Origin of the sequence: Undibacterium sp. WLHG33, from assembly GCF_049544815.1 — a bacterium.
Taxonomy (GTDB): Bacteria; Pseudomonadota; Gammaproteobacteria; order Burkholderiales; family Burkholderiaceae_D; genus Undibacterium.
Map to the genome: position 1 here is coordinate 344,427 of NZ_CP186697.1, position 55,700 is coordinate 400,126.

Genomic DNA, 55,700 nt, shown 5'->3' on the forward strand with positions numbered 1-55,700 from the left:
CTCGTCGTGACGATGGCAAGCCAAACAGCCGCCCACGTGCTAAGCGTCCTGAAGGGCAAAATACAACTGGCGCAGCAGCTCCAGCTAAGCGTGTACGCGCAAAAGCTGATGCTGCTCCAGCTGAGAAAGCAGGAGAATAATCATGCTGCAACCAGCACGCAGAAAATATCGCAAGGAGCAAAAGGGCCGTAATAAGGGTATCTCTCATACCCGCGGTACCGCTGTTTCCTTCGGTGAGTTTGGCTTGAAAGCGGTTGGCCGTGGTCGTATTACAGCGCGTCAGATTGAAGCTGCGCGTCGTGCAATGACCCGTCATATCAAGCGCGGTGGTCGTATCTGGATCCGCGTTTTCCCGGACAAGCCAATTTCCCAGAAACCTGCAGAGGTTCGTATGGGTAATGGTAAAGGTAATCCTGAGTACTACGTTGCCGAGATTCAACCAGGCAAAATGTTGTACGAAATGGATGGCGTTGATGAAGCGCTGGCACGCGAAGCTTTCCGCTTGGCAGCTGCCAAATTACCATTGATGACAACGTTTGTCGTACGTCAAGTCGGCACTTAATAGGGAGTTGTAAATGAAAGTATCTGAACTCCAAGGCAAAGACTCTGCAGCTTTGACGAAAGAACTGAATGATCTGTTGAAGGCACAGTTCAGCCTGCGTATGCAAATCGCTACACAGCAACTGACTAACACTTCGCAGTTGAAAAAAGTTCGTCGCGACATCGCGCGCGTTAAAACCGTCATGAATCAGAAGGATGCCAAATAATGAACGATCAAGTTAAAGTGGCTCTGAAGCGCACATTGATTGGCAAAGTTGTGTCTGACAAGATGGACAAAACAGTTACAGTACTGGTTGAACGTCACGTTAAACATCCTTTGTATGGCAAGATCATCGTTCGTACTGCCAAGTACCACGCACACGATGAGTCTAATCAGGCAAAAGCTGGCGACACAGTTGAAATTCAAGAGGGTCGTCCAATTTCCAAGACAAAAGCTTGGACATTGACTCGTGTGGTTCAAGTAGCGCAAGTTGTATAAATTTATTGCACAAATTTTTTTTTGATGTAATAATGATGGGCTGTCATTTGCGAAGTACGTAAATGACAGCCTAAATGTCTTTCGCAACACCCTCTCGTTGTGAAAGTGGTTAAAAAATCGTCCACCTAATCAGTTGGCTCGTGCATTGCAGGTTATGTAGGGGTTGGCTGGCAGGACCAAGACTGACTACAAGCTTGCATTGTGTAAGTTGTGTGGATTAAGTTGGGAAAGAGAACATTATGATTCAAACAGAAAGCCGGCTGGAAGTGGCTGACAATACTGGTGCGCGTGAAGTTCTGTGCATTAAAGTGTTGGGCGGCTCTAAGCGTCGTTATGCGGGTATCGGTGATGTGATTAAAGTCACTGTGAAATCTGCTGCTCCACGCGGTCGTGTAAAAAAAGGTGAAATTTACAACGCCGTGGTTGTGAGAACAGCTAAGGGTGTTCGTCGTCAGGATGGCTCGTTAGTCAAATTTGATGGCAATGCCGCAGTATTGTTGAATGCAAAGCTTGAGCCTATCGGCACTCGTATTTTCGGCCCAGTGACGCGCGAATTGCGTACTGAGCGCTTTATGAAAATCGTGTCTTTGGCTCCAGAAGTGCTGTAAGGAGTCGTGATGAATAAAATTCGTAAAAACGACGAAGTCATCGTCTTGACGGGTAAAGACAAGGGTAAGCGCGGTCAGGTGCAATCTTGTATTGATAGTGATTACGTAGTTGTTGCTGGTGTTAATGTCGCTAAAAAAGCGGTTAAGCCAAACCCAATGACTGGCGCAGTTGGTGGCATCGTTGATAAATTGATGCCGATTCATGTTTCCAATGTGGCGTTGTTTAATGCTGCATCTGGTAAGGCAGACCGTGTAGGCTTCAAGGTAGTGGATGGTAAAAAAGTCCGTATCTATAAGTCGACTGGCGAAGTTGTGAAGGCATAACATCATGGCCCGTCTACAAGCATTATATAAAGAAAAAATCGTCGGTGAATTGACTGAAAAGTACGCTTATAAGTCAAGCATGGAAGTTCCGCGTATCTTGAAAATCACCCTGAACATGGGTTTGTCTGAAGCAGTTGCAGATAAAAAGGTTATCGAGCACGCAGTGGGTGATCTGACAAAAATCGCCGGTCAGAAGCCAGTTGTAACCAAGGCTCGCAAAGCGATCGCAGGTTTTAAAATCCGCGAAGGTTATCCAATCGGTTGTATGGTTACTTTGCGTGGCGCTCAGATGTATGAATTCCTGGATCGTTTCATTACCGTGGCCTTACCACGTGTACGTGACTTCCGTGGTGTGTCTGGTCGCGCGTTTGATGGTCGTGGTAACTACAACATCGGTGTCAAGGAACAAATTATTTTCCCTGAAATCGAGTACGACAAGATCGACGCATTGCGTGGTATGAATATCAGTATCACGACAACAGCAAAGACCGACGAAGAAGCGAAAGCACTCCTCGCCGCATTTAAATTTCCGTTCAGAAACTGAGGTCGCCATGGCAAAACTGGCACTGATTAATCGTGAGCAAAAGCGTGCAGACTTGGTGAAGAAATTCGCTGGCAAGCGCGCCGAATTGAAGGCCATCGTTGATGACCAATCAAAGACTGAAGAAGAGCGTTATCTCGCTCGTCTGAAGTTGCAGGCTTTGCCACGTAATTCTAATCCGACACGTCAACGTAATCGTTGCGCTTTGACAGGTCGTCCACGTGGCACATTCCGTAAATTCGGTTTGGGCCGTATTAAACTCCGTGAAGTCGCCATGCGTGGTGAAATCCCGGGTATGACTAAAGCCAGCTGGTAATAGGAGAATAAGCAATGAGTATGAGCGATCCTATCGCCGATATGCTGACCCGCATTCGTAACGCACAAGTTGTTCAGAAAACTGTTGTTGCGATGCCGTCTTCTAAAGTAAAAATTGCAATTGCAAATGTACTTAAAGACGAAGGTTACATTGAAGATTTCGCAGTTTTAGAAACTGCAGGGAAGTCCGAATTAAAAATCGGCTTGAAATATTATGCAGGACGTCCAGTTATTGAACGTTTGGAGCGTGTTTCACGTCCAGGTCTTCGTATTTACAAAGGTAAAGACGAGATTCCAAATGTGATGAACGGTTTGGGTGTGGCGATTGTTTCTACACCTAAAGGCGTCATGACAGACCGCAAAGCGCGCGCAACCGGTGTCGGTGGCGAAGTAATTTGCTACGTCGCCTAAGGAGTGAAAGATGTCTCGAGTAGGTAAGATGCCAATCGCTTTGCCGGCCGGTGCAGAAGTTGCAATTTCAGCAGAGCAGATTACAGTAAAAGGTCCTATGGGCGTTTTGTCACAAAGCCTTAATGGTTTGGTGAACATTGCGAACGACAACGGCACTTTGAGTTTTTCACCAGCCAATGACGGCCGTGAAGCCAATGCAATGACAGGCACTTTGCGTGCCCTTGTCAATAATATGGTTACCGGTGTTACTAAAGGCTTTGAAAGAAAACTCACGTTGGTCGGCGTTGGTTACAAAGCGCAAGCCCAGGGTGATAAGTTGAATTTGTCTTTAGGTTTTTCACATCCAGTTGTGCATCAAATGCCGGAAGGTGTTTCTTGTGCTACGCCAACTCCTACTGAAATCCTGATTAAAGGTGTTAATAAGCAGGTAGTAGGTCAGGTGGCAGCTGAAGTTCGTGCATACCGCAGCCCAGAGCCTTATAAAGGCAAGGGTGTCCGTTATGCGGACGAAGTGGTTGTGATTAAAGAAACCAAGAAGAAGTAATAGGGGTTGACGATGGACAAGAAACAATCACGTCTGCGCCGCGCACGTCAAACCCGTGCCAAGATCGCAGAACTCAAAGTGAACCGCCTGGCCGTGCATCGCACCAATCTGCACATCTATGCGAACATCATTGGCCCAGACGCCAAAGTGTTGGCATCGGCTTCTACCGTAGAGGCAGAAGTACGTGCAGAATTGGCTGGCAAATCCGGTGCTGGTGGCAACACCTCCGCTGCGACTTTGATCGGCAAGCGTGTAGCAGAGAAGGCAATCAAAGCAGGGGTTACCGAAGTTGCGTTTGACCGCTCCGGTTTCCGTTACCATGGCCGCATCAAGGCGCTTGCAGAAGCTGCCCGTGAAGCTGGCCTGAAGTTCTAAGGAAAATTTGTCATGGCAAAAATGCAAGCAAAAACAGCAGCCGACAAGCCGGATGATGGCATGCGCGAAAAAATGATCGCGATCAACCGTGTAACCAAAGTGGTTAAAGGTGGTCGTATCATGGGCTTCGCTGCATTGACAGTCGTAGGCGACGGCGACGGCCGTATCGGTATGGGTAAAGGAAAGTCTAAGGAAGTTCCTGTTGCCGTACAAAAAGCGATGGAAGAAGCTCGTCGTAAGATGATCAAAGTGACTTTGAAGAACGGTACTTTGCAGCACACCGTTACTGGTAAGCACGGCGCGTCTTCCGTCATGATTTCTCCTGCAAAAGAAGGTACTGGCGTTATCGCCGGTGGTCCAATGCGCGCGATTTTTGAAGTAATGGGTATTGTTAACGTTGTTGCTAAATCCAACGGTTCGACAAACCCTTATAACATGGTTCGTGCAACTTTGAATGGTCTGGCTAAGATGAGTACTCCATCTGAAATCGCTGCAAAGCGTGGCAAGACCGTTGAAGAAATCCTCGGTTAAGGAGAGCGCGATGACTAAGACAGTAAAAGTGCAATTGGTCAAAGGTCTGATCGGCACACGCCAGGATCACCGTGCTACGGTACGTGGTCTGGGGCTGCGTCGTGTTAATTCAGTTTCTGAATTGCAAGACACGCCAGCAGTACGCGGCATGATCAATAAAGTCTCGTATCTTGTGAAGGTTGTAGCGTAAGTCGTCAGACTTATGTTCGGAGCAAATTATGGAATTGAATAACATACAACCTGCTGATGGCGCTAAACACTACAAACGTCGTGTTGGTCGTGGTATCGGCTCAGGTTTGGGTAAAACAGCGGGTCGCGGCCATAAAGGTCAGAAATCTCGTTCCGGCGGCTTTCATAAAGTTGGTTTTGAAGGCGGTCAGATGCCTTTGCAACGTCGCTTGCCAAAACGTGGTTTTAAATCACTGGCAACACCGTACAAAGCAGAAGTTCGTCTGACGGACTTGGAAAATCTGCCAGTCACTGAAATTGATATCTTGGCTTTAAAGCAAGCTGGTGTTGTTTCTGAGCTCGCACGTGTAGTTCGTGTGATCTTGTCTGGCGCGATTACTAAGAAAGTAACTTTGAACGGCTTGATCGTCACTAAAGGCGCTAAAGCTGCAATCGAAGCTGCTGGCGGCACGATCGCTTAATTCACTGCAGACACCGGAGCAATAATTGGCAACATCTCCACAACAAGCTAAAAGTGCAGCAAGCGGGTTTCCCTGGGGGCGACTCTGGTTCTTGCTTGCGGCACTGGTTGTCTACAGGATTGGCGCTCATGTACCTGTTCCTGGTATAGATCCAACTGCATTGGCAGATCTGTTCAAACAAAACCAGGGCGGTATTCTGGGGATGTTTAACATGTTCTCCGGTGGTGCACTATCACGGTTCACCGTGTTTGCACTCGGTATCATGCCGTACATCTCGGCATCGATCATTATGCAACTGATGTCTATCGTTTCTCCTCAACTGGAAGCACTGAAAAAAGAAGGTGAATCCGGTCGTAGAAAAATTACTCAGTACACCCGCTATGGAACCTTGTTGCTGGCGACAGTGCAAGCTTATTTCATCGCGTTTGGTTTGGAAGCGCAACCTGGGCTCGTTATTGATCCGGGTCTTGCTTTCCGCTTTACCACTGTGGTGTCTTTGGTGACTGGAACGATGTTTCTGATGTGGCTTGGCGAGCAGATTACTGAGCGTGGTTTAGGTAATGGTATTTCTATCATTATTTTCGCCGGTATTGCTGCTGGTCTGCCTGGTGCACTGGTAAGTTTGTTTGAGTTGGTTCGTACCGGCTCTATGCATCCTGCCTCTGTATTGTTGATTTGCGTCATTGCTGTAGCTGTTACGTTCCTGGTGGTGTTTGTCGAACGTGGTCAGCGCAAGATCCTGGTTAACTATGCAAAACGGCAGGTTGGGAATAAAGTGTACGGTGGTCAAAGCAGTCATTTGCCACTGAAGTTAAATATGGCTGGGGTTATTCCACCTATTTTTGCTTCGTCAATTATTCTGTTCCCAGCAACAATTACAAGCTGGTTCACCAAAGGTGCAGATTCTTCAACAAGTGGTTTTATAACTTTCTTGAAAGATCTGGCTGCATCAATGGCGCCGGGTGAGCCGATTCACGCGTTGTTGTATGCTGCTGCGATTGTTTTCTTCTGCTTCTTTTATACCGCCTTGGTATTTAACAGCAAAGAAACAGCTGATAATTTGAAGAAGAGTGGTGCGTTTGTTCCTGGCATTCGTCCAGGTGATCAGACTGCCCGCTATATCGACAAAATTTTGATGCGTCTGACGCTGGCTGGTGCGGTTTATATCACGCTGGTCTGTTTGTTACCTGAATTTCTGATCGCCAAATGGAAAGTTCCTTTCTATTTCGGTGGGACTTCACTGCTGATTATTGTGGTCGTGACCATGGATTTTATGGCGCAGGTACAAAACTATGTCATGTCGCAGCAATATGAATCGCTGCTTCGTAAAGCAAATTTCAAGGGCGGGATTCCTTCGCGCTAATTTGCTGAAGGGATAGCAGATCGAATGGCAAAAGACGACGTTATACAGATGCAGGGCGAGATTCTGGAGAATCTTCCGAATGCAACATTTAGAGTTAAGTTGGAAAACGGGCATGTTGTACTAGGCCATATTTCCGGGAAGATGCGGATGAACTATATTCGTATTCTTCCAGGTGATAAGGTGACAGTGGAATTGACGCCTTATGATTTGAGCCGGGCGCGAATAGTGTTCCGAACCAAGTAAATTAAAAGTGAACAAGAAGGGAAGAGGGCAAAAATGAAAGTTCTCGCATCAGTTAAGCGGATCTGCCGCAACTGCAAAATCATCAAGCGCAAAGGTGTTGTTCGTGTTATCTGCACAGAACCACGCCATAAACAGCGCCAAGGTTAATTTAACGTTATTGAACGAGGAATAACGAATGGCACGTATCGCAGGGGTTAATATCCCAAATCATCAGCATACTGTAATCGGCTTAACAGCGATCTATGGTATTGGCCGTCCACGCTCACAGAAAATCTGTGAAGCAACAGGTGTTTTGACCAACAAAAAGGTTAAAGATCTGGATGACAACGAGCTTGAGAAGCTTCGCGACGAAATCGGTAAGTTTATCGTCGAAGGTGACTTGCGTCGTGAATTGTCCATGAACATCAAACGCTTGATGGACTTGGGTTGCTATCGCGGCTTGCGTCATCGTAAAGGCTTGCCTTGCCGTGGCCAACGTACACGTACTAACGCACGTACACGTAAAGGTCCACGTAAAGCAGCTCAATCTTTGAAGAAATAATCCAGGCTAGCCCGGATCCAAGGAAATCATTATGGCAAAAGCACAAAACAACGCAGCAGCAGCACGTGCTCGTAAGAAAGTTAAAAAGAACGTTGCAGAAGGTATCGCACACGTTCACGCTTCTTTCAATAACACCATCATCACGATCACTGATCGTCAAGGCAATGCGCTATCTTGGGCAACTGCTGGCGGTGCTGGTTTTAAAGGCTCACGTAAATCTACTCCGTTCGCAGCTCAGGTTGCAGCGGAAGCAGCAGGTAAAGTTGCTGTTGAATGCGGTATCAAAAATCTGGAAGTTCGCATCAAAGGGCCAGGCCCAGGTCGTGAATCTTCAGTACGCGCATTGAATAATCTCGGCATCAAGATTTCTTTGATCCAAGACGTAACTCCAGTGCCACACAACGGCTGCCGCCCTCCAAAGCGTCGTCGTATCTAAGCGGTAGCATATGCTGCTGGCGTTCTGACGGTTTTTCCGTTAGAATGCAAGCCCGCCATTTTGTTGGCGGGTTTTGTGTTGGGAAATTTATTTCAGGCTTTAAGCAATTTGCTTTCGCCTTTAAGACCACTGTCTGATAGCAAGCAGATCAGACTAGCGCAGCCAAGTTCTGCGTCATTTATAAAAGGAAAATATTGTGGCACGTTATATCGGACCAAAAGCTAAGTTATCCCGTCGCGAAGGCACGGACCTGTTTCTGAAAAGCGCACGTCGTTCTTTGGATTCAAAGTGCAAATTAGATGTAAAACCAGGTCAACACGGTGCTAAGTCTGGCGCACGTACTTCTGACTTCGGTAATCAATTACGCGAAAAACAAAAAGTTAAACGTATGTACGGCGTTCTGGAACGTCAATTCCGCCGCTACTTCGCTGAAGCTGATCGCCAAAAAGGCAACACAGGCGAAACACTGTTGAAATTGCTGGAGTCCCGTCTCGACAACGTTGCGTACCGCATGGGCTTCGGTTCCACACGCGCAGAAGCACGTCAGTTGGTCAGCCACAAAGCATTCACAGTTAACGGTATCGTTGTCAACATCGCTTCCTATCAAGTGAAAGCTGGTGACGTTGTTGCTGTTCGTGAAAAAGCGAAAAAACAAGTTCGTATCGTTGAAGCCCTGTCTCTGGCTGAGCAGTCCGGCATGCCTTCATGGGTAGCGGTTGATGCGAAGAAAATGGAAGGTACTTTCAAATCCATGCCAGATCGCAGCGATATCGCTCACGATGTCAACGAATCTCTGATCGTTGAATTGTATTCCCGTTAATTTTAGTTTCACCGCCTGCCTGTTTTGCGACAGGCAGGCTTTTTCTTTAATGCCGTCAGCCTTATCGGTGTAACGAACCGAGGGTATTGAAAAGGACATTTCATGCAAAACAATCTGTTGAAGCCACGTATTATCGATGTGGAAATGCTGGGTGCCGGTCACGCGAAAGTTGTGATGGAACCGTTTGAACGTGGTTACGGCCACACTCTGGGCAATGCGCTGCGTCGCGTGTTGTTGTCGACGATGGTTGGTTATGCGCCGACTGAAGTCGTGATCGCCGGTGTTGTTCATGAGTATTCATCCCTCGACGGCGTTCAGGAAGACGTTGTTGATATTCTGTTGAACTTGAAGGGTGTTGTATTCAAGTTGCACAATCGTGACGAAGTGACACTGACACTGAAAAAAGACGGCGAAGGTGCTGTACTGGCTTCTGACATCGAATTGCCACATGATGTTGAACTGATCAACCCAGACCACGTCATCGCTAATCTGACTGCCGGTGGTAAGCTGGACATGCAGATCAAAGTTGAAAAAGGTCGTGGCTATGTGCCTGGTAACGTTCGTCGCTTGTCTGAAGATGCGAACAAAACAATCGGTCGTATGATTCTGGATGCATCATTCTCTCCAGTGCGTCGCGTTTCTTATTCCGTTGAGTCCGCTCGTGTTGAGCAGCGTACCGATCTGGATAAGCTGATCATCAATATTGAAACGAATGGTGTGATCACACCAGAAGAAGCGATTCGTCAATCCGCACGCGTGCTGGTTGATCAATTGAATGTCTTCGCAGCCCTGGAAGGTACAGAAGCGGCAGCAGAAGCCCCATCCCGTGCTCCGGCTGTTGATCCTGTTCTGTTGCGTCCGGTCGATGATCTGGAACTGACAGTACGCTCAGCAAACTGCCTGAAAGCAGAAAACATTTACTACATTGGCGATCTGATTCAACGTAGTGAAAATGAACTGTTGAAGACACCAAACCTGGGTCGCAAATCTTTGAACGAAATCAAAGAAGTGCTGGCATCCCGTGGCTTGTCTTTGGGCATGAAACTGGAAAACTGGCCACCTGCAGGTCTGGAAAAATAATTAGTCTGAATGAACGGTTTTTAACAAAGCCGTTCATTTTTTTATCGTAGTAAAAATAATTACCGGCCCGCGACAATGTTGTCGATAGAAGAGCTGGCAATGAAATCTGAAAGGAAATACCATGCGTCACCGTCACGGCTTACGTAAGCTGAATCGTACTTCTTCCCACCGTCTGGCTATGTTGCGCAACATGACAGTATCCCTGTTGCGTCACGAAGCGATCAAAACAACATTGCCAAAAGCAAAAGAATTGCGCCGCGTTATCGAGCCGATTCTGACTCTGGGTAAAGTTGATACATTGGCTAACAAGCGTCTGGCTTTCTCCCGTCTGCGCGATCGCGAAATGGTTGTTAAACTGTTCGCAGAACTCGGTCCACGTTACGCAAATCGTAACGGTGGCTACCTGCGTATCCTCAAAATGGGTTTCCGCGTTGGCGATAATGCGCCTATGGCATACGTAGAACTGGTTGATCGTCCAGAAATCACTGATGCTGCAGATGCTCCAGTAGCAGAATAATCGAAGAAAAATTTCTTTGATTGAAAAGGCCCGGTTAATCCGGGCTTTTTTTATTCGTGCTGTATGCGTGCGGGTAGCGAGGTTGGTTCTGATATTTGTTCTGTCTAATCTGGCAACTTCAGTTTGGATTGCTCTTAATCATGTGACTCTTGATAAAATGCGTGATATGAAAATAAATGATCAATCAATAGTGCTGGTAATGACAAATTGTCCGGATAAGACCGTTGCCCAGACGATCGCAAAAAGCATATTGAAAAAAAATCTCGCAGCGTGCGTGAACATCATGCCGGAAATGATGTCTCTGTACACATGGAATGGAAAAGAAGAAGTGGCAGCGGAAGTGCAGTTGCTGATCAAGACAACGGCACATGTTTATCCTGAACTGCAGACATTGATCTGCTCCCTTCATCCTTACCAGACACCGGAAATCATTGCTATACCCGTCGTTGACGGCCTACCCAGCTATCTGCAATGGGTACACGAACAAACAGGACTTGAATGAACACGCATCTCAACGTAACACCTCTGCCTCAATTGGGCTTTATTCCTTCCGGCGTTACACAAGTGCTACAGGCGTTGTTAATGACCGTATTTTTGCTTTTCAGCAGCGTCGCGGCTGCTGACGAGTTTCTCGATCCAGAAGTTGCGTTCAAGGCGTCTGCAACGATGGCGGAGCCCGGCGTCGCTGAAGTGACGTTAAGCATTGCTGACGGTTACTATTTATACCGTGAAAAATTGAAATTCAGCGCGACCGGCGCTAAGCTCGGCGAAGTGATACTGCCTGCTGGTAAGGTAAAGTTTGACGAGACATTCCAGAAAGACGTAGAGACTTATCGTAAGTCTGTGGTGATCAGGGTTCCGGTGCAGGCTGCGGGAGTCTTTGTACTGAAAGTCGGCAGACAAGGATGTGCAGATCAGGGCTTGTGCTATCCGCCGTTGGAAAGCGAATTCAGACTGAGCATTTCAGCCTCTAATGCCGCTGTTTCCACCTCATCGGGCAGTGCAGACCTAAGTAATACCGATGCCGCGCCGGATGCGGAAAGTAGCAGTATCAGTGCTGCATTAAAGAGCGGTAAGTTATCCGTGATTCTGCCTTTGTTTTTCATTCTTGGTCTGGGCTTATCGCTGACACCTTGCGTGCTGCCTATGGTGCCAATTTTGTCTTTTATTATCGTTGGTGAAGGCGCGGGTGTCAGTCGTACGCGTGGATTCACGTTATCGCTTGCGTACGTACTAGGAATGTCTCTGGTGTACACAGGAATGGGGGTTGCTGCCGGTCTCGCCGGTGAGGGCTTGGCCGCCACCCTGCAAAATCCATGGGTATTGGGTGCATTTTCCTTATTGATGGTGTTCTTTGCGTTGTCGATGTTTAACGTCTATCAATTGCAAATGCCAGCGGCATTGCAAACTAAGTTAACTGAAATTTCCGAAGGTCAGCGCGATAGCAAATTTGGAAAATTAATTGGTGTATTCCTGATGGGAGCGATCTCGGCGCTGATCGTCGGGCCATGTGTTACCGGTCCATTGCTAGGCGCGCTGGTCTACATCAGTCAGACGCGCGATGTGATTGTCGGTGGTGCAGCGATGTTTGCGATAGCAGTCGGCATGGGCGTACCTTTGCTGTTACTTGGTATCTCTGCCGGCAGCCTGTTACCACGCGCCGGTATCTGGATGGAAAATATCAAGCGCTTCTTCGGTGTGCTGATGCTGGCGATGGCCTTGTGGATGATCTCGCCGGTCATTCCCGTCTGGTTACAGATGCTGGGATGGGCGACGCTGCTGATCTGCTACGCTGGCTATCAGTTATTTTTCCATCGTTCAGGTTTACCAGGAAAGCTCATTGCTGCAGTGTTTGGCATGCTGGGCTTGCTGCAACTCGTTGGTGTCGTCACAGGTGGGCGCGATATCTATGCGCCTGTCGCTCATCTGTTCGGCACGCAGACGCATGGTGCTGTGTTTGTCCGTGTGCGTAATGTAGCTGAGCTGGATGCAGCATTGGCGCAGAGCAAAGGAAAAACCGCGATGCTGGATTTCTATGCTGACTGGTGCGTCTCTTGTAAAGAAATGGAAAAACTGACGTTCACCGAAGCCAAGGTAAAGGCAAAGATGGATGCAATGTTGCTGCTGCAAGTCGATGTTACAGCGAACAATGCGGACGATAAAGAAATGCTGAAACGCTTTAAATTATTCGGGCCTCCGGGCATCATTTTCTTCAATAATCAAGGCATGGAAATTCCGGATAGTCGCGTCGTTGGCTTCCAGAATGCGGAAAAATTCTTACAGTCATTGACAAGAATCGAAGGTAAATAAATGGCTGGGAACAACGCTGCATTCTCGCAGCGTTGTCTGATTACTTCTCTGCCGCGCACTTATACACAAGCAGATATAAGCATCCAACTTCTCTGTTCTTGAGAAATCGAGAGTCAAGATTTATAGTCAAACTCTACATTTTTGGGAGAGTAAGATGACTTTACGTTTAGGCGATATTGCACCGGATTTCGAGCAGGATTCTTCTATCGGGAAACTGAAATTTCACGAGTGGGCCGGTAATTCCTGGGTGGTATTATTTTCCCATCCGGCAGATTTCACACCGGTCTGCACGACAGAACTCGGCCTGACGGCGAAGCTCAAGCCAGAGTTTGATAAACGCAATGTCAAAGCGATTGCCTTGTCGGTGGATGGTGCCGATTCACATCTGCAATGGATTAAAGATATTGAGGAAACACAACAGACCGTGGTTGGCTTCCCCATCATTGCTGACGCTGACCGCAAGGTTGCCGCCTTGTACGACATGATTCATCCGAATCAGTCAGAAACTGTCACGGTGCGCTCGCTGTTCATTATTGATCCGAATAAAAAAGTCCGCCTGATCATTACTTATCCGCTGACTACAGGCCGTAATTTTGATGAAGTCTTACGTGTGATCGATGCCTTGCAACTGACCGATAGCTATACGGTCGCAACTCCAGGCAACTGGCGTGACGGTGACGATGTGATTATTCCTTTGTCGATCAAAGATGAAGACGTGATCAAACAGAAATATCCTAAAGGTTACAAAGCGCCGAAGCCATATCTGCGCATTACACCTCAACCAAATAAATAAGTGTCGCCCAGCCCGTCAATCAAACAACCCCGGTCTTTGCACCGGGGTTTTTAATGGCGTCGAGACCTGAATCCACATAGTTCATCGGATTCGTGGTGCCGCTCGTATCAGGCGTTCTGCAAGGCTTCCCATTCGCTGCGCAACAAGGCATACATCTTGACATCGACAAAGCGCCCGCGATTGTATGCCGCACCGCGCGCGACACCTTCAAATTGAAAGCCGTTCTTGACCGCGACTTTTTCAGAACCGGTATTACCCGCTTCCATGTGAATTTCCAGACGGTTCAGTAAAGTGGTTTCAAACAGGTAGCGCGTGAGTAGCGCCACCGCTTCGCTCATGATGCCTTTGCCGTGCAGATCGGTAGAGAAAAGCGAGTAACCAATTTCGCGCGATTGAAAATACGGCACTGTTTTGAAATGGAATACCCGACCCAGTATCTGTTCATCGTCGCCAATGATCAGAAAATATTCCATGTTTTCTTTAGAGCTGTGTTGCTCCTCGAAGCGTTTTTCTAGCTGACCCGGCAGCATCAGTTCGGTTGGCAGCCATGGCCCGCGTGTATCGAGATTATTGAGTAATTCTATGAGCTGCGGTATTTCTTCTTTTTTAGGATGGCGTAAATAAAAGCAGCTACCTCGTATCATTGTGACTCCTTAAAATTAATGTAAACATCTGCATCATCATGCGTTGCTTCACAGGAAATGCTCTGGAAAAGTGGATGAATAGTCAGCCTTTGTTTTACACGCAGGATGATATTTTCAACGCATAGGCGTGATGTGCTCAGCGTAATCATATAAAGCGCCGAGTATCTCTTCTGAACGTTCATCGGCGTCTTCCGATAATTGATCGATGCGCTCAAAAAACTGTTCCACCGTCATTGCATTGCCCAACCCTTCATGCAGGCGCGCGGCGCGGTGTTGTTCCCATGTTTCTGCTTCTTCCGCACTCAGCGTTGCGGGGAAATTTCTGGCGCGATAGCGGAACAGCAGTTCTTCCAGGCGGCTATCCTGAAAATGGGCGGAGGCTCGCGCCAGTTGTTCTGCTGGCAGTGCCCGCAGCTCGTTCAATAAGCGGCGGTCAGCGTTGCCGATGAAGCCGTTGTACAAATCTTCGTCAACATCATTACCCGCTGATAAGCCGTTCGCGGCAGAGCGGTCAAACACCGCGTCCCAGATAGGCGCCATGTCAGGTGCATGGGCTGCTGTGGCAGCGTGCGCCATGACGGCAGTCATATCGATGCCCCAATGCGCGGCGCGTTCTGCAGACAGGGTTTTCAGATTGCTGATGACGATCGGGGACTTATTGATGTGGATGGTTTTGATCGGCAGACGGCTCACACCTTCCGACAAATCGCTGCTTTTGCTGAACATGCGCAGCTGAATTTCTTCGCTGCTGAGCGAAAATAATTCAGCCGGATCGGCGCTCAGATCCCAGACGATGATTTCATTTTTATTAGTCGGATGCATCGCCAGCGGCCACATCACGCTGATGCATCCGCGCTCTGCCGGAATCATGCCGGTGATGTGCAGAAACGGCTTTTGCACGGGCCAGCCTATCTCTTCCATGACGCGGTCTTTTTTGCGCAGACTCAGGCAGAAATCAAACAGTCGCGGATTTTTTTCTTTCAGCAAACGCGCCATCGCAATCGTGGCGCGCACATCGGATAAGGCGTCATGCGCGGCTTCATGGCTGAGGCCGTTGGCGGCGGTCAGATGTTCTAGGCGAAAGCTGACTTTGCCTTCTTCGTTGCGCGGCCACTGTATGCCGTCGGGACGCAGTGCATACGCGGTACGCACGACATCAAGAATATCCCAGCGGCTGCAATTATTTTGCCATTCGCGGGCATACGGGTCGATCAGATTACGCCAGAATAAAAAACGGGTGACTTCATCATCGAAACGTATGGTGTTGTAGCCAACGCCGATGGTACCGGGTTGCGCGAATGCGGCTTCGATTTGCTTGGCGAACTCGTGTTCGGGAACGCCGAGCTGCAGGCAAGTTTGGGGCGTGATTCCGGTGATCAGGCAGGCTTGCGGATCAGGCAGAAAATCGGGCGCGGGCTGACAATACAGCATCAGTTCGTCGCCGATTTCATTGAGTTCCGCATCGGTGCGGATGGCGGCAAATTGCGCCGGGCGATCGCGGCGTGGCACGGCGCCGAAAGTTTCATAGTCGTGCCACAGAAAGGTCAGTGCTTGCATGGAATCGTCGGGAATGGCTGCAAAAGTGAGAGAAATATGTTTAAAAACAGATGAAATATACTGGGGGGGAGTATTTTTAATCGCCCAATGTTTATAAGGACATGAAGGGCATTTAAGCACATACTCCCCAAAAAAACGTGTTACCGACGGGAATTGCGCAGGCGGTCTTCGAGGTAGCGCTGGCTGCGGAAAAATATCAGCAGCAGTACGACAATGATGCCCATAGCACCCATCGTGATCCAGAAACCGGAAGCATTTTTGAGCAACGGCATGACTTCAAAATTCATACCGAAAATCCCGGTAATCAGTGTCAGAGGCATGAACAAGGCCGTGATGACTGTCAGGGTACGCATGATTTCGCTCGTACGGTGCGCCATCGCAGAAAAGTGTATCTGCACCGCCGATTCCAGCGATGCTTCGAGGCGACGCGCATGATTCAGCACGCGACTGATGTGTTCCATCACATCGGTGGTGCGAACCAGCAATAAATCTTTCGCGCGGCTTTGCGCATCGTCATTGCCGTCATGCGTATCGACGATATGGTCACGCAATTCCTGCAAGGCATCGTGTTGTTCTTCACACAGATTATCGAGCTTGCGTAATTCCAGACGCGAATCGAGCAAGGCCATCCAGTTATTGAACGGGCGGCGCGGGTCCAGCAGCGCGTGCTGCCAGCGCTCGAGTTGCTGGGTCAGTGGCTGACGCAATTCCAGATACTGATCGACCATCGCATTGAGTAAGCGCAGCATCAGATCTTCGGGCGACGCTGGCAAGCGACCATGACTGCCGCCATCGGCTTTGGCCTTGTAATTCAGCAAGCGGGCGCGGGCGTTGTCGATGGTTTTGCTGTTCGCCGCACGGACGGTGACAAGCGCATGACTGAAGACAAAAAAGGACACCGGAACGGTCAGTAATTTATTCAGTGCGGCCGGCATTTTTCGTTTTTCTGCGGTGTCAGTTGCGGCTGCTTCGCCGTTCAGTGCGAGCTTGCGGAACACCACCATTTCGTAGTCATGCGTGTTATCAAAGTTCGAAGGATGACTCAGATTGACCGCATCGCTCAGATGCAGATCATAAATGTGAATGCCGGTCAGTCGCTCGACTTCTGCCCGCCATGCCTCTGGGTTACTGCTGACTTCATCATGGCTTGCATCCAGCCACAGAAAGCCTTGCGGCGTGACTGAAGAGTCCGGATTGAGTAAAACCTGATTGTCGTTAATGTGAAAGATATCCATGCGGTTTCGTTTTAAAAATCAGTAAGAGCGCCAGTAAGCAAGCCGCGCAGGCGGTAAGGATGCAGGCCTGCGCCGTACTGGTGAGTGTGCTGATGCCAAACCAGCTTGATGTCGTCAGCACCATCGCAGCACAGATTGCAATTCTGAATGCTTCGAACAGCGCAAAGAATTTTTGCTGTTGCATCAGACCGCCGATGATCCAGAAACCGGCCAGCAACCACATTGCATAGAGCATCAGCGAAACGCCACCGGCGGTATTTGCGCTGAGTAAAAAATGCGTTGTGATATTCAGTCCCAGCGCGAACTGCGCGAGACAGTACCACATCAGCGCGCCTTGCAATGGCGGATTATATTCTGGCCGTTGCAGATCGAATGTGACGGGCGCAGAGCGTGCCGCCAGATCGGCAGGTTGCCATCCCGGCGGCATCAGCCAGATCTTGAATTTATCCATCCAGCGCCGGGTACTCAGCATGTCTTTCAGCACGGCAGCATAGACTTCCGTATTGGCCCAGAATGGATTCCAGCTACGCAAGGGTTTCCGTGTGCCAAACACGACAGGATGTGCGTCCTGCTCTTCGATGAAAGTGCCGAACAGCCTGTCCCAGAGTATCAGGATACCGCCGAAATTTTTATCCAGATAGATGTCATTGACCGCATGATGCACGCGATGATTTGACGGCGATGCAAACACGCGGTCAAACCAGCCCAGCTTGCCGATTTGCTGCGTGTGTATCCAGAATTGATACAGCAAATCGATCAGTCCCACGACGATGAATACTTCCGGCGGATAACCGAGCAATGCCATCGGTAAATAAAATATCCAGCCGAATAAATGGCCGCTGCTGGTTTGCCGCAACGCGGTACTCAGATTGTAATGTTCACTTTGATGATGGACGACATGCGCTGCCCACAGCAGGTTCGTCATATGACCCATGCGGTGCAGCCAGTAATATAAAAAGTCATACAGCAACAGACCGCTGAGCCAGACCCAAGGTTGATCTGCTGGCAGCGTGGCGATGGCAAAATGTTGCGCAACCCAGACGTAAATACCGATAGATAATAACTTCAGAAAGACGTTAATAATCTGGCTCATCACGCCCAGGCTGAGGCTGTTGATCGCATCATTGACGCGATACGCATGGCGCTGCCTGCGCATGGCGACGTAGGCTTCGAGCGCGATCAGCAGAAAGAATATCGGGCTGGCAAAAGTGATGACTTTTTCTTGCATGCGCTTCACCGTCAAAAGAGAAAGGAAGCAGTGATGCTACACGGCTCAGGACATCTTGGGAATGCCTGTAGCCGTGATGCAGAATGCTGTCTTGCAGCATCGCTGGCGGCAACATTCTGTAGTGGCAGGACACCGGTTTCACCGGTATCGTGATTCAGGCGTGTCGCAGCAAGCGAGCGATGTCGCGCGCAAAATAGGTCAGTACGCCATCGGCACCGGCACGTTTGAATGCCATCATGGATTCCATCATGGTCTTGTTGTGATCGAGCCAGCCATTTTGCGCCGCCGCTTTAATCATAGCGTATTCGCCGCTGACCTGATACGCGAAGGTAGGCACCCTGAATTCATCTTTGACGCGACGCACCACATCCAGATACGGCATGCCGGGTTTGACCATCACCATATCGGCGCCTTCGGCCAGATCGAGTGCCACTTCGCGCAAGGCTTCGTCACTGTTGGCCGGGTCCATCTGATAAGTCGCTTTATCGCTCTTACCGAGATTGGTCGCGGAGCCAACCGCGTCGCGGAAAGGACCGTAGAAAGCAGATGCATATTTAGCGGAGTAAGCCATGATGCGGGTGTGAATAAAATTGTGTGCTTCAAGCGCATGACGAATCGCACCGATGCGACCATCCATCATATCGCTGGGGGCAACAATATCCGCGCCAGCGCGGGCATGCGTCAGTGCCTGACGCACCAGCATTTCGGTGGTCTCATCGTTCAGCACATAGCCATTGGCGTCGATCAAGCCATCCTGACCATGACTGGTATAGGGGTCCAGTGCGACATCAGTGAGTATGCCGAGTTCTGGAAAACGGCTTTTCAACTCGCGAATCGCACGTGGCACCAAGCCGTCAGGGTTGGTTGCTTCGATGCCATCCGGGGTTTTTAAAGCGGGATTGATGACCGGGAATAAGGCCATCACCGGAATACCGAGTGCGACGCATTCTTCTGCAACGCCCAGCAGCAGATCGACGGAGACACGATCCACGCCCGGCATGGATGCCACTTTTTCGCATTGATTGACGCCATCGAGTATGAATACCGGATAAATCAGATCAGCAGAGGTAATGGTATTTTCACGCATCATTGCGCGTGAAAAAACATCCTTACGCATGCGACGCATACGCACGGCAGGGAAAAGATTAGGTTTGTTTTGGGCCATGATGAATTAAAAAAAATTGTCAGGTAAATGAAACTTTTTGGGTTGAGCCACATCTTAACGCACAGGTTAGGAATCATGATCTCCGAGCCTACCGCTTCTCCTCCCTGAGCGGGCACCGTTCGTCCCTATTCGTATCGGTGTTATTTCACCCCGGCAAAAGCCGGGGTTTTTTTATTCGCTTTCCGGCAAGGGTTCTGTCTTTGCCGGTTCAGTAGGGCGGTCCAGACCCAGCAGCCGCTGAATCGCGGCATCGGCTTCTTCTATGCCGGTGCGTTTTAAGGCAGAAAATAACTGTACGCTGTACGGAAACAATGGACCTTCATCATCCGCGTAGCTGGCGAGGATGTCTTTGGCCTGGCGCAAAGCATTCGCAGATTCAGTCTTATTTAACTTATCGGATTTAGTCAGAATACAGTGTATCGGTTTGCCAGTAGGAGCAAACCATTCGAGCATCTGAACGTCGAGATCAGTAAATGGGCGACGTGCATCCATAATCAGCACCAGCGCTGCGAGCTGTGTGCGTCGTTGTATGTAGGAACCGAGTAACTGATTCCAGTGATTTTTCGCGGCACCCGGCACTTCAGCGTAACCATAACCGGGTAAATCGACCAGCAGCGCACGGATCTCATCTACCCGGGTTTCATCTTTACGATGCATCGCGACATGCGCTCCGCCGATAGAAAAATAGTTGATATGCTGGGTGCGACCGGGAGTCTTTGATGCAAAACAAAGCTTTTTCTGGTTGCATAGGGTATTAATGGCGGTTGATTTGCCTGCATTGGAGCGACCGGCGAATGCAATTTCCGGTACATGGGTACGCGGCAGGTCACGTAAGTGATTGACCGTAGTAAAGAAGCGGGCTTGCCAGAGGATAGACATAGAGGAAAGGAAAAATTGAAAAATGCAACAGTCAGCAGTAAAAACGCCTGAAAGCTATTGTACAATAAGGGGTTCGGTAACGGGCGGTAGCAACATCGTACTGACCCCTTCTGGTTGTTTCCAGGGTTTGATCCGGGTGAATTCAGATCAGACCAGTAGCTACGTGTCGCCATCAGGGCAGATTTCTATTATTTAGTCTCAGGGTGTTTGAATGAACCGTGCTTTCTTACCATTTTTCAAGTCCATCGGCGTCGCTATTCTGGCGGTGTCCTCGATTGCTTCCGCGTATGCCAATGAACCAGCCAAGGCTGTCAAAGCAGATCCGGCCAAAGGCGAGGCGCTGTTCACTAACGGTGACCCGGCGCGCGGCATCGTTGCCTGCGCATCCTGTCATGGTGCTGGCGGCAATTCCACGATTACCGTCAATCCAAAATTATCCGCTCAGCACGATGCATACATCGTGAAACAGTTGCAGGATTTTACCGGCCCTGATCGTAACAATGCGGTCATGACGACTTTCGCTAAAGCGATGACGGCAGACGATATGAAAAACGTCGCTGCTTATTTATCGAAACAAAAATCGCAGCCAGGTTCGGCAAAAAATAAAGACATCGTTGAACTGGGTAAGCAGATTTATCGCGGCGGTATCGCTGAGAAAAACGTACCTGCCTGCGCGGGTTGCCACAGCCCTAACGGTGCAGGTATTCCAGCTCAGTTTCCGCGTATCGCTGGTCAGCATCAGGATTACACGATTGCTCAGCTGACTAACTTCCGTACAGGTGCTCGCAAAAACAGCGCGCAAATGGTCACTATCGCAAAAAAAATGTCCGATGATGAAATGAAGGCAGTTGCAGATTACGTCGCCGGATTGAAATAACAGATTACGACAAGCTAAAGACAACAGGAGGGGGTGGCGCAAAGCCATCCCCTTTTTTTTCAGGTTTTTCTCGGAGCAGTATGGAAAACAAAACAGAAGCCGGTATCGTGGATGATCCGGTGGCCGACACTGGCGGCATACAGATTGCCACCCGTAAATTATGGCTGGCCGATGCGATAGAGTTACTATCGTCTATGCGTTTTGCGATCAGTTTGTTTGTAATGATTGCTATTGGTGCAGTGATAGGAACAATTCTTAAACAAAACGAACCTCTACCTAATTACGTCAATCAATTTGGTCCGTTTTGGTACGAATTTTTTGAAATATTTAGCTTGTATTCTGTTTATTCGGCTTGGTGGTTTTTATTATTGGTTTTGATATTGGTTACGTCAACCACACTTTGCATAATTAGAAACACTCCCAAAATGGTGAAAGACATGCGTAGCTGGCGCGATAACGTGCGCGAGCAGTCATTGCGCAATTTCGGCCACAAAGCAGAGTGGGCCTCAGTACGTCAGCGTTCACAATTGCTGGCAGATATGACGCAACATCTTGCACGTATCGGCTATCAATTCAAAGTCGTGGAAAAAGAAGGTGCGACCCTGATTGCAGCCAAACGAGGTGCGGGAAATAAATGGGGCTATATTTTTGCGCATGCCGCGATCGTGATTATTTGTATCGGCGGTATGCTGGATTCGGAGCTTCCTATCCGTTTTCAGCAATGGTTTATGGGCAAGGTGCCCTTTGATGGCAGCGGTATTATTGCCAATATTCCACAGCAGCACCGCTTGCCGCTGGCGAATCCCACTTTCCGTGGTAACACCATGATTCCTGAAGGAGCCAGCAGCAATACTGCAATTATTCCGCAGCAAACCGGCGTCCTGATTCAGGATTTGCCGTTCACGATCAAGCTGAATAAATTCACGATCGATTTCTACAGCAGTGGCATGCCTAAGTTGTTTGCCAGCGATGTCGAGGTGACCGATCATGACACAGGTAAAAAATTCAACTCGACGATTAAGGTGAATCAGCCTTTGATTTACAAAGGTGTCGCGGTCTATCAATCGAGTTTTGAAGATGGTGGCAGTCGTCTGAAATTAGCCGCATTTCCTATGTCAGGGGCATCTGCGACCAGTTTTGAAGTCGCAGGCGAAGTCGGTGGGAGCACACCGCTGAATGGGCAAGGTGGTAGTGCTTACACCATAGAGTGGTCAGGATTCCGCCCATTCAATGTCGAAAATATGACGCAGAATGGTGCCGATGTACGCGCAGTCAATACCGGTAAATCGTTTAATGAAAAATTCAGCGCAGATCTCGATAAACATCTCGGCTCTGCTGCCAAGAATGCGAACAACAAGGATTTGAAAAACGTCGGCCCCAGTGTGCAATACAAATTGCGCGACAAAACCGGGCAGGCAAGAGAATTTCATAATTACATGCAACCTGTATTGGTGGACGGTGATTACATGTTTCTTGCTGGGACCAGAGATAGTCCGGCAGATACCTTCCGTTATTTGCGTATTCCTGCCGATGATGACGATACCGTGAAGGAATGGATGCGTCTGCGCGCCGCCGTCGCTAATCCTGCATTGCGCGATGCCGCCGCGCAGCGTTATGCCGTCAGAGCCTTGCCTGCAAAAATGGATAATATGTCGCAGATGCAACTGCAATTGGCAGAGTCGGCGAAAAAAAGTCTGGGCATTTTTGCCGGTGATGGGAAGCAGGCTGGTTTCGTGGCGATTTCGAAATTCTTAGAGCAGATTCCCGCTGCAGATCAGGGTAAGGCGGCGGATGTATTTATGAAAATTCTGAACGGCAGTATGTGGGATCTATGGATGCTGGCGCGTGAGAAAGACGGTCTGCCCGCGCTGGAACTGACTGAGAAACACGGTCGTTTCCTGCAATTGTCGATTGGTGCGATGTCGGACGCTTATTTCTATGGTGCGCCGGTGTATCTGCAACTCAGGGGCTTTGACGAGGTCAAAGCATCGGTATTGCAAGTGACCCGTTCACCGGGGAAAAACATTTTTTATCTCGGCTGCTTATTTTTAGTCATAGGCGTGTTTGCGATGTTTTATATCCGTGAGCGACGTTGTTGGATCTGGCTCAAAGACGACGGACAGGGGACGAATACACTGATGGCCCTGAGTTCACAACGCAAAACCCTGGATTTTGAAAAAGAGTTCGGCGAACTGAAGGCGCAGCTGGGGCAGGTGATCAGTAACGGTCAGGCGTAAGAATGTAATCAGAACAAAGATGCAACGAATAGACTACACTGACGACCAGGATATTTTCCTATTCTGGTTCGGGGAGAAATGATGGAAATGACACAAAATTACACGCCCTATCAAGGTTTTTTTAAGCGTCTGGGTGTGCTCGACTGGCTCTATGCTGTTGCTCTGTGCATGGCTTCGCTGTTTGCGCTGAATCGTTTCGGCGCATATATGGATGTCTATGAAAAAGGCATTTTGTTATTGGCTGCCCCGACATTTGCCTGGCTGGGATGGCATTGGAAGCCGGTACGTCCGCTGATCGTACTGCTGGCGCTGCTCAGTTTCTTCGCTATCCATTTGTACGCAGGTTCACTGGAAATGGCTAACCAGAAATTTTTTCTCAAATATCTGCTGTCGAGCCAGTCTGCGATTCTGTGGATGAGCACGCTGTTCTTTTTATCAACTTTATTTTACTGGGGCGGTTTGATTGTCCGTTCTGATTTCGGTGCCTCGGTCGGCTCTGTGCTGTGCTGGGCGGCGGTCGTGATGGGCTTTACCGGTATGCTGGTGCGCTGGTACGAATCGTATCTGGTCGGCACTGACATCGGTCATATTCCGGTTTCGAATCTGTACGAAGTCTTCATTCTGTTTTCACTGATTACAGCATTGTTTTATCTGTACTACGAACAGGAATACAAAACCCGGCAATTAGGCGCATTTGTGTTGCTCGTGATTTCCGCTGCGGTTGGTTTTCTGCTGTGGTACACCGTCAGTCGCGATGCGGCAGAAATTCAACCACTGGTGCCCGCGCTGCAAAGCTGGTGGATGAAAATTCATGTCCCTGCAAACTTTATCGGTTATGGCACATTTGCGCTGGCGGCGATGGTGGCCATGGCGTATCTGCTGAAATCGAAAGGTTATCTGGAGGATCGCCTGCCTGCACTGGATGTGCTCGATGATGTGATGTACAAAGCGATTGCGGTGGGTTTTGCCTTCTTCACGATCGCCACGATACTTGGTGCGCTGTGGGCGGCGGAGGCCTGGGGTGGTTACTGGTCGTGGGACCCGAAAGAAACCTGGGCGCTGATCGTCTGGCTGAATTACGCTGCATGGCTGCACATGCGCCTGATGAAGGGCTTGCGGGGGCAGGTTGCCGCCTGGTGGGCGCTGGTGGGTTTGCTCGTGACGACATTTGCTTTCCTTGGCGTCAATATGTTCCTGTCCGGCCTGCATTCCTACGGCACGCTGTAATCAGTTAAATTTTCCTCGCTCAGCAGACTTTTGCGACTCGTGAGAAACTAAGCGGCAAAACAGGGGGGGATGTATTCCTTCTGTTTTGTCTGGCGTTTCAACTCTGGAGTCTGTCATGCTGATCAAATCTCATCCCAGTGGCAAGCATTTGCCGCTTTCATCTGAAATTACCCCAAAAGAGGTGTTTGAATCGCGTCGCGATTTCATACGCCAGTTGGCCGTCGGAACGATTGCCGGTGGTAGCCTGCTGGAAATGGCCAATCGTGAAGCGTTTGCGCAAACACCGGCGGCGCAGAAACTGGCGGCGAATCTTAATCCGGCATACGCGCTGGTAGAGAAAAAGACCGCTTACAAAGACGCCACGACCTACAATAATTTCTATGAATTCGGCACCGATAAAGCAGATCCGGCCGTGATGGCTGGCAGCCTGAAAACACGGCCGTGGACAGTGGTGATTGAAGGCGAAGTCAAAAAGCCTGTCACGCTGGACCTCGATAGTTTGCTCAGGCTGGCACCGCTGGAAGAGCGCATTTATCGTCTGCGTTGCGTCGAAGGCTGGTCGATGGTGATTCCGTGGATAGGCTATTCTTTATCGCATCTGCTGAAAAAAGTAGAGCCGACAGGCAACGCCAAATACGTGGAATTCATTACGCTGGACGATAAGAAACAGATGCCGGGTTTGCGCAGCCCCGTGCTCGACTGGCCGTATGTCGAAGGTCTGCGCATGGACGAAGCGATGCACCCGCTGGCGCTGCTGACATTCGGCATGTACGGTGAAATTTTACCGAATCAGAATGGCGCACCGGTACGCATGTCTGTCCCGTGGAAGTACGGTTTTAAATCAGCCAAATCTATCGTTAAAATCCGCCTGACCAAAGAACAGCCGCGTACTGCGTGGAATCAATCTGCGCCAAACGAGTACGGTTTTTATTCCAATGTGAACCCACAGGTTGATCATCCGCGCTGGTCGCAGGCAACGGAACGACGTATTGGTGAAGATGGCTTATTTACCCGCAAGCGTAAGACCCTGATGTTTAATGGTTATCCTGAAGTTGCCTCGTTGTATGCGGGTATGGATCTGAAAAAATTCTTTTGATATGGCGATGTCTCAGCGACAGATGGCGGTGATCAAAACCGTCATCTTTATTCTTTGTTTGTTACCGCTGGCGAGGCTGACAGGCTTTGCCATGCTAGATCAGCTGGGAGCGAATCCCCTGGAATTCATTACCCGCAGTACCGGTGACTGGACCTTATATTTTTTATGCGTCACCCTCGCGGTGACACCCATACGTAAAATTGCTGGCTGGAGCTGGTTACTGCGCTTGCGGCGCATGCTGGGCTTGTATGCATTCTTTTACGCCAGCCTGCATTTCCTCACTTTCCTGTGGTTCGATCACTTTTTTGATCTGACAGAAATGTGGGTCGACGTACTGAAACGTCCGTTTATCACGGTTGGCTTTCTCGCCTTCGTGGCATTGCTGCCGTTGGCGCTGACCAGCACGAATGGCATGATCCGACGCCTCGGCGGTAAGCGCTGGCAGCTTTTGCATCGCCTGATTTATCTGATTGTGCCTGCCGGTGTCTTGCATTATTACTGGATGAAGGCAGGCAAGCATGATTTGTCGCAACCGCTGATGTTCGCGGTGCTGGTCAGTGTGCTGTTGCTAATGCGTGTGTGGTGGCGCTGGTCCGCCAGCCGTAACGCGCTTTCGCAGGGACGCTGAAAACGCCGGGCAAATTGCTTAAAAACGCCAGGCCATACCGATACCGATTTGCTTTTCTGTGGACAGTGTTTTCTTCTGATATTTGAAGCCAATATCCAGATCCAGATTGCTCACGGGTGAATAAATGAGGCCAGCGACCAGATACGGTTGCCAGTAACCGTCATTTTTCTGATCGGCTTGTGCGATTCCGGTATCGGCAAGTAACTGCGTTTGCGGAGTGATCGCACGCAATACTGCAACTGACGAGCGCCATAGTTGATCGCGTTGCTGTGCATCTGCCAGCGCCTGTCTGTGCTGACGTATATTCAGGCTGAGATTGCCGTGTATCACCCACGGCCCGATGCTTTCCGTGCGCACTAAAGTCAGCGCGAGATCATAGCGATCACTGCCGTATGTCTTGGCGCCCGTCGGGAAAAAGGCTTCGGTTTTCCAGGCCCAGTTGGTATTTTCTTGCGACGAAAACAGATATTTGCTGCCGACCGATAAGTCGCCGAGCGCGCCGGGAGACGACCAGCGTACGGGGCTGGAGAAAAACAGATCGAGCTGGTCGTTGTAGCCATAAGTGTAGGTCAGATTGCCGATCTGACTGATCCCTTTGCGCGAAGACCAGTGGTCACCATTGAATTCAATTTGCTGTTTGCCGCTGGTTTGCAGATTGGCATCTTCTGTCACCAGCGGATGTGCTGCACGAGCCACGCTCTGGGTCATCAGTGCGCAGGCAGCGAGCAGTATGGTTTTGCGTAATTTTTGCATCTCTGTTTTTTCCACGGCATAATGCCCGGCACAATTTTGAGTACATCGTACCGTTAAATTATGACAAGCTATCTGTTAAAAAAAGACCAGATGCAAACCCTGACGCAGCGCGTGGCGTTGTGGATACTGAATTGCATCGGATGGAAGGTGAATTACCGGCCCTTGCCAGGTCCAAGGGGCATCATTATCGTTTACCCGCATACTTCTAACTGGGATTTTCCTATCGGTGTTCTGGGAAAGCTGGCGATCGGTATGCCATTTTATTTCATCGCAAAGTCTTCTCTGTTCGAAGGCTTCACTGGCGCGACGATAGGCCGCATTATCCGTGCTTTGGGCGGAGAACCTGTGGAACGCGGGATCTCAACCGGGGCGATTTCCCGTCTGGCGGAAAAAGTGAATCAGTCCGACTGGTACTGGATGGTGATCGCACCGGAAGGCACCCGCAGCCGCAAACCATACTGGCGCAGCGGGTTTTATCACATCGCATGCTCTGCGAGGGTACCGCTGGGCTGTGCCTATTTTGATTTTCGCCGCAAAGAAATCAGTCTGGTCGATTATCTGGACTTAACCGGCGATATTGATGGCGATCTGGCGAAGATACGCGGCATTTACGCTGGCGTGCAGGGTTGTCGTCCTCAACTTGCCGGTCCTATACAGTTTCGTCCCCATGACGCAGAAAAATAGGGAGTATATGCCAAAAATGCCCGAATCTCTTTGGATATAAAGGGGGCTTTAAATATACTCCCGGGGAGTATTATTTTGCCGTAGAGAGTGTCTGGGCACCCGGTTTATTCGGTAAATACAAAGGCGCTTTTTGTCCGCAGGCGGAGAGCAGGCTGAGGAGTAACAGGGAAGAAATCAGGATACGCATCTTGAAATGTCTGACACCGTATAAAATGGCGTTTTAAGTGTGAATCAATGCGAGGAGTGTAGCATGACTGAATCTGATTTCCTGACTCTGGCGGAATCTTGCCTGAACCAGGTGGAAGAGATGTTTGAAAAAGCGTTCGACAATGATGAGCTGGATGTCGAATGCAGCCGTACCGGCAACGTACTGACGATAGAGTTTGTGAACAATGGCTCCAAAATGATCGTCAACAGTCAGGCACCAATGCAGGAAATGTGGCTGGCCGCTCGCGCCGGTGGTTACCACTATAAATACGACGGTCAGCACTGGCGCAATACGCGCGATGGCTCGGAATTATTTTCGACCTTGTCCGCGCTCGCGCAGGAACAAGGTCGCTGAATTACTGATTTACTCTTTCGGTTCTTCAATCACCGGCGGTGTGCTCAGATCGCTGATCCCGGTTCCGGGCGGATTCTCTGCATAATAGAAATCGCCATTCACAGAAATGATGCCATTCGGAACCGGACGCTCTTCGATAGGAATATCTTTCAACGCTTTTTGCATAAAGCCTATCCAGATAGGTAAAGCCAGACCACCGCCCGTTTCACGATTGCCGAGGTTTTTCGGCTGATCAAAACCTATCCACGCAATCCCCACAATCTTCGCTTGGTAACCGGCGAACCACGCATCGAAAGAATCATTCGTCGTTCCCGTTTTACCTGCCAGATCCGGACGCTTCAGCACCATCGCTTTAGCGGCAGTGCCATAACGAACCACGTCTTTCAGCATACTGTCGATCAGGAATGCGTTGCGTTCGTCGATAACGCGATTGCTTTCGTCGCCTGCTTTATCCGGTTTTGCAGTGACCAGTACATTGCCGTTGTTGTCGGTAATTTTACTGATCAGATAAGGGTTAACTTTGTAACCGCCATTCGCAAACACTGCATACGCGCCGGCCATCTGCAATGGCGTTACAGCACCAGCACCGAGGGCAAGTGTCAGGTAAGGCGGATTTTTTTCCGGGAGAAAACCAAAGCGGCTGGTGTATTCCTGCCCGTATTTCGCCCCTATCCGGTTAAGGATACGAATCGAAATCATATTTTTCGATTTCGTCAGACCCTTACGCATAGTCATCGGACCTTCGTATTTGCCGTCATAGTTTTTCGGTTCCCATGCCTGACCGCCAGTCTGACCAGCATCAAAGCTGATGGGTTCGTCATTGATAATGGTGGCCGGAGATAAACCTTTTTCCAGCGAAGCGGAGTAAATAAACGGCTTGAAACTCGAGCCCGGCTGACGCCATGCCTGCGTGACGTGATTGAATTTATTGAGGTCAAAATCAAAACCGCCAACCAGTGCTTTGATGGCGCCATCAGTCGTACTCGCTGCTACGAACGCCGACTGCACTTCGGGCATCTGCGTGATGACCCAGTTTTTTCCCTCTTGCATCACGCGGATGACGGCGCCGCGTTGTATGCGTTTATTTGCCGGTGCTTTCGGCGACAAGCCCGAGGCTGCAAAGCTGAGGCCGGCTTCGTCGATACGGATTTCCTCTCCGGACGCGAGAATCGCGCGTACTGATTTTGGCGTTGCATCTAGCACCATCGCCACTTGCAAGTCATCGCTGTTTGAGTGTTCCGCAAGTGCTTTTTCAATCGCATCCTCTGCCGCTTCTTTTCCTTCCGGTATGCTGATAATCGCTTCCGGACCGCGGTAACCATGGCGCTTCTCGTACTCCATCACGCCGCGGCGTAAGGACAGATAAGCCGCATCCTGATCTGCTTTGGTGATCGTGGTATAGACGTTCAAGCCGCGCGTATAGGTATCTTCCTTGAATTGCTCATATACCAGCTGGCGCGCCATTTCTGCTACATATTCTGCGTGTACACCGAATTCGCTGCTGTCGGTTTTTGTCACCAGTTCTTCAGCCTTGGCTTGTTCATACTGATCATTAGTGATGTAGCCGAGCTGGCGCATGCGCTGCAGGATGTATTGCTGACGTGCTGTTGCCCGTTTCGGATTAACGACAGGGTTGTAAGCAGATGGCGCTTTAGGTAAACCTGCCAGCATTGCTGCTTCAGCGATCGTGATGTCTTTCAGATTTTTACCGAAATAAATCTGCGCCGCCGATGAAAAGCCGTAAGCCCGTTGTCCCAGGTAAATCTGGTTCATATAAATTTCGAGAATCTGATCTTTGCTCAGATTCTGTTCTATCTTCCAGGCGAGCAGGATTTCGTAAATTTTTCGTTTAAAGGTCTGCTCGCTGGATAAAAAGAAATTACGGGCGACTTGCTGTGTGATCGTAGAAGCACCTTGTTTCGCGCCACCAGTCAGATTGTGCAGGGCAGCACGTGTGATCCCCAGATAGTCAACGCCGCCGTGTTCATAGAAGCGATCATCTTCGATCGCGAGAACCGCTTTTTTCATGATGTCGGGAATCTGATCAAAGCGGACGACGTTGCGCCGCTCTTCACCGAACTCACCTATCAGCACATTGTCGGCAGAAAAAATGCGCAAGGGCATTTTCGGTTTGTAGCTGGTGATCGAATCGAGTTCAGGCAAATTCGGATAGGCCATAGTTAAGGCGAAGCCGATGATCAGTGCGCCGGCGACACCCAGACCCAACAATGTTCCTAAGGTCAAGATAACGACACGGCTGACGAGGCTGCGTTTTGCACCTGCCTTATGGGTGTTCTTTTGAGAAAGTTCTTTTTCGTTATCCGTCATGTGTTTACTCAGTAACAATCGCGGCAGACATTATAACGGCAGTCACCAGGAGCGCTGCCGAAACCTGATTCGCGGTTTGAGCAGGGACAGGAAATGTGCACTAGCGTGGGAATTTGGCAACGGATTCTGAATATGCCCTTAGGAAAGTTCTTTACCAATACTGCCTATGTTGCTAGGATTTCACGTAGGCTTGCATAAGTGTCTCCTAAATAGCGGTTTTTAAAGAGATTTTTCGGTTTCCGTTGTTGGGTTTGTTTCAATTTGTAAAAAACGAACACTGAAGTGTTTAAAAAAAGAACACTGTCGTGTTTCAAAATTCGGATGTGTTCATGAGGGGGTATTCTTGGCTTTAGATCTTGCTTCACTGCTCGGCAGAAAAAATCCGCCTCTTATCGGGTTAGATATCAGCTCGTTTGATATCAAACTGGTCGAGCTTTCTGAGGGTAGCGACAAAGAATACCGGCTGGAACGTTATGCTTCCGAGCCTTTGCCCAAGGGTGCGATTCTGGATGGAAATATAGAAAATATCGAGCAGGTATCTGACACCATCCGGAAATTACTCAAGAAAAGTGGCTCCAGCTCCAAGAATGTTGCGGTTGCTATGCCTGCAGCAGCGGTTATCACGAAGAAAATATTTTTACCTGCAACCCTGAGTGATCAGGCCCTGGAAGTGCAGGTTGAATCCGAAGCAAGCCAGTACATCCCGTTTTCCATGGATGAAGTCAGTCTCGATTTTTGTGTAATCGGGCCTGCTGCGAACCAGGAAGACGTCGAAGTGATGCTGGCTGCGTCGCGTAAAGAAAAAATTGAAGATAGGGTTGCTGTGGTTCAGGCCGCAGGCTTGCAGGCAAAAGTCATGGACATAGAGTCGTATGCGGCTCGCGCTGCGATGCAGCGCCTGATCGAAAAGCAAGCCAATGAAGGGCGTGATCAGGTGTTTGCTATTTTCCAGATCGGTACCAAAAGAACCTATATCTACATCATGTTCAATGGTGAAGTGGTTTATGAACGTGAGCAACAATTTGGCGGTGGTCAGCTGACTCAGGATATCGTCAGAAATTACGGTCTGTCCCAGGAAGAGGCGGAAACTAAAAAGAAAAATGGTGATCTTCCGGATAGTTATGAGATGGAATTGCTAGAGCCATTCTTAGAGAATGCCGCGCTGGAGGTAACTCGTGCAATTCAGTTTTTCTTTACGTCCACTCCCTATACAAGAGTTGATCAGATCTTCCTGACGGGTGGTTGCGCCGTTGTCGCGGGACTTGTTGATATCGTCGCTGAGCGTACGAAAATTTCGACCGCGGTTATCAGTCCGTTTAAGGGGATGGAATTGGCTTCAGGAGTAAATGAAAAGGCGTTGCGCAGTGAAGCACCTGCTTATACCGTTGCTTGCGGTCTCGCGCTGCGGAGATTCGACTAATGATAAAAATTAATCTTCTTCCTCATCGGGAGGAAAAGCGTAAACAGAAGGTGAAAGATTTTTATTCCCTGCTGCTGTTGGCGGCCATTATCGGTGCGTTAATCGTAGTGGTGGTCGGTGTATTCAACGCGCGTGAACTTGCGATACAGACAGACAGAGCGAATTTCATTAAAAGTGAAAATGCAAAGCTGGATGAGAAAATCAAAGAGATTGCTACTTTGAAGCAGGAAATTGACTCGTTGAAAGCGCGTCAGCAGGCGGTAGAAGATTTGCAGAGTGACCGTAATCAGCCTGTATTTTTGCTCAGTGAACTGGTTATTCATACGCCAGAAGGTGTTTATTTACGCGCTTTAAAGCAGGATGGGCAGCGCGTGACACTCAATGGTTATGCTCAATCCCAGGAACGTGTTGCTGAATTCATCCGCAATCTGAGCAACAACTCTGAATGGATGTACAAGCCAGAACTGATCGATATCCACACAACGGGAATCGGGCAAGGCCGGGATGCGAAAAAAGTGTCAGACTTTACTGTGAACGTCGGCATTAAACGTCCGCGCGAAAAAGAAGAGTCGGCGTCCGGTGTTGCAGCAAATGCGGTAAAAGCTCCGCGTGCTCCAAGTCCTGCTCGATAATGTAAAAAGGGAAGGTCAGGAATGGCAATAAATGCAAAAGAGTTTTTTGACGGAATCAGCGAGCAATTCCGTGATCTGAATGGATTACATCCTGGTTTGTGGCCTATCGCACCAAGAATTGCTATCGCTTTTGCTGTGACAGTAGTAGTGCTGGGGCTTGGCTGGTTTTTTTACTGGGATGGACAAACAGAAGAAATTAATCAGAAAATCCAGGAAGAGGTCAAACTCAAACAGGACTACCGCGACAAAATGCAGCAAGCGATTAATCTTGATGCGTTGAAAGATCAACGCGGGCTGGTGCTGCAATACGTCGCCACGATGGAAAAACAATTGCCTAGCAAGGCTGAAATGTATGCTTTGTTGTCGGACATTAATCAGGCGGGCACAGGCCGAGGGTTGCAATTCGATTCGTTTAAGCCTGGCATCGTGGTCGTCAAGGATTACTATGCTGAATTACCGATCGATATCAAACTTGCCGGTAGCTATCATGATTTAGGCGAATTTGTTGCTGACATTGCAAAATTACCTAGGATCGTCACTTTGAATAACCTGGCGCTGACCAGTAATAAAGATGGTGGCTTAACTTTGGATGTCGTGGCTAAAACATTCCGATATCTGGATAAGGATGAAGTTTTGGCTCAGGCTAATCTGAAAAAAGCCGCAAAGGCAAAGAAATGATGTTGAGATATTTCAAAATACTGATTCTGTTGTTGCCTGCATTTTCTCTTGCCGGTTGTGGCGATAATGGTGTATCGGAACTGACCGAGTGGATGAACTCGGTGAAAAAAGAGACTAAGTTATCGATTCCCAAGTTGAGTCCACCTAAAGTATATGTTCCTGTTGCTTATTCGGGTGCAGCAGATATCGATCCCTTTAATCCTGCGAAACTTCTTGTTGTTCTGGCTAGGATGAAAGATTCGGGGAATGGCTTGAAACCGGATATGGATAGGCGTAAAGAGGCTTTGGAAGCGTTTCCGCTGGATTTGTTAAAAATGGTTGGTGTGATTGAAAAAGCCGGAGTCAAGCAAGCCTTGGTGCAAGCAGATAAAACGGTTTATCAGGCGAAAGTAGGCGGTTACATTGGGCAGAATTTTGGACTGATGACGCGAATTACTGATTCTGAGATCGAGATCAAAGAAACCATTCAAGACGCATCTGGGGAATGGGTTGAACGTAACGTTAAGCTTGAGTTGCAGGAGAGTAAGAAATGAACGCGTTGATAAATATAAGTAAAAGGGGCGCCATGTTTTTTAAAGCCTGTATTTTCATGCTATTGGGCGTTTGTCAGTTCGCGTTGGCGCAGTCGAATAGTATTGAGTCGGTGATTGCCAACCAACAAGGTTCAAATATCGTCGTAAAGGTTGGGTTGAAAAATCCGGTGACTAAATTGCCAGCAGGGTTTTCTATTGCAAACCCTGCCCGTATTGCGCTCGATTTTGCTGATGTATCGAATGCAACTGGTAAAACAAATGTAGATGTGAATATCGGCGATTTGCGTACAGTGACCATAGTGGAAGCTTCAGGGCGGTCGCGGATGATATTTAATCTGAATAAGCCACTGAACTATGCAACAGTGATTGAAGGTAAGTATCTGATTGTAACGATTGACGGTTCAGGTGGCGTCGCAACCGCTGTTAATTCCCAAGGGCTTCCTGTAAGTACTGAAGCTCCGGTAGTCACAAAGCCAATGATACGTGACATCGATTTCCGCCGCGGTGTTGCTGGTGATGGCCGGATCGTTGTTGACCTGCCGTTGAATCAGATTGCTGTCGACGTACGTCAACAAGGACAGAAAATTCTGGTGACGTTCCAGAAAGTCGGCTTGCCTGAAGTTTTACGCAAGCGTTTAGATGTTGCGGATTTTGGTTCTCCCGTACAGATCATTACGACAACGCCGGTTGGTGATAACGTGCAGATGGTGGTCGAACCTAAGGGACTGTGGGAACAAAGTTCATATCAAAGTGATACCCAGTTTGTCCTTGAAGTGAAGCCAATCAAAGAAGATCCGAATAAGCTGACACAGGGTACACAAGGTTACAGAGGCGAACGCTTGTCATTTAATTTCCAGAACATTGAGGTCAGGGCTATTCTGCAAATTATTGCAGAGGTCAGTGGTCTGAACGTTATTGCCAGTGACACTGTGACGGGTACGATTACCTTGCGTCTGAAAGATGTTCCTTGGGATCAGGCTCTGGACAATATTATGCAAATCAAGGGCCTTGACATGCGCAAGAACGGTAATGTGATCTGGATTGCGCCGAAAGATGAATTACTGACGAAAGAAAAACTCGAGCTGGAGCAAAAAGCTCAGATTGCGGAGCTGGAGCCACTGAAAACAGAATCATTCCAGTTAAATTACCAAAAAGCCGAAGCATTTAAGCAGGTCTTTGGTATGGATGGTGCGTCAACCAACCGTATTTTGTCTAAGCGTGGAAGTGCGGTAATTGAGCCTCGTACCAATCAGATATTTATTACTGATATTCCTTCGAAACTTGAGGAGGTGCGGAAGTTAGTTCAAAAAACGGACATCGCGTCCAAGCAAGTTTTGATTGAAGCTAGGATCGTCGAGGCAGATGATAAATTCAGTAAAAATCTTGGTGCAAAATTAGGTTTCACGGATTTACGCGGCTTGCGCGGTGGTGATACAGGATACTCCGTCAGTGGAAATCAACGAGTTGCTTTGACCGGTAACTATCTGGGTGTCGGTGAGCAGACTGGTCAGGCCAAGATTACAGATCAGAGTTTCGTTCCTAACTCACAGTTCGTCAGCCTGCCAGCTGCAGGTATTAATGGATCAACTCCTGGAAGTTTGGCGATCAGTTTGTTCTCTGCTGCAGCAAATCGCTTCCTGAATCTGGAGTTGTCCGCGCTCGAAGCAGATGGCAAAGGTAAGATTATTTCCAGTCCAAGGGTGGTTACTGCGGATCAGTTAAAGGCGTTAATTGAACAAGGTACGGAGCTGCCATATCTGGTGGCAACATCGAGCGGTGCGACGTCGATTTTCTTCCGCAAAGCAACGTTACGCCTGGAAGTCACACCACAGATCACGCCGGATGGAAATGTCATACTTGACGTTGAAGTGCATAAAGACAGCGTGGGGCAGGAAACACGTATGGGTTATGCGATTGATACCAAAGAAGTGAAAACGATGGTCTTGGTTGAAAATGGCGGTACAGTTGTATTGGGCGGGATTTTCCAGCAGACTGAACGTGATAACATCACCAAAATTCCATTTTTTGGTGACCTTCCGCTGTTCGGTAACTTGTTTAAAAATACCGGCCGCACAAATGACAAAACTGAATTGTTAATTTTCATTACGCCTAAAATCGTAACTGATAAGTTTAGTGTGAAGTGACACTGGACTCAGACTAACGAGCAGATTTGATAATTTTTAGCTTAACTACAGGTGTTACATGAAGAAGTTTTTTCGGATAGTTTCTGGACTATTTTTGCTGGCAATTTTATCCGCGTGCGGTGGCGGCGGTGGTTCTTCTGGTTCCAGCATGAACGGTGCTCCGCTATTTACGACCGCTTCAGATAAGGTTCAGATGCTCTACGGAGAAACGAAAACCTTTACTATTGGTGGCGGTGTTCCTTCTTATTCTGCCTCTAGTAACTCTGGCGCAATCTCCGCATCGGTTGCTGGCACGAAGCTGACCATTATTGCAACGTCAACCGGTAGTGGCACTGTGACAGTGGTTGACAATGTCGGCACCAAGGTATCAATCGACGTTACGGTAGGAACGGGGGCGACTTTTAACACGAGTGCTCCATCGGCAGTCACAGTAGGCGTTGGTACTGTTTCTCCTAAATACTTCATTAACGGCGGAACAGGCGTCTATTTCGTTACCAGTAGTGATACCTCTATCGTTAATGTCGGTATCTCCGGAAGTGTTTTTGTGATCGGAGGTGTCAGTCCAGGTAAAGCAACGGTCATCGTTAAAGACACCGCGGGCGCATCGGTGAATGTTGACGTGACCGTAGTAGCCGGGACACTCGCTTTGTTCACTACCGCACCGTCAGCAATTACAGTCCCATCTGGGAAAACAGTCTCTTATTCAATTTCCGGCGGTACGGCGCCATATTCTATTGTTAGCAATAACGTAGGTGCTGCTGAGGTGACATTAAAACCAAACGGTACCGATTTTGATGTCAAGGCAGTAGCTGCGGGAACGGCCAATGTTGTGGTGACTGATGCTGCCCGTAATTCAGTGACTATCGTCGTGACAGTAACCAGTGCCGCACCCGGAGCACTGGCGGTATTGCCTGCAGGTGCCTCCGGCAGTGTTGGCGACACACTGAAATTCAATGTTGTTGGTGGGGTGTTACCTTACAAAGTGACCAATACCAACGATAGTATTGCTGTGATTACCGCCTCCGGTGACGGGTCTTCATTTACCGCAGCGTTAGGAAATGTAGGCAGTACCATTGTTACTGTAATTGACTCTTTAGGAACAACAAGTACGATTACTGTTCTGGTCAACGCCAATGCTCCCACTCTCCGTCTTTCGCCAAATGCTTTCGAAGTCAGCGAACAATCGGTTGAGTCTTTCCCGCTGAAGATTTATGGCGGCTCTGCTCCTTACACCGCATTTACAAGTGATCCTAAGTTTGGTGGTGTATCTATCTCAGGAAATACCTTTACCGTTGCTGCCCCCCCAAGTGGTACTGATCGTCGATGTGTTACATTGACAACAGCATTGGGCGTATATCCAGTTGCTCTCACAGTAGTTGATAGCTTGGGAGCATCCGCTGTTAGTATCATGTCGGTCAGAGATACTTTGGACGCTACTTGTAAATAATGGAAGTTAAAGCAAGACAGTGTCGAATAATATTTTTCTAGTTGGATTGATGGGCTCCGGCAAAACTACGGTTGGCCGGGCCCTGGCAAAGAAGCTTAATAAACGTTTCATAGATTCAGATCACGAAATCGAGGCGCGTACAGGCGTCTCGATTCCTGTTATCTTTGAAATTGAAGGTGAGGCCAGTTTTCGTCAGCGCGAAGCTGAAGTGATACGGGACCTGACTACTCAAGACGGTATCGTGCTGGCGACGGGTGGTGGTGCTATTCTGAACAGTGATAGCCGACGCTACCTGAGTGAGCGTGGTACCGTTATTTATTTACACGCGAGTGTGAATAGTATCCTCCAGCGTACCCGTAACGATAAAAACCGGCCCTTGCTTCGTACCGCAGATCCGCGTAAAAAACTCGAAGAGCTTGAGTCTCAACGCCACCCGCTGTACCAGGAAATAGCTGATTTAGTGATCGAAACCGGACGTCCGAATGTCCAGTATCTGGTCCAGAATATTCTGGACAAGTTGCCTGATTCCAGTGGCAACGGCCTAATTTCTCCGAAACATCCCAGTATGCACAAAACAGAAGCCGGATTTCATGCATTGAATGTCGAATTAGGCGACAGGTCTTACCCCATCACTATTGGTGCTGGCGTATTAAATGACGCGTCTGTATTGTCAGATCGCATCAAAGGTAAAAACGTCGTCATTGTCACTAACACTGTGGTCGCGCCCTTGTATTTGTCCGCGCTCGAAAAAGAACTGTGCAATCTTGGCAAGAAATGCAGTGCCGTCGTTCTGCCTGATGGTGAGGAGCACAAACACTGGGGCAGCCTGATGAAGATTTTCGATCATTTGCTGGAACAAAAGTGTGATCGTAAAATTACCTTGATTGCACTCGGAGGTGGGGTGATCGGAGATATGACCGGGTTTGCTGCTGCCAGTTACATGCGAGGTGTTCCGTTCGTTCAGATTCCAACGACCTTACTATCTCAGGTCGATTCTTCGGTCGGTGGCAAGACAGGCATTAATCATCCGCTCGGCAAGAACATGATAGGAGCATTTTATCAGCCACAGGCCGTCATTGCCGATACGTCGACGTTGAATACTCTGCCGGATAATGAATTGTCCGCAGGTCTGGCGGAAGTCATCAAACATGGTGCGATTATTGACCTTGCGTTCTTTGAGTGGCTGGAAGCGAACATGGCAAAGTTGCGTGCGAGAGAGGCACAAGCATTGGCGTATGCCGTTGTCCGTTCATGCGAAATCAAAGCAGATGTTGTCAGACAGGACGAGCGGGAAGGTGGTTTGCGTGCGATTTTAAATTTCGGACACACCTTCGGACACGCGATTGAATCTGGTCTCGGATATGGAAAATGGTTGCACGGCGAAGCTGTTGGTTGTGGCATGGTCATGGCAGCAGAGTTGTCTTGCCGCCTGGGCTATATTGATTTCGTGACCAAAACCAGAATTAAAAAATTAATTGAAGCTGCCGGTTTACCTGTCATTGCGCCTGACCTTGGTGAGCAGCGCTGGTTAGAACTGATGGAAGTCGATAAAAAAAATGAAGGTGGCAAAATCAAATTCATTTTATTAAAGCCTTTGGGACATTCCGTCATTACCAGTGTACCGGAAGACACACTATTACAAACCTTACGTCACTGTATTCTTGATCATAAATGAATTTTACTGACGATCATTTAGCACCTTACGCCGCCCAATCAGCAACATCACGAGGGCGGCTTTTTATTGAGCCATCATCCGCTTCGCGCACTGAGTTTCAGCGAGACCGTGATCGCATCATCCATTGTTCGGCATTCCGGCGACTGGAGTATAAAACCCAGGTGTTTGTAAATCACGAAGGGGATTTATTCCGGACGCGGCTGACGCACAGCCTGGAAGTCGCACAAATTGGTCGCTCGATTGCGCGCAACCTGAGGCTTAACGAAGATCTTGTGGAAGCGATTGCACTCGCGCACGATCTTGGCCATACACCTTTCGGTCATGCGGGGCAGGATGCCTTGAATGCCTGCATGCAGCCATATGGAGGTTTCGAGCATAACCTGCAAAGTCTGCGCATCGTAGATCAACTTGAGGAACGATATGCGGGCTTTGACGGATTGAACTTATGCTTTGAAACTCGCGAAGGTATTCTCAAACATTGTTCCATGACTAACGCCGCTGCGCTCGGTGAACTCGGACAGCGGTTTATCAATAAAACCCAGCCCGGCCTTGAAGCGCAACTGACAAATCTGGCAGATGAGATTGCCTATAACAATCATGATATTGATGACGGACTACGCTCCGGTCTGCTGACTGAAGCTCAGATGATGGAAGTCGATTTTTTTGCCCGGCACCGTGCCGAGGTTAGTGCGGTATATCCGGGTGTGCAGGGCCGCAGAGCTATTTCAGAAACGATACGCCGCATGATCAATACTCTGATCACAGATCTGATAGAAACCTCTGCCGCGCGCATCCGTGATTGCGCACCGAAGTCTGTTGACGATGTCAGAAACAGCGGCAAACTGATTGCCTTTTCTGATGCCAGATTTGAAGAAGCCAAGCTGCTTAAACAATTCTTACATCACCAGTTGTACCGCCATTACCAGGTTAACCGCATGACATCGAAGGCGCGCAGAATTATTAAGGAATTATTCGATGCGATGATGGCCGAACCCAATCTGCTGCCGCCGGATTACCAGGTAACGCGACATCCTCAGAATCACGATAACGCTGATCTGCAGGCACGGAAAATAGCCGATTACATCGCCGGCATGACTGATCGTTATGCAATACGTGAACACAAGCGCTTATTTTCCATGCAGGAAATTTAATCTGCTGCATCAAATTTATTCAGGAGTTCCTTATGTTTACTGATCATTCTTTATCTAAAAGACGCTTTCTGCTGGCTGTTTCGCTGACCGCGATAGCAATGTCCGTCCATGCGATTTCTTTCAGTGATTTAAGTAATAAAGACGCCAGCACTGGCTTAAAAGCGGCGCTGGACAAGGGCAGTGTCGCCGCGGTCGCCAAACTTGGCGTGGAAAACGGTTTTTTGAATAACGATAAGGTCAGAATACCGCTGCCATCGGTGCTCGAAAAAGCGCGGCCAATATTGAAAATGACCGGAAAGTCGCAGCAGCTTGATGAACTGGTGTTGTCAATGAACCGTGCTGCGGAATCAGCCGTACCTTTGGCGAAGCCTTTGTTAATCAACGCGGTTAAATCAATGACACTGACTGACGCAAAAAATATTCTGACTGGTGGCGAGACGTCGGTCACCGATTTTTTCAAAGAGAAAACAGCAGCACCGTTAGCGGTCAAATTTTTGCCTCTGGTGAAGAATGTGACGGATAAGGCAGGCTTATCTTCCAAGTACAACAATATGATGGGGCAAGCGCAGAAATTCGGAGTTGTACCCGCTCAGGAGGCGACAGTGGAAGGCTACGTGACACAGAAAGCACTGGACGGTCTGTACCTCATGATTGCAGAAGAAGAAAAAGCGATACGTAAAGATCCGTTTGGTTCTGGCAGCAAAGCCATCAGCCAGGTTTTCAGCTTGCTGAAATAAGCGGCCATACTGCAGCTGTTGACTGTCGCTTTTTATGCTCTTGACTTAAGTCAAGAATGACCAGAATTGGTGAAATAAATTTCACTTTTGGATGAAATGGATTTCACAAGAAATTGTTTTCTTCCAGGAAACTCAGAAAATACGCGCCCTTCAACATCATGATAAGTGACAGGCGAGCACATAACGCTTACTTGCGTAGTTTTACTTAAGTAGCTTTTGTTGCAATGCAAAAAGAATTTTCTGGTAATTTGTATGCGTAGTACATCGAAAAGCAAATATTCAATTTCATACAAATAATCTGGAGACTGACAATGTCATACAAAATGAAAGCTGTTATTGCATCTGCACTGGTAAGCTGGTCCGTGGCAGGTATTGCCGCAGAACCGATCAAGATCGGCGTTTCCGGTCCTTTGACTGGCGGTTCAGCGCCTATGGGCGTTTCGATGCGCGATGGCGTCAAAATTGCTGTTGCCGAAATCAATGCAAAAGGTGGTGTGCTTGGTCGTCAATTCCAACTGGTGGAACGTGATGACGAAGCAAAAAATGAGCGTGGTGTGCAAGTTGCTCAAGAGCTGATCAATAAAGAAAAAGTAGTTGCAACGGTCGGCTATGCAAACACCGGCGTGGCTCTGGCCTCACAACGCTTCTATCAGGAAGCAAAAATTCCGGTCATGAATAACATTGCAACCGGTACTGCGATCACCAAGCAGTTTGTTGCGCCGGAACATAAAGATAATTACATCTTCCGTATTGCTGCCAGCGATACGATTCAGTCTGCGATGATCGTGGAAGACGCGATCGGCAAGCATAAATTCACGAAAGTAGCGATTCTCGCTGACTCCACTAATTACGGTCAGTTAGGTCGTGAGGATCTCGAAAAAGCGCTGGCAGCGAAAGGCATCAAGCCAGTCGCCATTGAAAAATTCAACATCAAAGATGTGGATATGACTGCGCAATTGCTGAAAGCCAAGCAAGGCGGCGCACAAGCGATTCTGACTTACGGTATAGGTCCTGAATTGGCGCAGATCGCGAATGGTATGGAAAAGCTGGGCTGGAAAGTGCCGATGATCGGCAGCTGGACATTATCGATGGGTAACTTCCTCGATAACGCCGGCAAAAATGGCGACGGCGCACGTATGCCACAAACCTTCATTCAAGACGGCACAACGCCTAAGCGTAAGTCTTTCATCGATGCCTATCAAAAGGCGTACAAAGTTGAACGTATTCCTTCACCAGTTTCTGCTGCACAAGGATACGACTCCATCTATTTACTCGCCGCAGCGATCAAACAAGCCGGCACTACGGATGGCGTCAAAGTTCGTGAAGCGCTCGAAAATCTGAGTGAAAAAGTGGATGGTGTCGTCACTACCTACAACAAACCATTTACCCACGACGATCACGAAGCAATCAAACCAGGTATTCCAGTGATGGGTGAAGCCAAAGGCGGCCATATCGTCCTGGCGAAATAATCCCTGTTTTTTTAGCTGTCATCAGAGTCAGATCTTTCCCCTCCGTGTAAAGATCTGACTCGTTTCTCAGTACTGCATCTCAAGATCATATCGCTTGCATCGACTAGCCTTGCTATGTCTGTGCGTCGTTATGCACGTCTTGGGTTGTGCTCTCCATTAGGTAAATGAAAATGGAAATTTTATTACAGTTAGTGTTCAGTGGTATCGCACTTGGCATGATCTACGCGGTCATCGCATTTGGATATCAGCTGACCTTCGCCACTTCCGGTACGCTGAATTTCGGTCAGGGTGAATCATTGATGCTGGGTGCGCTGGTCGGCCTGAGCGTGGTCGGCAATATTCATGGTGGCCCTTACATGAATTACTGGCTGATGATACCTATCGTCATCGTCTTCGGTGCCCTGCAAGGGATGTTCGTTGAATGGATAGGTGTCCGTCCGGCGATCAAAATTAAATCCGAGTTCGGCTGGATCATGTCGACGATAGCGCTCGCGATTATTTTTAAAAACGTCGCAGAAAATATCTGGGGTAAAGACGACCTGACTTTCCCATCGCCATTGTCTGCCGCGCCGTTTCAAATTTTTGGCGCGAACGTGCAGGCGATGCAAATCGTCGTCGTCATTGGCGCGCTGGCAATTATGCTGGCGGTGGAATTATTCAACCGCAAATCGATTTACGGAAAAGCCGTGGTGGCGACGTCCAATGACCGCGATGCAGCTGGTCTGATGGGGATTAACACCAGCCTTGTTATCACCTTCTCATATGCCTTGTCTTCTGCCACAGCAGCATTTGCGGGCGTGCTGGTCGCACCGCTGACGCTGACTGGCGCGACGATGGGTTCCGCACTGGGTCTGAAGGCGTTTGCGGTAGCGATTATCGGTGGTCTGACTTCCGGTGTCGGCGCGATTGTCGGGGGATTGATTTTAGGTGTGGCCGAAACGCTCACGGGCTTTTATATCTCGACTGGCTACAAAGAAGTACCTGGTCTGGTCTTGTTGTTGCTGGTACTGGCACTCAAGCCCGCTGGTCTGTTCGGCAAAGCAGCGATCAAAAAGGTATAAGGAATAAACATGAACAAGAAAACCTTAGCTTTTTCCATACTCGGCATTATTGCCCTGATACTGTTTCCGACCGTTGTACATAATCCGTATTACATACACCTGGCTGAAACGATATTAATTTACGCGATTCTGTTGTTCGGTCTGGACATCGTCGTCGGTTACACTGGTCAGGTGTCCTTAGGACATGCTGGTCTGTTCGGTATAGGTTCGTACACGACAGGTGTGCTGTACTTCAAACTCGGTCTGCCTATTCTGGTCGCTTTGCCTGCCAGTATCGGTGTGACTGCCATTTTTGGTGCCCTGCTGGCCCTGCCTGCATTGCGCGTCACCGGTCCTTATCTGGCGATGGTGACACTGGCATTTGGTACTATCATTCAGATTCTGATCAACGAAATGACATTCCTGACCGAAGGCCCGATGGGTCTCAAAGTTGCGAAGCCAATTCTGTTCGGTCAGAAGCTCGGAGAGGTCGGCTATTTTTATCTGGTCGCCGCCATGATGGTATTAGCGCTGATCGTAGTGCATCGTATTTTGCGTTCGCATCTCGGCCGTGCGTTTCAGGCTTTGCGTGACAGCCCGATTGCGTCTGACTGTATGGGCGTGTCGGTGTACCGTTACAAAGTGTATGCGTTCGTGATCAGTGCCGCACTGGCAGGGCTGGCGGGTAGTCTGTATGCGTATTCCGAAGAATACATTTCGCCGAATACCTACAACTTTGAACTGACGATCATGTTCTTGCTCGCAGTGATCATGGGTGGCCGTAAATCACGTATCGGCTCTTTGCTAGGTGCTTTCATTGTCGTGATGCTGCCTTCGCTGCTGGCGGATATTGAACTGTTCCGCAAGATCGCCACTGCCGCTGCAGTGATTGGACTTGCTGGCGCTGCCTTCACGATTGCGAAGGGACGTAAAACGGCGAAAGAATTGCTGGTGCCAGTGGCAGCAGTGGTCGGTATGGCGATCTTCTCTTACAAGCTGGAAAATATCACTGACTGGCGTCTGACGGTGTTCGGTCTGATGACCCTGTTCGTCGTGTATTACCTGCAAGATGGTATCGTCGGTTTCGTCAATTCTTTGCTCGGTAAAGGCCCACGCCATTTAATGGCAAAAGCCGGTGAGCTGAGTGGCGGTGAAGATCTGGCGATCGTCAAAGCGAACGGTGAACGTGTCGGTGTGTTGCTGAGTGCGCGTCAGTTGCTGATGCAATTCGGCGGCTTGAAAGCCTTGAATCAGGTCGATCTGCAAATCGCGAAAGGCACAGTACATGGTCTGATCGGTCCGAACGGTTCCGGGAAGAGCACCATGATGAACGTGCTCACCGGTATCTATAAACCGACCGATGGCGTCGTCGAGTTTAGTGGCAAAGTGATTTCCGGCACCACACCTTCAGAAATCGCGCTGGGTGGCGTGGCACGGACTTTCCAGAACGTGCAACTGTTCGGTGAAATGACGGCGACAGAAAACGTGCTGGTCGGCTTGCACAATACCTTCCGCAGCAATGTGTTTGATGTGATGATACATAGCCCGCGTTACCTGCGTGAAGAGCGCGCAGCGCGTGCACGGGCTGCAAGTATTCTTAACTTTGTCGGCCTGGCTGATCTGGCAAACGAAGAAGCGCGGAATCTGCCTTACGGCAAACAGCGCCTGCTGGAAATTGGTCGTGCACTGGGGCTGAATCCGCAGTTGCTGTTGCTTGATGAGCCTGCGGCTGGCCTCACCGCACCGGACATTAAAGACCTAATCGCGATCATTCGTAAAATCCGCGAGCACGATATCACCATCATTCTGATTGAACATCACATGGACGTGGTGATGTCGATTTGCGATACCGTGACCGTACTCGATTTTGGTCAGAAAATTTCTGAAGGCAAGCCAGCCGAAGTGCAGGCAGACCCGAAAGTAATTGAAGCGTATCTCGGTGGCAGCGTCAGTGATGACCTCGGATCATCTGTCCCATCGAACGCCACCGCCTGAGGAGATCAGTATGTTAAGTATTTCAAATTTACACGCGGCTTATGGCAAGGTGGAAGTCTTGCATGGTATTTCGCTGGACGTGCCTAAGGGCAAAGTGGTGACGCTGATAGGCTCGAATGGCGCCGGTAAAACCACAACCATGCGCGCGATTTCCGGCATGCTGAAACCGAAACAGGGGACAGTCACCTTGCATGGTAAAGATGTGACTGGCCTGGACTCGCATAAGATCGCGCGCGCTGGCCTTGCCCATTCACCGGAAGGTCGGCGTGTGTTTGCCACGATGTCAGTCACGGATAATCTGTTGCTAGGCGCGTTTCCGCGTTTTACCCGTTCGCGCCCGCGTGGTGATATCGAAAGCGATCTGCAAAAAGCGATGGAATTATTTCCACGCCTGCGTGAGCGCCGCCATCAACTGGCCGGTACTTTATCCGGCGGTGAACAGCAAATGCTGGCGATGGCACGCGCCGTTATGCTGAATCCGGAAGTGATATTGCTGGATGAGCCATCGATGGGACTGGCGCCTATCCTGGTCGATGAAGTGTTCCGCATCATCCAGCGACTCAAGCAGGAAGGGCGCACCATGTTGCTGGTCGAGCAGTTTGCGGCAGCCGCACTCGCTGTTGCGGATTATGGCTACGTCCTCGAAAACGGGCGCATCTCTGTGCATGGTCCGGCCGATAAATTGCAGAACGATCCGGCAGTGAAAGCAGCGTATCTGGGTGGTGGCTCACATCATTAAATGAAGTAAGTCAGAAGTCAAAACGAAAGAGGGGGAGTGCATATACTCCCCCTCTTTTTTATAAAATAGGTCTATTGTCAGCAGAAAATAAGGGTGGTTTACATATACTGGGGGGAGTATATTTGATGCTCAGAATGGAATTTCCTGATACTTCGTTGCTTGATTTGTCGTGATCTGTTGCTGAAACACGGATGCGATAGAAATACAGCCACATTTTTTAAGCAGCGTTCCATGAAAAAGCGCCCATCACTTTATTGCGTGATGGGCGCTGCTGTGCTGATGCCAGCAAAAACGTACTGGCAAATCTGTCAGTAAACCTGTAAGTGAAATTGCTTTAAAACCTGTCCGCTATTAACCCTGCAAATGCCGCAGCGGATGTGCGTACGCCGGCCATACTTCGGTGAAGAATTGCGCGATCTGTTCATGACTCACATCGCGCAGATGCGCAGGCAACCATTGCGGCATATTGTCTTTATCAACGACCAGGGCCCGCACACCTTCCAGCACTTCGCCATGTTTGAAGCAATGGCGTACCATGGCGCGTTCCATGCGCAGACAGTCCGCCACATTCTGACGTGCGCCGCGCCGCAGTTGTTCGAGCGTGACGCACATCAGTAAAGGCGAACGTTTCTCCATCGTGACCAGTGTTTGCTGAGCAAATGCATCGCTGTTGTTGCTTAATTTTTCTGCGATGGCCAGCACATTGTTGCCGCTGAAAAACTGATCGATCAAGGCGCGCTGGCTGGCAAGTTTACTGCTGGCCGGATCGGCCTGCGCTGCAAATGGCGCAGCAAATTCACGTATCGCCAGGCGTATATCTGCCGCTTCGGTATGCTCCAGCATCGTCAGTAATGCTGGCAGTTCAGATGTTGGGATATAGACGTCAGCGAGGCCTGCATATAAGGCATCGGCAGCGGCAATGATATCGCCAGTCAGACCGAGATAAGTACCGATTTCACCCGGTGTTCGCGACAGGAAATAACTACCGCCGACATCGGGAAATAAACCGATGTTCACTTCCGGCATCGCCATTTTGGTACGTTCGGTCACGATACGCAGACGGCAATTTTCACCTGCCTGCGCAATGCCCATACCGCCACCCATCACCACACCATTCATCAACGCGATGTAGGGCTTAGGGTAAAAATGTATCAAATGATTTAACGCATATTCTTCGGTAAAAAAATCTTCGAGCAGGGCGCTGTCACCAGTTGGCGTAGCGGTGCCGACGTCATAGAAAAAGCGGATGTCGCCACCGGCACAAAATGCTTTTTCACTGCTGCTGTGTATGAATACGGCACGGATAGTTGTATCGTCGCGCCACGCCAATAATGTGGCGGTGAGTGCGCGCACCATCTCCAGTGACAGAGAGTTCAATGCTTTCGGACGGTCGAGAGTGATGTAGCCGATCTGATTTTTAACGGAAGTGATTACGTATTCGCTCATGTAGATACCATTAACATAGTCGTGACAGGGCAATCATTTTATTCCTGTTTGCACTTCGTCAGTACGACAAAAATAACAAAAAACAGATAACAAAAAAGGACGCTGTTGGCGTCCTTGTTTTCGTGTTCCGTAAATAACGGGAGGCGGGCGATTATGCCGATGCCGGATCAGGGATATGTTTGATCGCATCGCGATCGTGACCCTGAACTTTATCTTTATGCTTGATCACCTGACGATCCAGTTTATCAATCAGTGTATCAATCGCAGCGTATAAATCATGCGCCAGACTTTCAACGTGAATATTTTTACCACTGATATGCAGGTCAATGTCGGCTTTATGTCGTTTCTCTTTTTCGCTCAGCTTGTCGACGGTCAGCGTGACGGTCAGATCAATGACCTGATCAAAGTGACGCCGGATACGTTCCAGCTTGGTATGTACATATTCACGAATGGCAGGAGTGACTTCAACGTGATGTCCACTGATGGTGAGATTCATACTGTGCTCCTTTAGTGATATTGCTTGCTAATAACAATAAGCTCATTTTGATTTTACGGCGTTGAGCTAAATCATATATAGCAATTCAAACCGTGATTACAAGGACTGCTTACAAAGATTTTCGCAAACTGACTGGCGGTATTTTCAGGGCTTCACGGTATTTGGCTACGGTCCGTCGGGCAATTACCATGCCCTGTTCACCCAGCATGTCTGCGATTTTGCTATCAGAGAGTGGGCTTTTCTGGTCTTCTGCTCCTATCAACTGCTTGATGAGTGCACGTATCGCGGTGGAAGAGGCTTCACCCCCTGTTTCCGTCGCAACATGGCTGCCGAAAAAATATTTCAACTCAAACATCCCATGCGGGGTCAGCATGTATTTCTGAGTCGTCACACGAGAAATAGTGCTCTCGTGCAGACCCAGTGTATCAGCTATTTCGCGCAAAACAAGAGGGCGCATCGCAACAGCACCATGCGCAAAAAAATTACGTTGTCTTTCAACTATCGCTTGTGACACCCGTAAGATTGTTTCGAAGCGCTGACGCATATTTTTGATCAGCCAGCGTGCTTCCTGTAACTGGGTTCCAAGTCCTGTTTCGCCGCGGTTCTGCCGCATGATGTTGGCGTACATACTGCTCACGCGCAGTTTCGGCATCACATCCTGATTCAGTAACACTTGCCAGCCATTACCATTTTTTCTGACGATCACATCCGGTACTGCATAGTCTGAGCTGCTGGTGGCAAATGTGATACCTGGCCGTGGTTCGCATTGCCGTATGACTGCCTGCGCTTCGCGCAAATCTTCATCATCGCAGTCGAATATTTTTTTTAATTTTGTGAAGTCTCTTTGTGCAAACAAAGTCAGCTGTGTTTCCACCAGTGCCAGTGCAAGACGGCGGGTAACAAAAGGAATTTTCGGCATGCGCCTGATCTGTATCGCGAGACACTCTGATAAGTTTCGCGCACCGACACCCGGCGGATCAAAACTCTGCAGCATCTTCAGCGCGAACGATAATTCCTCTTCGTCTATTAATAATTCGAGTGGCAGACCAGCGTGAATTTCTTCCAGACTTTCTGTCAGGTAGCCGTTATCATCGAGTGTGTCGATGATCAGTTCCAGCAATGCGCGGTCGCGTGCTTCCCTGAGCGTGAGGCGCATTTGTTCCAGCAGATAGTCACGCAGGCTGATGTGGGCAGATTCGAGCTGAGGCCTGCCTTCATCTTCATCGGCGTTAGCTGCACCGGAAGGCGCATCGTTAAAACTCCACTCTTCTTCGTTGGCACTGATGCTGTCGTTGACCGGCACATCAGCTTCGACAGCAGCTTCTTGTGGCGCGGCGCTTTCAGAAGGAGTGATGCTTTCCATGCCTGCATCCGGCGTCGTACTTGTATTGTTGATGGCGCCATCCGCCAGCAGGCGGACCGCATTATCCATAGGATCATCGACACGCTCCAGCATAGGATTTTCTATCAGCAGCGTTTCCAGTTCCTGATGCAGTTCCAGCGTTGACAGTTGCAACAGCCGTATCGATTGCTGCAGTTGAGGCGTCAGCGCAAGATGCTGAGAAGTACGTAGTTGCAGGCTTTGTTTCATAATGCGTCCCGTTACATCCGGAAATGTTCTCCCAGATAGACGCGTCGCACAGACTCATTCTGAATGATGTCGTCGGGTTTGCCGCTGGCTAATACCGAGCCTTGATTGATGATGTAGGCATGGTCACAGATACCCAGCGTTTCGCGGACATTATGATCGGTGATCAGCACACCGATACCGCGTTCTTTCAGGAAGCGGACGATGCGTTGAATCTCAATCACTGCAATCGGATCGACTCCGGCAAAAGGTTCATCGAGCAGAACAAAACGCGGGTTCGTCGCGAGTGCACGCGCAATTTCGACGCGACGTCGTTCACCGCCCGATAAAGCCAGCGCCTGACTGTCACGGATTTTTTCTATCTGCAGATCGGTCAGCAAGCTGTCCAGACGTTGCCGGATTTTTTTCTCGGATAAAAATTTTCCGTCTTTGTCTTTTTGCAGTTCTAGTACAGCGCGGATATTTTCTTCGACCGTCAGTTTACGAAACACTGATGCTTCCTGAGGCAGATACGACAGACCGAGGACAGCACGCTGATGTATCGGTAAATCCGAAACATTCGTATCGTCGATATTGATTTCGCCGGCGTCGGAAGGTACCAGCCCGACGATCATGTAAAAAGAGGTGGTTTTACCTGCGCCGTTTGGTCCCAGCAGCCCGACGACTTCGCCGCTTTTTACCAGCAGCGATACATCGCGCACAACTTGTCGCGCACCGTAGCGTTTTTGCAGACCTTTGACGGTCAGCGTGCTGTCTTTTGATGCCATCTTAATTTGCCTGTTTCTCAGTTCTTGGTTGTATCGTGGTTTTGATGCGACCGCCTCCTGACACTGCCTGACCTGAGCTGGAATTGACGCCGACAAAGACATCATTTTTACTATCGTAGGAAAGGAATTCTCCTTCTTGTTGCTGTGTGACTTTGTTTCCGTCGAGATAGCGTATTTGTGCCCTGAACAGGAATTTTACGAATTCTGTTTTTTCATCGTATTCCGCTTTTTCGGATTCGCCTTCCACCCAAAGATCTGGCCCGCCGTCGCGCTTCTGACGAAACGTGATTTTTGCGCCAGGTTTGGCGGTCAGTACAACATGCTGGAATTCATCGGCACTTTTTGTAACAACAGCTTTTTCTGCTCTGACTTTCAGTGTGCCGCGGACGACCACGACATCACCTGAAAACGTACTGACATTGGTCTTGCCATTATTTAAAAACTGGTCTGCTTCTATCGTCATTTCTTTGAGACTGTCTGCTTTTTCAGCGTGAACGCTGGATACGGACAGTAAAGCCATCAGGGCTAACATCCATGAGCTCAACGCAAGATGCACTGTTTTTTTTTCGGGGCGCATGTTTACTCTCTGTCTTGTCTGTGTTGTTGATGAATGTTTTTTCATTTATGTTTGAACAGGCGTGCATGCACTTTACTGAGCAGACGCAATTCCTGATTCGCATTGTTCGCGATCATACCGGTCGCATCGGTTTCGCCGTTATCCGTGATCAGTCTGATGCGTTGGTCCGTCCTGACGATGTCGGAGTCCGGCAGTAACTGCAGATATTCTGTTTCTACCCGCATAAAACTGGAGTTGATTCCTTGTGGCCTCTCTACTCTTACCTGATCATAAAGATGCACCACATCTTCGGTACGTTTTGGGGACAGCACCTCAGATTTCTGTTCCACAACCGCACGCGCTGCATTAATCGTGATCGGTGTGCGCTGCGTATCGAAGCTGCTGATGCGCGGCTCTTTGATATCGTACTGATCCGTGCGCGGTAAATGCACCAGGCTTTGTCCGGTCACGTGATAATTTGCCTTGCCGTTATTCGAGAGTTTGATGAAATTAAAATTCTCGACGTAATAATCCGGTTCCTGACGCGCTGAGGTCCGGTTGTAATCATCGGCGCCCTGACGACGTACTGTGTCGTACAGCCAGAAACTGCTAAGTGCAAGGAGACCGACAGCAGCGATAGCCATCCAGGTGCGTGCGCGGTCGATAGTGATTTGTGCCTTCATGCGAGGTATTCTGCCAGAACGCTGTCGTACTTGTTTTGCGCTCGCAATATGAAATCGCAGACTTCCCTGGCTGCACCTTTGCCGCCGCTGGCCGTCGTCACGTGATGGACGCGTTGGCGCACTTCTGCATGACCGTTAGGTACGCTGGCGGCGAAGCCGACACGGGTCAGAACCGGCAGGTCGATCACATCATCGCCGATGAAGCCACATTCGTCTGCCGGTATATTCAACTCTTGCAGCAGATGCAAAAATGCCGTTTTTTTGTCATGGATGCCCTGACGCACATAGGTGATGCCCAGATCAGCGGCGCGCCGCGCGACGATCGGCGATTGCCGGGCACTGATAATGGCCGTGGCAATGCCAGCGTTTTGCAGCAACCGTATGCCCTGTCCATCCAGCACATTGAATGTTTTCAGCGTTTCGCCATCCGCACCGAAATGCAGGCTGCCATCGGTCAGAATACCGTCCACATCAAAGATCATCAGTCTGATTTTTGCTGCTCTTATGATCGCGTCAGACATTAAATCACCTTGGCTCTGGTCAGATCGTGAATATGTAATGCACCAGCCAGTTTGCCATGTTCATCTGTGACCAGCAGCTGATTAATGCGATAGGTTTCCATCACTTCGACAGCTTCGACCGCCAGTTGTTCGGCGCGTATGCTGCGTGGATTTTTGTGCATGACATCCGCGATGCGGATTTGCGTGAAATCTCTGACGTCTTCCATCAGGCGGCGCAAATCACCATCGGTGAAAACGCCGACGATATGACGCTCGGCATCAATCACTGCGGTCATCGCCATTCCTTTTTTGGTGATCTCCAGCAGTGCCGTGGTCAGTTTCGTATCGGGTGTCACGCAGGGAATCGCGTCACCGGTACGCATCACATCTTTGACATAGGTCAGCAGACGGCGACCCAGTGCGCCACCCGGGTGGGAACGGGCGAAATCCTCTTCGCGGAAGCCGCGGGCATCGAGTACGGCGACTGCCAGCGCATCGCCTAAAGCAAGGGTGACCGTGGTACTGGCTGTCGGCGCAAGATTCAGCGGGCAGGCTTCTTTATCGACGTGCAGATTCAGATGCACATCGGCTAGTTTCGCCAGACTCGATTGCGGATTGCCTGTCAGTGAAATCAGTTTGACGCCAAGGCGTTTAATGATAGGCAGGATCGCGATGAGTTCTGCGGCCTCACCGGAATAAGAGATGGCAATGAAGACATCATGCTTGGTTACCATACCCAGATCACCATGCGCCGCTTCTGCAGGATGGATAAAAAACGATGGTGTGCCGGTGGAGGCGAAGGTGGCGGAAATCTTGCGGGCGATATGACCGGATTTGCCTATACCCGAAACGACAACACGCCCATTGCATGAAAGTAACATTCTGACTGCAACAGAGAAATTTGTGGCATCGTCGCTGTTGAGCCTGTTTTGTAAGGCAATCAGTGCGTCTGCTTCAATTTGCAGAGTTGCTGATGCCAGTTGCACCGCACGTTGCGCGGCGGTCGAGGACGCATCATTTGCTGTCGTCTCGTTAAATGGGGTTGCGTTCAGATCATTCATGTCCGAAGTATAAACGAAATCCTGTAAGCAAAAACTCTGCCAGACGTAACGAAATGCATATTCCGTGCACATTGTTCATTGAATATGACGAAAACTTCAGCATAAATCGGCAATAATATCCTCTATGAATGCGCTCGATACGACACTGTCTCTGTTAGCTGCCGCGGTTCTCGGGGTTGTTGTTTTTCGTCTGTGGCAACTGCCGCCAATACTGGGTTATCTCGTTGTCGGCGTGCTGATAGGTCCGTTTGGTCTGGGGTTTGCCGACGATGGCGCGGTCACGCACGAACTTGCCGAGTTTGGCGTGGTGTTTCTGATGTTTTCCATAGGGCTGGAATTCTCTTTGCCCAAGCTGATGACGATGCGCAAGGCGGTATTCGGTCTGGGCATGGCGCAGGTAGTCATGACGATTGCGGTCAGCCTGGTCGCCGCCCGACTGGCCAGCATCTGGTTGCCGCAGTATTTTCAGATTGGTTGGGAGGCCGCTTTTGCCTTAGGCGGTGCACTGGCGATGTCATCGACAGCGATCGTTTCCAAAATGCTGACGGAGCGCCTGGAGCTGGAAAGTTTGCACGGGCGGCAGATTATCAGCATCCTGTTGTTTCAGGATCTGGCGGTGGTGCCGCTGCTGATCCTGATTCCGGCGCTGGCATCACATTCCTCTGATCTGCTGCAAAACCTGGCGTGGGCAAGTGCGAAGGCAATCCTGGTCCTGCTCGTATTACAGGTTGCCGGACAAAAACTGATACGCGCCTGGTTCCGGGTGGTCGCGAAGCAGCGTTCGCAAGAGTTATTTATGCTCAACCTGTTGCTGATCACGCTGGGGGCTGCATGGCTGACCGAACAGGCTGGACTGTCGATGGCGCTGGGGGCGTTTGTGGCAGGGATGCTGATTTCTGAAACCGAGTACCGCCTTCAGGTCGAGGAGGATATCAAGCCTTTCCGCGATGTGCTGCTGGGGCTGTTTTTTATCACCGTCGGCATGCTGCTGAATTGGCGGCTGGTGGTTGATCATCTGTGGTTAGTGTTGTTGCTGTTTATTGTGCCAATGGTTGTCAAGCTGCTGCTGATTGCCGGTCTGGCAAAATTGTTTGGCAACTCGACCAGTATTTCTTTGCGCACCGGTCTGGCGCTGGCGCAGGCGGGTGAGTTTGGTTTTGTTTTATTAAATCAGGCCGGTGATCTGCATCTGATACCAGCGCAATTGTTGCAGGTGATACTGGCCTCGATGGTGTTATCGATGCTGGTATCGCCGTTTATTCTGGCGAAATCGGATGTGATCGTGATGAAGTTTTCTGCCAACGAATGGATGCTGCAATCTTTAGCGTTGACACAGATTGCGGCCCGCACGATGAACGCGAAAAAGCACGTGATTATCGCGGGTTTCGGACGCAGCGGGCAAAGTCTGGCGCGTTTATTGGAAGAAGAAGGCATTAGCTATCACGCGCTGGATATGGATCCTGACCGTGTGCAGGAAGCGCAGATGGCGGGCGCCAATGTTTCGTATGGCGATGCGGCGCGCCGAGAGAGCCTGACGGCAGCTGGTATCAATCGCGCGGCTGCACTGGTCGTCACGTATTCCAGCACTGCCTCGGCATTAAAAATTCTGCACTTCGTGAATGAGCTTAATCCTTCCTTGCCGGTGATCGTACGCAGCCGCGATGACACTGATTTGGATAAACTCAGAGCCGCCGGTGCCACCGAGGTGGTACCTGAACTAATGGAAGGCAGCCTGATGCTGGCATCGCATGCGCTGGTGATACTCGGCGTACCGTTGCGCCGTGTTGTGCATCGGGTGCAGGCGGCACGTGATGAGCGCTACGAATCGCTGCGGGGATTTTTCCGTGGCGCCAGCGATGCGGCTGACAGCCCGGAAGCGATGCAGGTCCGTTTGCATACGATAGTCCTGAGTGAGCGCGCAACGGCAGTTGGCAAATCCGTGCAATCGATACGTCTGGCGGAAACAGGGGCGGATGTGCATGCGATCCGCCGTGATCGTCAGCGTCTGGCGCTTGCCGAAAACATGATTTTGCAGGCCGGCGATGTGATCGTCGTGCGAGGAACATCAGAAGCAGTCGCAAGAGCCGAGCAGCGACTGCTAAAATAGCGGGTTATTTTAAAAATTGAAGGTCATCCGGCGATGCTAAATCCATCCGAGTACATTAAAGAACATATCCGCACCGTGCCAAACTGGCCGCAAGAAGGCGTGATGTTCCGCGACATTACCCCTTTGTTGCAAAATCCTAAGGTATTTCGCGTTTTAATCGACATGTTTGTGCATCGCTACATGGATCAGAAGATTGATGTGATCGCCGGTCTGGACGCGCGCGGCTTCATCATCGGTTCGGTGCTGGCGTATGAACTGAATCTGGGTTTTGTGCCGATTCGCAAGAAAGGTAAAT

The 55,700-nt window shown here is 49.4% G+C and carries 64 protein-coding genes (2 of these 64 cut by a window edge); 47 read left to right on the forward strand and 17 right to left on the reverse strand.

All coding sequences use genetic code 11. The features are described 5' to 3' along the window. The 25 genes from rpsC to ACOTSW_RS01685 form a co-directional block, all read left to right on the forward strand. A protein-coding gene (gene rpsC / locus ACOTSW_RS01565) for a 30S ribosomal protein S3 (protein ID WP_423680638.1) crosses the window boundary here: on the forward strand, positions 1–140 show its final stretch. The gene continues 685 nt to the left of window position 1, outside the view; only the last 140 of its 825 coding nucleotides appear in the window; its start codon lies beyond the left edge, outside the window; its stop codon occupies positions 138–140. Between the two features lie 2 nt (positions 141–142). Next, entirely contained in the window at positions 143–562 is a 420-nt protein-coding gene (gene rplP / locus ACOTSW_RS01570; protein ID WP_423680639.1) for a 50S ribosomal protein L16, read from the forward strand. 13 nt (positions 563–575) lie between these two features. Then, positions 576–767 carry a 50S ribosomal protein L29 gene (rpmC, locus tag ACOTSW_RS01575; RefSeq protein ID WP_186884630.1) on the forward strand — a complete coding sequence of 64 codons (192 nt, stop codon included), beginning with the start codon at positions 576–578 and terminating at the stop codon, positions 765–767. Next, positions 767–1,039 (forward strand): 30S ribosomal protein S17, encoded by a 273-nt coding sequence (gene rpsQ / locus ACOTSW_RS01580; protein ID WP_423680640.1) that lies wholly within the window; start codon positions 767–769, stop codon positions 1,037–1,039. The genes rpmC and rpsQ overlap by 1 nt, the downstream gene beginning before the upstream one ends. 239 nt (positions 1,040–1,278) lie before the next feature. Further along, positions 1,279–1,647 carry a 50S ribosomal protein L14 gene (rplN, locus tag ACOTSW_RS01585; protein ID WP_006464924.1) on the forward strand — a complete coding sequence of 123 codons (369 nt, stop codon included), beginning with the start codon at positions 1,279–1,281 and terminating at the stop codon, positions 1,645–1,647. Between the two features lie 9 nt (positions 1,648–1,656). Next, positions 1,657–1,971, forward strand: coding sequence for a 50S ribosomal protein L24 (gene rplX / locus ACOTSW_RS01590; RefSeq protein ID WP_423680642.1), 315 nt, complete (start codon positions 1,657–1,659; stop codon positions 1,969–1,971). Positions 1,972–1,975: 4 nt separating this feature from the next. Then, entirely contained in the window at positions 1,976–2,515 is a 540-nt protein-coding gene (gene rplE / locus ACOTSW_RS01595; protein WP_423680644.1) for a 50S ribosomal protein L5, read from the forward strand. A gap of 7 nt (positions 2,516–2,522) precedes the next feature. Beyond that, entirely contained in the window at positions 2,523–2,828 is a 306-nt protein-coding gene (rpsN, locus tag ACOTSW_RS01600; RefSeq protein WP_423680645.1) for a 30S ribosomal protein S14, read from the forward strand. Positions 2,829–2,842: 14 nt separating this feature from the next. Next, positions 2,843–3,238, forward strand: a complete 396-nt coding sequence (gene rpsH, locus ACOTSW_RS01605; RefSeq protein ID WP_186884635.1) for a 30S ribosomal protein S8 — start codon at positions 2,843–2,845, stop codon at positions 3,236–3,238. Between the two features lie 10 nt (positions 3,239–3,248). Further along, the gene (gene rplF, locus ACOTSW_RS01610; RefSeq protein ID WP_423680646.1) at positions 3,249–3,782 is read left to right on the forward strand and encodes a 50S ribosomal protein L6; all 534 of its coding nucleotides are present in this window, start codon (positions 3,249–3,251) and stop codon (positions 3,780–3,782) included. Between the two features lie 12 nt (positions 3,783–3,794). Then, positions 3,795–4,157 (forward strand): 50S ribosomal protein L18, encoded by a 363-nt coding sequence (gene rplR / locus ACOTSW_RS01615; RefSeq protein ID WP_423001159.1) that lies wholly within the window; start codon positions 3,795–3,797, stop codon positions 4,155–4,157. Positions 4,158–4,169: 12 nt separating this feature from the next. Further along, positions 4,170–4,688, forward strand: coding sequence for a 30S ribosomal protein S5 (gene rpsE, locus ACOTSW_RS01620; protein ID WP_110255927.1), 519 nt, complete (start codon positions 4,170–4,172; stop codon positions 4,686–4,688). 10 nt (positions 4,689–4,698) lie between these two features. Beyond that, positions 4,699–4,878, forward strand: a complete 180-nt coding sequence (gene rpmD / locus ACOTSW_RS01625; protein WP_186884638.1) for a 50S ribosomal protein L30 — start codon at positions 4,699–4,701, stop codon at positions 4,876–4,878. Between the two features lie 28 nt (positions 4,879–4,906). Continuing rightward, positions 4,907–5,338: a 50S ribosomal protein L15 gene (gene rplO / locus ACOTSW_RS01630; RefSeq protein WP_186884639.1), complete on the forward strand. Its 432-nt coding sequence runs from the start codon at positions 4,907–4,909 to the stop codon at positions 5,336–5,338. Positions 5,339–5,363: 25 nt separating this feature from the next. Continuing rightward, a complete protein-coding gene (secY, locus tag ACOTSW_RS01635; RefSeq protein WP_423680648.1) occupies positions 5,364–6,701 on the forward strand; it encodes a preprotein translocase subunit SecY in 1,338 nt (445 codons plus the stop codon). 24 nt (positions 6,702–6,725) lie between these two features. Further along, complete coding sequence (gene infA, locus ACOTSW_RS01640) at positions 6,726–6,944, forward strand: translation initiation factor IF-1 (RefSeq protein WP_005663428.1); 219 nt, start codon at positions 6,726–6,728, stop codon at positions 6,942–6,944. A gap of 33 nt (positions 6,945–6,977) precedes the next feature. Then, on the forward strand, positions 6,978–7,091 hold the full coding sequence (gene rpmJ, locus ACOTSW_RS01645) for a 50S ribosomal protein L36 (protein WP_014004415.1): 114 nt from the start codon (positions 6,978–6,980) through the stop codon (positions 7,089–7,091). A 28-nt stretch (positions 7,092–7,119) separates the two neighbouring features. After that, positions 7,120–7,485: a 30S ribosomal protein S13 gene (gene rpsM / locus ACOTSW_RS01650; RefSeq protein ID WP_186884641.1), complete on the forward strand. Its 366-nt coding sequence runs from the start codon at positions 7,120–7,122 to the stop codon at positions 7,483–7,485. A 31-nt stretch (positions 7,486–7,516) separates the two neighbouring features. Continuing rightward, positions 7,517–7,921, forward strand: coding sequence for a 30S ribosomal protein S11 (gene rpsK, locus ACOTSW_RS01655; RefSeq protein ID WP_110255932.1), 405 nt, complete (start codon positions 7,517–7,519; stop codon positions 7,919–7,921). Between the two features lie 196 nt (positions 7,922–8,117). Beyond that, entirely contained in the window at positions 8,118–8,741 is a 624-nt protein-coding gene (gene rpsD / locus ACOTSW_RS01660; RefSeq protein ID WP_423680650.1) for a 30S ribosomal protein S4, read from the forward strand. Positions 8,742–8,843: 102 nt separating this feature from the next. Further along, complete coding sequence (locus ACOTSW_RS01665) at positions 8,844–9,821, forward strand: DNA-directed RNA polymerase subunit alpha (RefSeq protein ID WP_423680651.1); 978 nt, start codon at positions 8,844–8,846, stop codon at positions 9,819–9,821. 121 nt (positions 9,822–9,942) lie between these two features. Further along, entirely contained in the window at positions 9,943–10,338 is a 396-nt protein-coding gene (gene rplQ / locus ACOTSW_RS01670; RefSeq protein WP_423680652.1) for a 50S ribosomal protein L17, read from the forward strand. Between the two features lie 16 nt (positions 10,339–10,354). Further along, complete coding sequence (gene cutA, locus ACOTSW_RS01675) at positions 10,355–10,840, forward strand: divalent-cation tolerance protein CutA (protein ID WP_423680653.1); 486 nt, start codon at positions 10,355–10,357, stop codon at positions 10,838–10,840. An 80-nt stretch (positions 10,841–10,920) separates the two neighbouring features. Beyond that, positions 10,921–12,648, forward strand: a complete 1,728-nt coding sequence (gene dsbD, locus ACOTSW_RS01680; RefSeq protein WP_423682228.1) for a protein-disulfide reductase DsbD — start codon at positions 10,921–10,923, stop codon at positions 12,646–12,648. Between the two features lie 154 nt (positions 12,649–12,802). Then, a complete protein-coding gene (locus ACOTSW_RS01685) occupies positions 12,803–13,441 on the forward strand; it encodes a peroxiredoxin (protein WP_423680654.1) in 639 nt (212 codons plus the stop codon). Positions 13,442–13,548: 107 nt separating this feature from the next. Here ACOTSW_RS01685 and ACOTSW_RS01690 read toward each other — a convergent pair whose 3' ends face one another. From ACOTSW_RS01690 to yihA, 6 genes are all read right to left on the reverse strand, one after another. Beyond that, positions 13,549–14,085 (reverse strand): GNAT family N-acetyltransferase, encoded by a 537-nt coding sequence (locus tag ACOTSW_RS01690; protein ID WP_423680655.1) that lies wholly within the window; start codon positions 14,083–14,085, stop codon positions 13,549–13,551. Between the two features lie 114 nt (positions 14,086–14,199). Next, positions 14,200–15,642 (reverse strand): exodeoxyribonuclease I, encoded by a 1,443-nt coding sequence (gene sbcB, locus ACOTSW_RS01695; protein ID WP_423680656.1) that lies wholly within the window; start codon positions 15,640–15,642, stop codon positions 14,200–14,202. A gap of 140 nt (positions 15,643–15,782) precedes the next feature. Then, positions 15,783–16,877, reverse strand: coding sequence for a magnesium transporter CorA family protein (locus tag ACOTSW_RS01700; protein ID WP_423680657.1), 1,095 nt, complete (start codon positions 16,875–16,877; stop codon positions 15,783–15,785). Beyond that, on the reverse strand, positions 16,858–18,105 hold the full coding sequence (locus tag ACOTSW_RS01705) for a sterol desaturase family protein (protein WP_423680658.1): 1,248 nt from the start codon (positions 18,103–18,105) through the stop codon (positions 16,858–16,860). The genes ACOTSW_RS01700 and ACOTSW_RS01705 overlap by 20 nt, the downstream gene beginning before the upstream one ends. Before the next feature lie 154 nt (positions 18,106–18,259). Beyond that, complete coding sequence (gene hemB / locus ACOTSW_RS01710; RefSeq protein WP_423680659.1) at positions 18,260–19,270, reverse strand: porphobilinogen synthase; 1,011 nt, start codon at positions 19,268–19,270, stop codon at positions 18,260–18,262. Positions 19,271–19,441: 171 nt separating this feature from the next. Continuing rightward, positions 19,442–20,149, reverse strand: a complete 708-nt coding sequence (yihA, locus tag ACOTSW_RS01715; RefSeq protein WP_423680660.1) for a ribosome biogenesis GTP-binding protein YihA/YsxC — start codon at positions 20,147–20,149, stop codon at positions 19,442–19,444. 211 nt (positions 20,150–20,360) lie between these two features. On the opposite strand from yihA, the gene ACOTSW_RS01720 reads away from it, so the two are divergent. The 5 genes from ACOTSW_RS01720 to ACOTSW_RS01740 all read left to right on the forward strand — a co-directional run bounded on the left by ACOTSW_RS01720 (position 20,361) and on the right by ACOTSW_RS01740 (position 26,214). After that, positions 20,361–21,026, forward strand: coding sequence for a c-type cytochrome (locus ACOTSW_RS01720; RefSeq protein ID WP_423680661.1), 666 nt, complete (start codon positions 20,361–20,363; stop codon positions 21,024–21,026). 80 nt (positions 21,027–21,106) lie between these two features. After that, on the forward strand, positions 21,107–23,263 hold the full coding sequence (locus ACOTSW_RS01725; protein WP_423680662.1) for a cytochrome c biogenesis protein ResB: 2,157 nt from the start codon (positions 21,107–21,109) through the stop codon (positions 23,261–23,263). Positions 23,264–23,344: 81 nt separating this feature from the next. Then, positions 23,345–24,490, forward strand: a complete 1,146-nt coding sequence (ccsB, locus tag ACOTSW_RS01730) for a c-type cytochrome biogenesis protein CcsB (RefSeq protein WP_423680664.1) — start codon at positions 23,345–23,347, stop codon at positions 24,488–24,490. A gap of 115 nt (positions 24,491–24,605) precedes the next feature. Then, entirely contained in the window at positions 24,606–25,586 is a 981-nt protein-coding gene (gene msrP, locus ACOTSW_RS01735; RefSeq protein ID WP_423680665.1) for a protein-methionine-sulfoxide reductase catalytic subunit MsrP, read from the forward strand. 1 nt (position 25,587) lies between these two features. Beyond that, the gene (locus ACOTSW_RS01740) at positions 25,588–26,214 is read left to right on the forward strand and encodes a sulfite oxidase heme-binding subunit YedZ (RefSeq protein ID WP_423680666.1); all 627 of its coding nucleotides are present in this window, start codon (positions 25,588–25,590) and stop codon (positions 26,212–26,214) included. 18 nt (positions 26,215–26,232) lie between these two features. Here ACOTSW_RS01740 and ACOTSW_RS01745 read toward each other — a convergent pair whose 3' ends face one another. Next, positions 26,233–26,967 carry a transporter gene (locus ACOTSW_RS01745; RefSeq protein WP_423680667.1) on the reverse strand — a complete coding sequence of 245 codons (735 nt, stop codon included), beginning with the start codon at positions 26,965–26,967 and terminating at the stop codon, positions 26,233–26,235. A 60-nt stretch (positions 26,968–27,027) separates the two neighbouring features. Between ACOTSW_RS01745 and ACOTSW_RS01750 the strand changes: the two genes are divergently transcribed. Further along, complete coding sequence (locus ACOTSW_RS01750; RefSeq protein WP_423680668.1) at positions 27,028–27,651, forward strand: 1-acyl-sn-glycerol-3-phosphate acyltransferase; 624 nt, start codon at positions 27,028–27,030, stop codon at positions 27,649–27,651. A gap of 70 nt (positions 27,652–27,721) precedes the next feature. On the opposite strand, the gene lptM is transcribed toward ACOTSW_RS01750, so the two are convergent. After that, positions 27,722–27,838, reverse strand: a complete 117-nt coding sequence (gene lptM, locus ACOTSW_RS01755) for an LPS translocon maturation chaperone LptM (RefSeq protein WP_423680669.1) — start codon at positions 27,836–27,838, stop codon at positions 27,722–27,724. A gap of 63 nt (positions 27,839–27,901) precedes the next feature. On the opposite strand from lptM, the gene cyaY reads away from it, so the two are divergent. Next, positions 27,902–28,213 (forward strand): iron donor protein CyaY, encoded by a 312-nt coding sequence (gene cyaY / locus ACOTSW_RS01760; RefSeq protein ID WP_423680671.1) that lies wholly within the window; start codon positions 27,902–27,904, stop codon positions 28,211–28,213. A gap of 9 nt (positions 28,214–28,222) precedes the next feature. Here the strand turns inward: cyaY and ACOTSW_RS01765 are convergent, their stop codons facing one another. Next, positions 28,223–30,541, reverse strand: coding sequence for a penicillin-binding protein 1A (locus ACOTSW_RS01765; protein WP_423680672.1), 2,319 nt, complete (start codon positions 30,539–30,541; stop codon positions 28,223–28,225). A gap of 343 nt (positions 30,542–30,884) precedes the next feature. Between ACOTSW_RS01765 and ACOTSW_RS01770 the strand changes: the two genes are divergently transcribed. The 13 genes from ACOTSW_RS01770 (at position 30,885) to ACOTSW_RS01830 (ending at position 46,201) form a co-directional block, all read left to right on the forward strand. After that, positions 30,885–31,961 carry a pilus assembly protein PilM gene (locus ACOTSW_RS01770; RefSeq protein ID WP_423680673.1) on the forward strand — a complete coding sequence of 359 codons (1,077 nt, stop codon included), beginning with the start codon at positions 30,885–30,887 and terminating at the stop codon, positions 31,959–31,961. Positions 31,962–32,011: 50 nt separating this feature from the next. Beyond that, a complete protein-coding gene (locus tag ACOTSW_RS01775; protein WP_423680674.1) occupies positions 32,012–32,593 on the forward strand; it encodes a PilN domain-containing protein in 582 nt (193 codons plus the stop codon). A gap of 21 nt (positions 32,594–32,614) precedes the next feature. Further along, a complete protein-coding gene (locus ACOTSW_RS01780; protein WP_423680676.1) occupies positions 32,615–33,271 on the forward strand; it encodes a type 4a pilus biogenesis protein PilO in 657 nt (218 codons plus the stop codon). Continuing rightward, complete coding sequence (locus tag ACOTSW_RS01785) at positions 33,268–33,804, forward strand: pilus assembly protein PilP (protein WP_423680677.1); 537 nt, start codon at positions 33,268–33,270, stop codon at positions 33,802–33,804. The genes ACOTSW_RS01780 and ACOTSW_RS01785 overlap by 4 nt, the downstream gene beginning before the upstream one ends. A 56-nt stretch (positions 33,805–33,860) precedes the next feature. Then, positions 33,861–35,948 carry a type IV pilus secretin PilQ gene (pilQ, locus tag ACOTSW_RS01790; RefSeq protein ID WP_423680678.1) on the forward strand — a complete coding sequence of 696 codons (2,088 nt, stop codon included), beginning with the start codon at positions 33,861–33,863 and terminating at the stop codon, positions 35,946–35,948. Positions 35,949–36,006: 58 nt separating this feature from the next. Next, the gene (locus ACOTSW_RS01795; RefSeq protein ID WP_423680680.1) at positions 36,007–37,395 is read left to right on the forward strand and encodes a hypothetical protein; all 1,389 of its coding nucleotides are present in this window, start codon (positions 36,007–36,009) and stop codon (positions 37,393–37,395) included. Positions 37,396–37,414: 19 nt separating this feature from the next. Next, positions 37,415–39,070 carry a bifunctional shikimate kinase/3-dehydroquinate synthase AroKB gene (gene aroKB / locus ACOTSW_RS01800; RefSeq protein WP_423680681.1) on the forward strand — a complete coding sequence of 552 codons (1,656 nt, stop codon included), beginning with the start codon at positions 37,415–37,417 and terminating at the stop codon, positions 39,068–39,070. Continuing rightward, positions 39,067–40,221, forward strand: coding sequence for a deoxyguanosinetriphosphate triphosphohydrolase (locus tag ACOTSW_RS01805; protein WP_423680682.1), 1,155 nt, complete (start codon positions 39,067–39,069; stop codon positions 40,219–40,221). Before aroKB ends, ACOTSW_RS01805 begins: the two co-directional genes overlap by 4 nt. 32 nt (positions 40,222–40,253) lie before the next feature. After that, positions 40,254–40,958 (forward strand): DUF4197 domain-containing protein, encoded by a 705-nt coding sequence (locus ACOTSW_RS01810; protein WP_423680683.1) that lies wholly within the window; start codon positions 40,254–40,256, stop codon positions 40,956–40,958. Between the two features lie 311 nt (positions 40,959–41,269). After that, a complete protein-coding gene (locus ACOTSW_RS01815; RefSeq protein ID WP_423680684.1) occupies positions 41,270–42,427 on the forward strand; it encodes an ABC transporter substrate-binding protein in 1,158 nt (385 codons plus the stop codon). A 170-nt stretch (positions 42,428–42,597) separates the two neighbouring features. Then, positions 42,598–43,488 (forward strand): branched-chain amino acid ABC transporter permease, encoded by an 891-nt coding sequence (locus ACOTSW_RS01820; protein ID WP_423680685.1) that lies wholly within the window; start codon positions 42,598–42,600, stop codon positions 43,486–43,488. A gap of 9 nt (positions 43,489–43,497) precedes the next feature. Then, complete coding sequence (locus ACOTSW_RS01825) at positions 43,498–45,462, forward strand: ABC transporter permease subunit (protein WP_423680686.1); 1,965 nt, start codon at positions 43,498–43,500, stop codon at positions 45,460–45,462. 10 nt (positions 45,463–45,472) lie between these two features. Beyond that, complete coding sequence (locus ACOTSW_RS01830; RefSeq protein ID WP_186884675.1) at positions 45,473–46,201, forward strand: ABC transporter ATP-binding protein; 729 nt, start codon at positions 45,473–45,475, stop codon at positions 46,199–46,201. 351 nt (positions 46,202–46,552) lie between these two features. On the opposite strand, the gene ACOTSW_RS01835 is transcribed toward ACOTSW_RS01830, so the two are convergent. From ACOTSW_RS01835 to ACOTSW_RS01870, 8 genes are all read right to left on the reverse strand, one after another. Further along, a complete protein-coding gene (locus ACOTSW_RS01835; protein WP_423680687.1) occupies positions 46,553–47,647 on the reverse strand; it encodes an enoyl-CoA hydratase/isomerase family protein in 1,095 nt (364 codons plus the stop codon). 151 nt (positions 47,648–47,798) lie between these two features. After that, complete coding sequence (gene hpf, locus ACOTSW_RS01840) at positions 47,799–48,143, reverse strand: ribosome hibernation-promoting factor, HPF/YfiA family (RefSeq protein WP_423680688.1); 345 nt, start codon at positions 48,141–48,143, stop codon at positions 47,799–47,801. A 109-nt stretch (positions 48,144–48,252) separates the two neighbouring features. After that, complete coding sequence (locus ACOTSW_RS01845; RefSeq protein ID WP_423680689.1) at positions 48,253–49,734, reverse strand: RNA polymerase factor sigma-54; 1,482 nt, start codon at positions 49,732–49,734, stop codon at positions 48,253–48,255. 11 nt (positions 49,735–49,745) lie between these two features. After that, positions 49,746–50,498, reverse strand: coding sequence for an LPS export ABC transporter ATP-binding protein (gene lptB / locus ACOTSW_RS01850; RefSeq protein ID WP_423680690.1), 753 nt, complete (start codon positions 50,496–50,498; stop codon positions 49,746–49,748). 1 nt (position 50,499) lies between these two features. After that, the gene (gene lptA, locus ACOTSW_RS01855; protein WP_423680691.1) at positions 50,500–51,075 is read right to left on the reverse strand and encodes a lipopolysaccharide transport periplasmic protein LptA; all 576 of its coding nucleotides are present in this window, start codon (positions 51,073–51,075) and stop codon (positions 50,500–50,502) included. Positions 51,076–51,116: 41 nt separating this feature from the next. Next, complete coding sequence (lptC, locus tag ACOTSW_RS01860; RefSeq protein ID WP_423680692.1) at positions 51,117–51,737, reverse strand: LPS export ABC transporter periplasmic protein LptC; 621 nt, start codon at positions 51,735–51,737, stop codon at positions 51,117–51,119. Further along, on the reverse strand, positions 51,734–52,258 hold the full coding sequence (locus tag ACOTSW_RS01865) for a KdsC family phosphatase (RefSeq protein WP_423680693.1): 525 nt from the start codon (positions 52,256–52,258) through the stop codon (positions 51,734–51,736). Before ACOTSW_RS01865 ends, lptC begins: the two co-directional genes overlap by 4 nt. Further along, positions 52,258–53,298 carry a KpsF/GutQ family sugar-phosphate isomerase gene (locus ACOTSW_RS01870; protein ID WP_423680694.1) on the reverse strand — a complete coding sequence of 347 codons (1,041 nt, stop codon included), beginning with the start codon at positions 53,296–53,298 and terminating at the stop codon, positions 52,258–52,260. Before ACOTSW_RS01870 ends, ACOTSW_RS01865 begins: the two co-directional genes overlap by 1 nt. 124 nt (positions 53,299–53,422) lie before the next feature. Between ACOTSW_RS01870 and ACOTSW_RS01875 the strand changes: the two genes are divergently transcribed. Further along, positions 53,423–55,405, forward strand: a complete 1,983-nt coding sequence (locus tag ACOTSW_RS01875; protein WP_423680695.1) for a monovalent cation:proton antiporter-2 (CPA2) family protein — start codon at positions 53,423–53,425, stop codon at positions 55,403–55,405. Positions 55,406–55,438: 33 nt separating this feature from the next. Next, positions 55,439–55,700, forward strand: partial view of an adenine phosphoribosyltransferase gene (locus ACOTSW_RS01880; protein ID WP_423680696.1) — the 5' end (the start) only. The gene runs 281 nt beyond the window's last position; 262 of the gene's 543 nt are visible here — the first part of the coding sequence; it begins with the start codon at positions 55,439–55,441; the stop codon falls past the right edge of the window.

Coding starts and splice junctions, on each gene's coding strand:
- rpsH (WP_186884635.1), top strand. CDS start 2,843: ATGAGTATGAGCGATCCTATCGCCGATATGCTGACCCGCATTCGTAAC.
- ACOTSW_RS01785 (WP_423680677.1), top strand. CDS start 33,268: ATGATGTTGAGATATTTCAAAATACTGATTCTGTTGTTGCCTGCATTT.
- ACOTSW_RS01740 (WP_423680666.1), top strand. CDS start 25,588: ATGGCGATGTCTCAGCGACAGATGGCGGTGATCAAAACCGTCATCTTT.
- ACOTSW_RS01805 (WP_423680682.1), top strand. CDS start 39,067: ATGAATTTTACTGACGATCATTTAGCACCTTACGCCGCCCAATCAGCA.
- ACOTSW_RS01870 (WP_423680694.1), bottom strand. CDS start 53,298: ATGAATGATCTGAACGCAACCCCATTTAACGAGACGACAGCAAATGAT.
- ACOTSW_RS01720 (WP_423680661.1), top strand. CDS start 20,361: ATGAACCGTGCTTTCTTACCATTTTTCAAGTCCATCGGCGTCGCTATT.
- rplE (WP_423680644.1), top strand. CDS start 1,976: ATGGCCCGTCTACAAGCATTATATAAAGAAAAAATCGTCGGTGAATTG.
- ACOTSW_RS01795 (WP_423680680.1), top strand. CDS start 36,007: ATGAAGAAGTTTTTTCGGATAGTTTCTGGACTATTTTTGCTGGCAATT.
- infA (WP_005663428.1), top strand. CDS start 6,726: ATGGCAAAAGACGACGTTATACAGATGCAGGGCGAGATTCTGGAGAAT.
- lptA (WP_423680691.1), bottom strand. CDS start 51,075: ATGCGCCCCGAAAAAAAAACAGTGCATCTTGCGTTGAGCTCATGGATG.
- ACOTSW_RS01780 (WP_423680676.1), top strand. CDS start 32,615: ATGGCAATAAATGCAAAAGAGTTTTTTGACGGAATCAGCGAGCAATTC.
- dsbD (WP_423682228.1), top strand. CDS start 10,921: ATGACCGTATTTTTGCTTTTCAGCAGCGTCGCGGCTGCTGACGAGTTT.
- ACOTSW_RS01705 (WP_423680658.1), bottom strand. CDS start 18,105: ATGCAAGAAAAAGTCATCACTTTTGCCAGCCCGATATTCTTTCTGCTG.
- rpmD (WP_186884638.1), top strand. CDS start 4,699: ATGACTAAGACAGTAAAAGTGCAATTGGTCAAAGGTCTGATCGGCACA.
- rpmJ (WP_014004415.1), top strand. CDS start 6,978: ATGAAAGTTCTCGCATCAGTTAAGCGGATCTGCCGCAACTGCAAAATC.
- ACOTSW_RS01690 (WP_423680655.1), bottom strand. CDS start 14,085: ATGATACGAGGTAGCTGCTTTTATTTACGCCATCCTAAAAAAGAAGAA.
- ACOTSW_RS01810 (WP_423680683.1), top strand. CDS start 40,254: ATGTTTACTGATCATTCTTTATCTAAAAGACGCTTTCTGCTGGCTGTT.
- lptC (WP_423680692.1), bottom strand. CDS start 51,737: ATGAAGGCACAAATCACTATCGACCGCGCACGCACCTGGATGGCTATC.
- hpf (WP_423680688.1), bottom strand. CDS start 48,143: ATGAATCTCACCATCAGTGGACATCACGTTGAAGTCACTCCTGCCATT.
- pilQ (WP_423680678.1), top strand. CDS start 33,861: ATGCTATTGGGCGTTTGTCAGTTCGCGTTGGCGCAGTCGAATAGTATT.
- rpsK (WP_110255932.1), top strand. CDS start 7,517: ATGGCAAAAGCACAAAACAACGCAGCAGCAGCACGTGCTCGTAAGAAA.
- ACOTSW_RS01815 (WP_423680684.1), top strand. CDS start 41,270: ATGTCATACAAAATGAAAGCTGTTATTGCATCTGCACTGGTAAGCTGG.
- lptB (WP_423680690.1), bottom strand. CDS start 50,498: ATGGCATCAAAAGACAGCACGCTGACCGTCAAAGGTCTGCAAAAACGC.
- ACOTSW_RS01820 (WP_423680685.1), top strand. CDS start 42,598: ATGGAAATTTTATTACAGTTAGTGTTCAGTGGTATCGCACTTGGCATG.
- rplP (WP_423680639.1), top strand. CDS start 143: ATGCTGCAACCAGCACGCAGAAAATATCGCAAGGAGCAAAAGGGCCGT.
- ACOTSW_RS01835 (WP_423680687.1), bottom strand. CDS start 47,647: ATGAGCGAATACGTAATCACTTCCGTTAAAAATCAGATCGGCTACATC.
- ACOTSW_RS01685 (WP_423680654.1), top strand. CDS start 12,803: ATGACTTTACGTTTAGGCGATATTGCACCGGATTTCGAGCAGGATTCT.
- rplO (WP_186884639.1), top strand. CDS start 4,907: ATGGAATTGAATAACATACAACCTGCTGATGGCGCTAAACACTACAAA.
- ACOTSW_RS01845 (WP_423680689.1), bottom strand. CDS start 49,734: ATGAAACAAAGCCTGCAACTACGTACTTCTCAGCATCTTGCGCTGACG.
- rpsM (WP_186884641.1), top strand. CDS start 7,120: ATGGCACGTATCGCAGGGGTTAATATCCCAAATCATCAGCATACTGTA.
- ccsB (WP_423680664.1), top strand. CDS start 23,345: ATGGAAATGACACAAAATTACACGCCCTATCAAGGTTTTTTTAAGCGT.
- ACOTSW_RS01865 (WP_423680693.1), bottom strand. CDS start 52,258: ATGTCTGACGCGATCATAAGAGCAGCAAAAATCAGACTGATGATCTTT.
- ACOTSW_RS01825 (WP_423680686.1), top strand. CDS start 43,498: ATGAACAAGAAAACCTTAGCTTTTTCCATACTCGGCATTATTGCCCTG.
- rpmC (WP_186884630.1), top strand. CDS start 576: ATGAAAGTATCTGAACTCCAAGGCAAAGACTCTGCAGCTTTGACGAAA.
- rpsN (WP_423680645.1), top strand. CDS start 2,523: ATGGCAAAACTGGCACTGATTAATCGTGAGCAAAAGCGTGCAGACTTG.
- rpsQ (WP_423680640.1), top strand. CDS start 767: ATGAACGATCAAGTTAAAGTGGCTCTGAAGCGCACATTGATTGGCAAA.
- lptM (WP_423680669.1), bottom strand. CDS start 27,838: ATGCGTATCCTGATTTCTTCCCTGTTACTCCTCAGCCTGCTCTCCGCC.
- rplF (WP_423680646.1), top strand. CDS start 3,249: ATGTCTCGAGTAGGTAAGATGCCAATCGCTTTGCCGGCCGGTGCAGAA.
- sbcB (WP_423680656.1), bottom strand. CDS start 15,642: ATGCAAGCACTGACCTTTCTGTGGCACGACTATGAAACTTTCGGCGCC.
- hemB (WP_423680659.1), bottom strand. CDS start 19,270: ATGGCCCAAAACAAACCTAATCTTTTCCCTGCCGTGCGTATGCGTCGC.
- yihA (WP_423680660.1), bottom strand. CDS start 20,149: ATGTCTATCCTCTGGCAAGCCCGCTTCTTTACTACGGTCAATCACTTA.
- ACOTSW_RS01750 (WP_423680668.1), top strand. CDS start 27,028: ATGACAAGCTATCTGTTAAAAAAAGACCAGATGCAAACCCTGACGCAG.
- ACOTSW_RS01700 (WP_423680657.1), bottom strand. CDS start 16,877: ATGGATATCTTTCACATTAACGACAATCAGGTTTTACTCAATCCGGAC.
- rplN (WP_006464924.1), top strand. CDS start 1,279: ATGATTCAAACAGAAAGCCGGCTGGAAGTGGCTGACAATACTGGTGCG.
- ACOTSW_RS01665 (WP_423680651.1), top strand. CDS start 8,844: ATGCAAAACAATCTGTTGAAGCCACGTATTATCGATGTGGAAATGCTG.
- rplX (WP_423680642.1), top strand. CDS start 1,657: ATGAATAAAATTCGTAAAAACGACGAAGTCATCGTCTTGACGGGTAAA.
- msrP (WP_423680665.1), top strand. CDS start 24,606: ATGCTGATCAAATCTCATCCCAGTGGCAAGCATTTGCCGCTTTCATCT.
- rplR (WP_423001159.1), top strand. CDS start 3,795: ATGGACAAGAAACAATCACGTCTGCGCCGCGCACGTCAAACCCGTGCC.
- rplQ (WP_423680652.1), top strand. CDS start 9,943: ATGCGTCACCGTCACGGCTTACGTAAGCTGAATCGTACTTCTTCCCAC.
- ACOTSW_RS01830 (WP_186884675.1), top strand. CDS start 45,473: ATGTTAAGTATTTCAAATTTACACGCGGCTTATGGCAAGGTGGAAGTC.
- ACOTSW_RS01745 (WP_423680667.1), bottom strand. CDS start 26,967: ATGCAAAAATTACGCAAAACCATACTGCTCGCTGCCTGCGCACTGATG.
- cyaY (WP_423680671.1), top strand. CDS start 27,902: ATGACTGAATCTGATTTCCTGACTCTGGCGGAATCTTGCCTGAACCAG.
- ACOTSW_RS01875 (WP_423680695.1), top strand. CDS start 53,423: ATGAATGCGCTCGATACGACACTGTCTCTGTTAGCTGCCGCGGTTCTC.
- ACOTSW_RS01765 (WP_423680672.1), bottom strand. CDS start 30,541: ATGACGGATAACGAAAAAGAACTTTCTCAAAAGAACACCCATAAGGCA.
- ACOTSW_RS01725 (WP_423680662.1), top strand. CDS start 21,107: ATGGAAAACAAAACAGAAGCCGGTATCGTGGATGATCCGGTGGCCGAC.
- rpsE (WP_110255927.1), top strand. CDS start 4,170: ATGGCAAAAATGCAAGCAAAAACAGCAGCCGACAAGCCGGATGATGGC.